The organism is Larkinella ripae (assembly GCF_054780775.1).
In genome coordinates this window covers 401769-458324 of record NZ_BAAGVR010000001.1, presented here as the reverse complement: position 1 = coordinate 458324, position 56556 = coordinate 401769, and the positions used below count along the sequence as shown (strand labels likewise).

The following is a 56556-nucleotide window of genomic DNA, read 5'->3' as shown; positions in this document are numbered from 1 at the left end:
TCAAGACAAAAGCGGCCCTGACGAAAGCTGTCCTGGATAGCTACGATTTTGTGCTGGAATCCATCAAGGGGTTGAGCGACGCACAACTGGCCGAAAACGTGAAGATGGGGCCGCGCGAGCTATCCCGCGAAACCGTGTTTGCCAAAGCCTTCGAGCACCAGACGCACCACCGGGGCCAAACCACGATTTACATCCGGATGAAAGGCGTTAAACCGCCGAATGAGAAACTGTTTTAAGGAATGATGAATGATAAACGAGGAACGATGAATGGGCTGCCACATTTCATTCATCGTTCATCATTCATCATTATTTTTTTGCTACTGCAATTTGCAACTCGTTCAGTTGCGCCTGGGCAATGGTGGAGGGAGAATCGATCATGACGTCGCGGCCCGAATTGTTTTTCGGGAACGCAATAAAGTCGCGGATCGAGTCGGCCCCGCCGAAGATCGAACACAGCCGGTCGAAACCGAAGGCAATCCCGCCGTGGGGTGGTGCGCCAAACTCGAAGGCATCCAGCAAAAAGCCGAACTGCGCCTTGGCTTCGTCGGGCGTAAAGCCCAGAAAATCAAACATCCTGGACTGCAATTCCCGCTGGAAAATCCGGATGGAACCGCCCCCCACTTCGGTGCCGTTGATGACCATATCGTAGGCATTGGCCCGCACATTGCCTGGATCGGTTTCCAGCAGGGCAATGTCTTCCGGTTTCGGTGACGTAAACGGGTGGTGCATCGCAAACCAGCGGTTTTCTTCTTCGCCCCATTCGAGCAGCGGAAAATCCAGCACCCACAACGCACTGAACTGGTTCGGGTCGCGCAGACCCAGCCGCGAGCCCATTTCAAGCCGCAACTCGTTCAGCTGTTTCCGGGCTTTGGGGGCTTCACCGGCCATAATCAGCAGCAAGTCACCCGGTTCGGCCTGAAACTGAACTACCCAGTGTTTCAGATCGTCTTCCGAATAAAATTTATCGACCGATGATTTAATCGTTCCATCGGTATTGTAACGCACGTAAATCAGACCCTTGGCGCCGATTTGCGGCCGTTTAACGTACTCGGTCAGTTCGTCGATCTGCTTGCGGGTGTAGTCGGCGCACCCTTTGGCGTTGATGCCAATGACCAGCTCCGCCGAGTCGAACACGACAAAATTCTTGCCCGAGGTCAGATCGACCGTATCGAAAAGGCCCTTCAGTTCGACAAACTCCATGCCGAAGCGCGTATCCGGTTTGTCGGAACCGTACAGCCGCATCGCATCGGCGTAGGTCATCCGGGGCACTTCGGCCAGGTCGATGCCTTTGACGGTTTTGAACAGGTGCCGCACCAGTCCTTCAAACATTTGCAGAATGTCTTCCTGCTCGATGAACGACATTTCACAGTCGATCTGCGTAAACTCCGGCTGGCGGTCGGCGCGCAGGTCTTCATCGCGGAAGCACTTGACAATCTGGTAATAACGGTCAAAACCGGAGACCATCAGCAGTTGCTTGAACGTCTGCGGAGACTGCGGCAGGGCGTAAAACTCGCCGGGATTCATGCGGCTCGGCACCACAAAATCGCGGGCGCCCTCCGGCGTCGATTTGATCAAAACCGGCGTTTCGACTTCGATAAACTGCTGGCCGTCCATGTAAATCCTGGTCTGCTGCGCCATTTTGTGCCGCAGTTCGAGGTTCTTCCGAACCGAATTCCGGCGCAAATCGAGGTAGCGGTATTTCATCCGCAGGTCGTCCCCGCCGTCCGTTTCGTCTTCGATCAGAAACGGGGGCAGTTTGGCCGGATTCAGGATTTCCAGGGCTTCCAGCCGGACTTCCACATCACCCGTTGGCAAATTGGGATTTTTGGATTTGCGCTCGATCACTTCGCCCGACGCTTTCACCACAAACTCGCGCCCCAGCGAACGGGCCGTTTCCAGGATGGTCGGGTCGGTTTTTCCTTCTTCCAGCAGCAGTTGGGTCAGGCCGTAGCGGTCGCGCAAATCGATCCAGACCAAACCGCCTTTGTCGCGGATGCGCTGCACCCAGCCGCAGAGGACAACTTGTGTAGTAACGTGTTCGATGCGAATTTCTCCGCAGCTGTGAGTCCGAAGCATACTCTTCAAATAGGTTCAATAAGCCGCAAAGGTAGCCAAAGTAAACCCGGCTATCAAGCTGATGGAAAAATCAATGCCGGATCGAAACAATTTTTACTGCGCCTTCGCCGTTTTACGCTTTTGCAAAAACGCCCGGGCGAAAAACCGGGTGTACAGCGTGGCGGATTTGGGGTTCAAATGCTGCGTATCATCGGAACAGTCGGCGGGAAACGGGGGCGTATATTCGCGCCGGAAAGGCACGGCGATGCGGTTCTGATCGGGGAGGGCGGCATAAACGTTCGGCAGCAACGCCTTTTCTTCCTCCATCAGGCGGTTGGGCAAAAAAAAGTAAATCGCAACGTGTTTTTCCGCACAAGCCCGAACCAGTTCCATGAGCTGATCGACGTAAAACTGCTCCCGTTGGGTGAACTGAACGGGCCGGGTTGCGGTGTCGGGCGCGGAAGTTGAGCGGCCACCGGCGGGCGGGCGGTTTGACAACGAACCGGGGGCAAAATAGCGGTAACCGGCAGCGGTCATGTTGTAGTCGGGTTGGGGCCCCCGCACCAGCGCCGAAGCCAGCACGTGCACCGCGTTGCGCAGCATAAAAAACTGCGTCAGGTACGAATCGTAGAGCGTGGTTCCGCGTTGGACGCTTGCCGGGTCGGAATGCGATTGCCGCAGAAAATCGCTGTTTTTTAACGCAATTTCGGCGAAAAGATCGTCCCGGCTAAATGGGTCGTCGTAGGCTTTCGTCGGCGGAAAAGACAGCTCCAGAAAGATGGTTTTCAGGGGTAAGCCCTCCACGTTCAGGAGTTTTCGGCATTCGGCAAACGTATTGGGCGCAAACAGGGCGTTGATGCCGTGGTTAAACGATCGGGTTTGCTGGTGCGTAACGGAGTCGAAAACCGCCGGATTGAAACTGTGGGCTGTTCGGCTGGAACCAATAAAAACCGTATTGACCTGGTGCCGGATGGGCGTCAGCAGCGAATCGAGTTTGTAGCTGATTTCGTCGGCCCGCTTCACCTGGTACGTGTGTAAATAGGCCCAGATTCCGACTTTGAGAGCCAGAATCACCGTCGCCAACGCCAGCAGTTTCAGAAGGATTTTGACCATCGGTGTCAGAACTGGTAGTAGAAAAAGGGGCTGTCGCTCAGGCGCCCGAAGCTGAGAATCAACACACAAACGATCAGGTAAAAACTCCACCGGCTCAGGCTGCCGTACGACGCCAGCAGCTCGGGCAACTCCCGGTTTTTGATTCGCCGGTTGATGAGGTCCATCAACACCAGCGCCAGAATCACCGGCAGGAACGGTTTCAGGCTGCCTGCATCGGCCCCGTGCCAGCGGTTTATCGAAAAGAGTCCGGTTAAAAACGATCCGGCGGCATTCATCGAGGGCGCCCGCAGAAACACCCCGATCAATGCCCCGGCGTGAAACACCAGCAGGGTCGACAAAAACCGGTGCGTGGGCGCGTTCAGGTCGGGCCAGAACCGGCGGAAAAAGACCTGCCGTTGCTCTTTGGTCGCGTGTTCGGCCACCAGCCAGAGCCCGTTGAGCAGCCCCCACAAAATGTACCCCCAGGTCGCGCCGTGCCAGAGGCCGGTCAGAAAATACACCACCATCAGGTTCAGATACAGGCCGTTGCGGGAGCGGAGGCTTTTGCTCAGCGGGAAATATACGTAATCCCGGAACCAGGACGTGAGGCTGATGTGCCAGCCTTTCCAGAACTCAATGCGGGAGGTGGAGGCATACACCCGGTCGTCGAAGTTGCGCATGAGCCGGATGCCCAGCATCCGGGCCGAACCCAGGGCGATGTCGGAATAGCCCGAAAAATCACAGAAAATCTGGAACGGCGCGAGAATCAGCGCCAGGTACAACAATCCGCCCGACGGGGTGCCGGGCTGGGCAAAAACCGGCTCGATCAGAACGGCGGTCTGGTTGGCAATCACCACTTTTTTGAACAACCCCCAGGCAATGAGCTGCAAACCGGCCACGGCGTTTTCGTAGCGGAACGGCTGGGGAGTCTGCAATTGCGTCAAGACTCGCTTGGCCCGTTCGATGGGTCCCGCCGATAAGGTCGGAAAAAACGCCAGATAGGTGGCAAAATGGCCAAAATGCCGCACCGGTTTCAGGTACGTCCGGCGAATGTCGATCAGGTAACTAATGGCCTGGAACGTATAAAACGAAATACCGACCGGCACCACCGGCAGCCAGGACGGAAACGGACTCACCGCGCCCCACCAGCCCAGCAGCGTTGCCAGATTCCGGTTGAGAAAAGCGTAGTATTTAAAGAAAAGCAAAGGGAGTAACAACAGACCGATTCCGATCCAGAGCGGATAGCGCGACCGGGATTGGCTGACCAGCCGCCCAAAACCGTAGGCAACGCTGGTTGACAGCAGGAGCAGCAGGACAAACAACGGTTGCCAGGTAAAATAAAAGAAATAACCGGTCAACAGCAGCCAGATCCAGCGAAACCGGTGCGGAAGCGCGTAATACACCAGAAAAACCAGGAGCAAAAAAAACAGATACAGCGTCGAACTAAGCGACATGAGGCTGAGGGTTTATTGTTCGCTATTCGCTATTCAACATTCAGTATTCGCTATTTTGAACTTTTGAATATTGAATACCGAACGCTGAATAACGAATATCGAACACTGAATATCGAACACCGAATATCGGATTAACCTTTTGATAGCTTGGCGTACAATTCCCAATACTGCCCGGCGGCTCGTTCCCAGCTAAACCGGGCGGCTTGCTGACGAAGCCGCTCGGCGCGAAACGGATTGGCCCGAAAGTCGTTCAGGCCCGCAAAGACGGTTTCGGCCATTGCTTCCGGTTCAAACGACTCAAAATAATACGCGTCCTTGCCGCCAATTTCGGGCAAACTCGTTAGTCTGGACAGAAAAACCGGCTTTCCGAAACTCATGGCTTCGACGACGGGCAAGCCAAATCCCTCGGAAACCGACGGAAACAAAAAGCCGTCGCAGTGTTCATACAGCCACTTTTTCGTGTTTTCGTCCACCGCTCCCGGCATGATCAGCCGCTCGCCGATGCCGAGTTGCTGCGCCTGCTGCCGCAGGTGATCGGCATACGGATGGGTGTCGGAACCCGCCAGCACCAGCTGCCATTCCGGAAACGCTTCGAGCAGCGGCAGGAGCGTATGAAGATTTTTCTTGGGGTGAATGACGCCGACGAACAGGAAAAACGGACTCGCAATCGCAGTCGGTGCCTGAAGGTCTGCCGGCCGACTCGGGCCGTTGGGGGCTGAATTGCCGTTATGGATCACCGACACCGGTTTATCAGCAACGTTGAGGTGTTCACGAACGACGGAAGCGGTATATTCCGAGATGGTGACCAAAGCCGCCGACCGGTTGACCTTGCGCTGTAAAACCGCCAGCTTCTGGGCCTTTTTGGCTTCGCTATACTCCGTGCGTTCCAGAAAATTCAGGTCGTGAATCGTAAAAACCGTAGGGGTTTGGTATGACGCGGGCCAGAACGCAGAATCCTGGTGGGTGCAATGCCAGACATCGTAAGCGCCCGGCTTGTACCATTTGCGCCACCAGACGGCGGTTTTGTACGACACATCGGTTCCGAAAACGCCCAGTTGCGCTTCCGGAACCAGAAAGGTCAGTTCGGCGGAAGGCGGTTTTTGCCGCACCAGCTCCTGGCCCAGGTGCCGGCAAAACTGCCCCAATCCGCTGTTAAAATCCCGAAGCCGTTCGGTATCGATCAATATCTTCATTCCGTCAGAATAGTTTTCCCCAGCGCACTTTGCGGGCAAACCGGGCGGGCGAATCGGTGCCCCGGATGTCGAGCCGTTGCAGCTCAAACCGGTTTTTTGCCGGGAAGCGATTCAGGCGGTTTCCGATCCGAAACGCCAGCTGAACGCCCGACTGCTGTAACACATCCTGCATCGCCCGTCGGGCACAGGCGTCTTTAGGTCGCCCGCCGTACGGATACGCAAAAGCGCGGACATACGGGATGTCCAGCGTTTCAAAAGCCGTTATGTTTTGCCGAATATCCGCCTGAATGTCGTTGGTGTTCAGATGTTTGTAATTTAAGTGCCGGTGCGAATGCAACGCCAGCTCGAAAGTCGGGAGCAGTTGCTGAAGCTGTTCGCGGGACAGTAGAGAATCGGTGCAGCCGTCCCATTCATTGCACTGGCCGACAAATGCCGTCGGAACAAAGAGCACGGCTTTCATTTGAAAACGTTGCAACACCGGCAGGGCATACGTCAGGTTGTTGACGTACGCGTCGTCGAAGGTAATCAAAACCGGGCGGGCGGGCAGCGGCTGATTTTGCGCCACCGCTTTGCTAAGCTCCTGAAGGGTAATGGTTTGGTACTGATGCGAATGAAGCCACTGCACCTGTTGCTCGAACTGCCGGACCGAAACCGTGAGCGAATCCTGACGTTCGGGATCAATTTTGTGGAACATTAACACAGGCAACGCCCGTGAAGTGCGGAAAAAATACCACACCAACCCCACCGCCAACAGCATGGCAACCAGCCAAATCATAAATAATTTATGGTTTTACGGGACCAAAAATCAGGATAAATTACGTTATATAATAAATTCCTGACCAATTGACAGCTTATTTTCGGCCTAACGGTGTTCTTCGGCCATTCTGGCGCTAAAAATACGCGGTTGAACTTAGGTACGCAATTTGATTATCAGTAAACAACAACCAACAGGTACGACTATGAAAGCGATAGAAAATACGCTGCAAGGCATGGGCGGGCAATTCGATTTGCTGAACACTTTGTATGGCGGTTCGAGTATGACCCGAATGGAAAGCGAGCAAGAGTTTGACCGTTTGATCATTAAGCTGTCGGCGCCCGGCGTCGGCCCGGATGCGTTCAATGTTTTGATTGACGGCAAAAAACTGGTTCTATATACATTACTGCAACAAAAAAATCCGGGCGAAGGTCAGGCGTTGGCCGTACCGATGTTTTTGCGGGTAATCGACATTCCGGATTTTGTGGATGCTGAACACATTGAAGCCGTTCAGGAGCACGGCCACGTGGTGGTGAACCTGCCGTTTAAGGAAGGGCAGTATTTCCAACGCCGGGTCGAAATTCAGAATTTGTTTTAAAATTTCGGGAAAGCGGAATACGCGGGCGGTCAATTCACCAATTGACCGCTTTTTTATGCTGAATTGCGAATGAAATCTTCGAGGGCGTTCAGGTGATCCGTGAAGGCCTGGCGGCCGGTGGACGTGGCCGAATAGGTGGTGTTGGGTTTGCGCCCGACAAATTGTTTTTTGACAGAGATATAGCTCTGTTCTTCCAGCGCCCGCAGGTGCGTCGCCAGGTTCCCGTCGGTCATCTCCAGCAGTTCTTTCAGGGTATTGAAACTCAGGGCTTCGTTTACCATCAGAACCGACATGATGCCTAAGCGGGCTTTACTCTCAAATGCTTTATTAAATCCTATCAGGAACTCTCGCATCAGCGCTTCGGTTCGTCTCGTTCATACTTTAAATACATGACAGTGCCGTACACAATATGCAGCACCCCAAATCCAACCGCCCACGTCAGCAACGAAAAACCGGTCCAGAACAAGGCCAGCAAACCCAGCAGAATTTCCGATAAGCCCAGGTATTCGACATCGCGGACGGTGTATTTACTGCCGCTGTAGAGCGCCATGCCGTAAAAAATCAGGGTGCTCGGAAAGGTCAGCCAGATCAGGTTGAATCGGATCAGCGCCAGGCAGAAAATACCGCCCGTAACCAGCGGGATGGACAACGCCCACAGCAAACGTTTCGAGGTGCTGTTCCAGACGCCAAGTCCCTGTCGCCGGGCCTGGCGAACCGTAAAAAAAACGCCCAGGAGCAAAGCCGCAGCGAGCACAATGGAGCCATCCAGGATCAGAAAATCGACCATGTCGCGCCGGTCGGGACCGTTCAGGCGGCTCATGCGCTCGTAGCTGAGCAGGCTCAGGTTGTTTCTTTGCAGCCGGGCGTAGGCCGCACCCGCGCCAATCAGGGCAACCACGCCCGCGGAGACGCCCGATAGTCCGCTCAGGGACAGGAACTTCGATGAGCGTTCCATCAGGCTCCGGATTTCCGTCAGAGTTTGTAAATGTTCACGCGATTCGGACATCGAAAGTTGACAGTTGAAGGGTTAAGATGGCTTTTTTATGGTTTTGCTGGCGAAAGGGTTTACTGGTAACATGGTTTCGATTCTCGACCGAACGGGTTGTCTTCCGGATCAGGAATCATTCAGCTAGTAAAAACCGTCTTTTCCATTAAAACCATCCGAGTTTATCAATTAATTTATTTCCTAGAATCAAAATACCAACGACAACGGCCAGAATGACGACCAGCAAAACCGCCCCGGCGGCCAAATCCTTGACGGCTTTGATCTGCGGGTGACGTTCCGGCGAAACGACATCCGCGAGTTTTTCAATGGCGGTATTGAACGCTTCAGCGGCCCAGACCAGCGCCACCTGGGTGAGCACCAACGCCCATTCGATCCGGTCGAGCTGGAGCCAGAAACCGGCGATCAAAACCGCCGTGGCCGCCAATAAATGAATTTTAGCGTTATTTTCAAACCGGAATAAGGTCAGAACGCCCTCCACGGCAAACCGGAAACTCCGCAAATTCTTCCGAACGTCAATCCAGCGGCTCATGCGTACGGCGTTGAACGTACTGCGTAAAGCCGGTATACAGGGTCACCAGCGCAAAAGTATACGAAAGTGTGAGCTTTAAGGCAAACGAGTTCACCAGACTTTGGCCGATGAGTTGGGCCAGATCCAGCGGATTGGTGAACAAGTCCCAGCTATTGAGCCGGATGTAACGGCCCAGGTAAACGCCGAAACTGGTCAGCAACAGGCACCCGATCATCACCGCCCAGGTTTGCCGGTGACCGAGCCGTGGCTGGAGCATCCGGTGAATCAGCAGTTGAGAGTACAGGCCCGTCAGCAAACCGGTCAGCGCGCACATGAAAATCATCATCGTATCGAACCACACGGTTTCTTCCGAAACGCTGCGAACGTGAAACAGATCGGTGATGATGTAGGGCGAATTGGGGAGAAACAGCAGCCAGAACGCCAGGCCCGGCCACAGCGCCCACCGGGGCAACTGGCGGTTTTCCAGCCCTTCGCGCAGCACGAGCGCTGCGATGAGCGGAATCCAAGCCAGAAATAAATTCCAGCTCAGCATTCTGAAAAAGAACGGATTGAAACGAACAACGACCATGGCGATGCTCATGACCGATAGCATAATCAGCATTCGTAAACCTTCGCCGGAGCGGTAGACAGCCAGTATTCTGTTCAGCATAGCATAAAAGAACTTTGATTTACAAAGTAGCACATTGAAGCAATGCGGATCAAGGGAATAGGTGAAAATATTTAGGAATGGAACGGAACGGCTGCGGGCGGGTTGCCAGCCGGTATTTGACAGGACCGCTTTCTGCCGAGCCTGAAAGGTGTACCTTTGTCAAAAAATAGTTCGGATGACGACCAACCTGAATCAACACCTGGAAACGATGGCGCCCCGGCGGCAGGAACAATTGCTGGCGTTCGATCGCCTGCTGACGATTATGGACGAATTGCGCGAGCAGTGCCCCTGGGACCGCAAGCAGACGATGGATACGCTCCGCCACCTGACCATCGAAGAAACGTACGAATTGTCCGACGCCATTCTGGAAAAAGACCTGCCTGAAATCCGGAAGGAGCTGGGCGACGTTATGCTGCACCTGGTTTTTTACGCCCGCATTGCTTCCGAACCGCAGTCGGGGGCTGCGTTTGACATTGGCGACGTGCTGAACAGCGTCTGTGATAAGCTGATTGCGCGCCATCCACATATTTACGGCGATGCCAACGGCCAGACGGTCGTGGCGGATACGGAAGAAAAGGTCAAGCAAAATTGGGAGCAACTGAAGCTGAAAGAAGGCAATAAGTCCGTGCTGGCCGGGGTTCCGGGCTCGTTGCCGGCGTTGGTGAAAGCCATGCGGATTCAGGAGAAAGCCCGGGGCGCGGGCTTCGATTGGGAGGAAAAACAGCAGGTTTGGGAGAAGGTGGAGGAGGAAATGCAGGAATTTAAAGCCGAGTTCAATGCCGAAACGGATGAGGTCATCGATGGAGAACGGGCCGAAAAGGAATTTGGTGACGTGCTGTTTTCATTGGTCAACTACGCCCGGTTTATCGATATCAATCCCGAAACCGCGCTGGAACGCACCAATAAAAAATTCATCAAACGGTTTCAGTACCTGGAAGAGCAGGCCCGGCGTCAGGGTCGTCAATTAAAAGACATGACGCTGGAAGAAATGGAAGTGTACTGGCAGGAAGCCAAACAGTTTACTTAAAAGCAGATACGGTTATAAGTAAAGTGCTTTTTGTCAATTCTGTAAGGTTTTTTTAACAGCATTCATTACTTTTTCAGAAACCATACGTCTCAGAGAGATTAGTGCTCGGATTTCGAACGACTAAATCGCTGGGATATGAAATACGGTTTTCTACTTGTTGCCACGCTGGCTTTTCAAACGGCCACTGCTCAGGATTTAGATTTTGCGACAACGGCCCCGCTGTATCCGGCGGGGGCAGCAACGCACTCGTATGTTGGCATTGGCACGCCCTCGGTTAATGTGAACCTCAGCATCAGTGGATCCGGGACCGCTTCCATTCCCTCACCCGAACGAGCCGGAACCGGTTTGTCGACGCCCAACTGGAAATTCAATAATTCCAGCGAAACCCGGAGTTACAGCTTCACCTTTGGCGATCCCGTTACGGGCCTGGAGTTTGCGTTAACGGCGCTTCAATACAGAACTTTCGGTAACACCGACCATAATTACCAGGACAAAATTATCATCATCGCCACGGATGAATCCGGCAACGCTGTAACGCCGGTTATTCCGGCCGGAAGTGGGTATAGCGTCAATGGCAACGAAATTCTGGCGACTTCGACCGATGCATCGAACGTCAATAATGTGTTTTTCCCGACCAAAGTAAAAACCGTTACGATTGTATTTGGCAACGGCCCACTGGCGGGGCCTTCTCCCAATGGCCAGGGATTTACGATTGGGGATATGAACTGGTCGGGCGTCGTGTTGCCGGTCGAGTTTTCGTATTTCCGGGCCAAACCAATCGGCAGTATCGTCCAGCTTTCCTGGGAAACAACGTTTGAACGCAACGCCGACTATTTTACGATTGAGCACAGCCTCGACCTGAATAATTTCAGGCCCATTGGCCGGGTTCGGGCCGCCGGTGATGCCACCCAGCGTCAATTGTACGCCTTTGCCGATGATCAGGCCCACCGCACCACGAATTATTACCGCTTGCTGCAAGTCGATAAAGATGGCTCAAAACGGTATTCTAAAATTATTTCCGTTCGGCACGACGTCTATTTGCGGGGCTTGGCGGTGTATCCCAATCCGTCGGATGGCCGCCGGATTTACCTGCAATTCAACGAGATCGACCTGAATTCGCTGCAACTCACCGATCTGAGCGGCCGCCGATTCCGGTTCCGGCTGACAGAAACCGATTCCGGGCAGGTTCTGCTGGAACCGCTCATTCCGCTGACTCCGGGACGGTATGTGATAGGCGCCAGCGGTGTTGATGCCGTTCAGGTCGCTGTCTACTAAAATGGTGTTTAAGCGGCTTTTATACGTTCATACTAATGAAACACATTTTACAATCGCTCGGCGTAATCATTCTCTTTTTGGCAGCCGTTCGGCCAGCTACCGCGCAAACCTTTTACACCCAGAACTTTTAGTCCGGTTTGGACGGCTGGACGCCCAGTAGCACAACCGCCATTGTCGTTAACAACACCTCTGCAAGCACCGGTTATTCGTCGCCGATTGCGGCCTCGGGGGGAAATAATCTGTCCTTGGGCGAGTGCGGAGGAAATACGCAGCATACGGTTGTTTCTCCCGCTATCAGCACCGTCGGAAGAACGGACATCATGGTTGGTTTTGGTCGCCGGAAAACGGCTGCGTTCGGGCCGCAAGTCGTCATTTTTGAATTCAGTACCAACGGCGGCACCACCTGGACCAACATTTCGTCCGATGTTTCGAGCGTGGCTACCACCACCTGGAGCCTATCGGTTTTTACGTTGCCGACAGCCGCTGAGAACCAGTCCAGTCTGACATTCCGGTTTCGGTATACGCTACCGGCCAATACCAGTACGGCCTGCGCAACTTCCTTTCGCATTGATGATTTTACGGTGAGCGAAAACCGCTCGCTGCCGGTTGACCTGATTTATTTTCGGGGTACTGCCGGGGAAAATAGCAATCAACTGACCTGGGAAACCGCCTGGGAGCGACATTCCAGCCATTTTATTGTGGAGCGAAGTGCTGATGCGCAAACCTTCATCGATATGGGACAGGTACAATCCGCCGGGAACTCGACCACCAACCGCCTGTATCACTTGACGGATGGCGAACCGTTGGCCGGAACAAGTTATTACCGGCTTCGGCAAGTCGATACCGACGGCAGAGCGCAGGTTTCTAAAATTATTTTTGTGAATCGGGCCGAGGAGCCGCTGGCCGTTTGCGAAAATCCAACGTCCGGTCATGAAATTCGGCTTAAAGCTTCGAACGCCGACCCCGGCAGTCTGCGGGTCCAGACAAATTCGGGCCAATCGCTGCCGTTCCGGCTTGTTCAACAAACCGAATCTGACTGGCTGATCCGCCCCACAAATGCCTTACAGCCAGGCTTATATTTGATCAGTGTCGGGCAGCAAAACCGGCGACGCATCATCCGGTTTGTGGTTCAGTAAACCGGTTTTGGGAAAAACGGTAACAAAACCGGCTCGGTTTGGACAAGAAGGACCGGATGCACTTGCAGGTTTTCTGTTTTCGTCCTACCTTTTTCTTTTTTAAATTGCGGTATGAGCGAGAAACGCTGGATATACCGGCCGATACCGGAGTTGCCCGAGGAGTTGCAGGCGGTTGAAAATTTGACCCGTGATCTGAAAGTAAATCCGTTCATGGCCATGCTGCTCGTGCAACGGGGCGTCTATACGTTTGATCAGGCCCGGACCTATTTCCGCCCTGAGCTTTCTCACCTGCACGATCCTTTTCTGATGCGCGATATGGAAAAGGCGGTTGAGCGTCTGCAAATGGCCCTGATTCGCGGTGAAAAGATTCTGGTCTATGGCGATTATGATGTAGACGGTACGACCTCCGTGGCGTTGTTCTACGGGTTTATGAAAACCATCTACGACAACCTCGATTACTACATCCCCGACCGGTACAAAGAAGGATACGGCATTTCTTCCCAGGGAATTGAGTGGGCGGCCGAGAACGGTTTTTCCCTGATTGTAAGCCTGGACTGCGGCATCAAGTCCGTGGAGCGGGTTGCCGAAGCCTGGGAGAAGGACATTGATTTTATCATCTGCGATCACCACCGGCCCGGCGCCGAAATTCCGAAAGCCGCAGCCGTGCTGGACCCTAAACGCCAGGATTGCGACTATCCGTGCAAGGACTTGACCGGCTGTGGAGTCGGTTTTAAGCTGCTACACGCCTTTTGTCTTTTCAAAGGCATTCCACTTGAACAATTGTTCGAGTACCTGGATTTGCTGGTGATCAGCATTGCAGCGGACATTGTGCCGATCACCGGCGAAAACCGCGTTCTGGCTTATTATGGCCTGAAAAGACTGAACGCATCACCCCGGTTTGGAGTTCAGGCGCTGATCAAAATTGCCGGTTTTCAGTCGGCACTGGATGTGACCAACGTGGTGTTTGGTCTGGGGCCGCGCATCAATGCCGCGGGTCGGATCAAACACGCCAAAGCCGCCGTGCAGTTGCTGCTGGCCGAAACCGAAGAAGCCGCGACCGATTTTGCGTTTGAAATTAACGAACACAACAACAGCCGGCGGCAATACGACACCAGCATTACCGAACAGGCGCTGGCCATGATTCAGGGCGATGAATGGTTGCTGAACGCGAAAAGTACGGTTTTATTCAACAATACGTGGCACAAGGGCGTGATCGGGATTGTAGCTTCGCGCTGCATCGAAAAGTACCACCGGCCCACCATCATTCTGACCGAATCGCACAATCGGGCGGCTGGCTCGGCGCGGTCGGTGCCGGGTTTCGACGTTTATGAAGCCATTGAAGAATGTTCCGACCTGCTTGAACAATTTGGCGGGCACACCTTTGCCGCCGGTTTGACGCTGAAACTGGAAAATATCAAGGCGTTTCAGCAGAAGTTCGAGGAAGTGGTGACCCGGCGGATTCAGGAGGAGCAACTCATTCCGATGATTGAACTTGACCTGCCGCTGGATCTGGATGCCATCGACCAGAAATTTTACAACGTTCTAAAGCAAATGTCGCCTTTTGGGCCGCAAAACATGGCCCCGGTTTTTTCAACCAGCGAAGTGTATCTGGTGGGCGAACCGTATATCATGAAGGAAAAACACCTGAAAATAACCGTGCAGCAGGCCGGTTCGTACCAACGGTTTACGGCGATTGGGTTTAACATGGCCCACCATGCGCTTTTCCTCCGGCGCGATCAGCCGTTTGCGATTTGTTATCAGGTGGAAGAGAATAATTATAACGGGAATAAATCGTTGCAGTTATATTTGAAAGATATAAAGGCGACGATCGGCGCTGAGCAGTAAGCGACCCACTCCGCTTGTCCGGAAAACAACGTCAGGCGGAAGCACAACATGATTCTTCGAACCGAAAATTTAGTTAAAAAATACGGCTCCCGGCTGGTCAACGATCATGTATCGTACCAGGTGGAGCAGGGAGAAATCGTCGGTTTGCTCGGCCCCAATGGCGCGGGTAAAACCACTTCGTTCTACATGGCCGTCGGATTGATTAAACCGAACAGCGGCAAAGTATATATTGACAACCAGGATGTTACGGATTTGCCCATGTACAAGCGGGCGCGTCTGGGCGTGGGCTATCTGGCGCAGGAAGCATCGGTTTTTCGGGATTTGACGGTCGAAGAAAACGTGCTGGCGGTGCTGGAAATGACCAGTATGTCGCGGCAGGCCCAAAAAGAAAAAGTAGAGCAGTTGCTCGAAGAGTTCAGCCTGACGCACGTTCGAAAAAACAAGGGCAAAGTGTTGTCGGGTGGGGAGCGCCGACGCACCGAAATTGCCCGGAGTCTGGCCGTTGACCCCAGCTTTATTCTGCTCGACGAACCATTTGCCGGCGTTGACCCGATTGCCGTGGAAGACATCCAAAGCATTGTGGCTCAGCTCAAACACCGGAACATTGGCATTCTGATTACCGACCACAACGTCAACGAAACGCTTTCGATCACCGACCGCGCCTACTTGCTGTTCGAAGGCAAAATTCTGAAGCAGGGAACCGCCGAAGATCTGGCCAGCGACGAACAGGTTCGGCGGGTGTATCTGGGGCAGAATTTCGAGTTGAAACGAAAAGAGTTTTAGCAGAAAGGTCGTTTCGCGGGCGGCACCGTCCGCGAAACAATTTAAACCCTAACTCAACACCTCCCGCAAAACCGTAAGCGACTTAATTTCCCCCAGACTATCGATGTGAATCCGGTAAAAGGCCACCAGTGCGTCCAGCAATTCGGCGCGGGTCTGACGGGTAATCTTTACCGGCGCACCCAGGCGTTGGCGTAAAATAACGTTGAGGGCCTTTTCAGCCGCTTCGTCGGGCAGAAACGGGTACTTTTGCTCCTGCAACTGGCCTTCAAACTCGCGGGCGCTGGCCGGGCCGAACCCCAGAAAAAAAGCGAGCTTCAATAAAAAGGCGATGTGAAAATTCTCGTAGCCGGTTTCTGCCTCTTCCAGATGCAGGACGCTGTCGACCAGAAAATGGTATAAACTCGGGTTACTGGCTTCTTCTTTCAGCGTTTTCGTCAGCATCTCGCTCACGAACAAAGCCATGCTCGACTTGGCAATGTCGAACGGAATGTGCTGAAACGGTTGCGCAATTTTTACCTCCGAAAGCCGGTGCAAATCTTTGTCCGGTTTGTAATACACCACCATGTCAAGCAGCGTCAGCGGCTGGAAAAAGGCAATCCGGTTGGTTTTACTCTTGGCCGACCGCACGCCGTTGACCAGATAACTTTGCAGACCGAACTCTTCGGTATAGACGCGCACGATGATCGATGTTTCGCGGTAACGCAAATAACTCAGAACGATTCCCCGGGTTTTGTGAAGCATTTTTTTTCGTGAAAAATCAGAAGCGGCTAGTATGAAAGTAGCCAGAAGGAGTACTAAAGCAAAGCCGTTGCGTTGTTCGAAACAAGCAACAGCTTCCTAATTTAACGCCTTTTGCGCGATTTTCAAACCAAAATTTGCTGAAATCCTGCGTAAAAATGTCCATTTTTGCGGACTTTAGTTAACGTTCAATTCCTCAATCCTTCATGAAACTCTACCGCACCCGTCAGGGCATCGTCGTCGAACACGAAAACCGCTTCCACCGCGCACCAAGCGACGATTGGGATTACCTCGTCAATCAGGACAATCTGTATCAATTTCTTCAGCAGGAAGTTCCGTCAACGGCAGCCTCCGACGAATACCGGTCCTGGACCGAAACGCAGCTTCTGCCCCCCATCAGCCAGCAGGAAATCTGGGCGTCGGGCGTGACCTACCTGCGGAGCCGCAACGCCCGCATGGAAGAATCAAAAGATGCCGGGGGCGGTGATTTTTACGAGCGCGTCTACGATGCCGAGCGCCCCGAGTTGTTTTTCAAGTCAACGGCCGCCCGCGCCGTGGGGTCGGGGGATGCCGTGCGGATTCGGAAGGATTCGACCTGGAATGTGCCGGAACCGGAGCTGACGCTGTTCATCACCTCGAACGGCAAAATTGTGGGCTACACCGTCGGCAACGACATGAGCTCGCGGAGCATCGAAGGCGAAAATCCGCTGTATCTGCCGCAGGCCAAAACCTATGATGGCTCGGCTGGCATCGGCCCGTGTCTGTATGTGCCCGGCGAACCGATCTCGTCCGATACCGAAATCCGGCTTGAAATCCGGCGCGACGGAACGGCGGTTTTTAACGAAAAAATTGCCATCAACCGCATGAAGCGGAAACACGACGAACTGGTTTCTTTCCTGTTTCGCGAAACTACTTTCCCGCACGGCTGTTATCTAATGACCGGCACCGGCATTGTTCCGGGCGATGATTTTACGCTCACAGCCGGTGATGAAGTGCGTATTTCGATTGAAGGAATCGGTACGTTAATCAATACCGTACAAAACTAGAAGCATGAGTTTTACAGCCATTAACCCAGCCACCGGCGAAGAACTGGCCGGTACATTCGAAGAATCAACTCCCGAAGAAGTGGCCCACGCCTGCTGGCAGGCAGCCGCTGCGTTTCACATTTATCGCAAACAATCCGGCGAAGCCAAAGCCCAGCTGCTGGAGCGCATCGCCGACGAAATTATGGCGCTGGGACCCGAACTGCTCGAACGTGCCAACCTCGAAACCGCCCTGCCCATGGGCCGGCTAACGGGCGAGCGGGGCCGGACAACGAGCCAGTTGCGGCTGTTTGCGCAGTACCTCCGCGAAGGTTCCTGGCTGGATGCCCGCATCGACAGCGCCCAGCCCGACCGGCAGCCCCTGCCGCGTCCGGATTTGCGGCAAATGCTGATTCCGCTGGGACCCGTCGGCATTTTCGGCGCGAGTAACTTTCCGCTGGCCTTCTCGGTAGCGGGTGGCGACACCGCTTCGGCGCTGGCGGCTGGTTGCCCGGTGGTGGTCAAAGCCCATCCGGCCCATCCCGGTACCTCGGATCTGGTGGGTAAAGCCATTCGGAAAGCGGTGGAAGCCTGCGGTTTACCCGAAGGGGTTTTTCAACTGGTTCACGGCACCACCGTGGAAGTCGGCATGGCGATTGTCGAAAGCCCGCTGATCAAGGCCATTGGTTTTACGGGCTCGTTTCGGGGCGGAAAGGCCATTTACGATGCCGCCGTTCGCCGGCCGGAACCCATTCCGGTCTATGCCGAAATGGGCAGCACAAACCCGGTTTTTTTCCTGCCTGCCATCCTGAAACAAAAGGGTTTGGACCTGGCGAAAGCCTATGTTGATTCGGTGACGCTGGGCGTTGGTCAGTTTTGTACCAATCCCGGTCTGGCCATTGTCAAGCAATCTGACGGGGGAGACGCCTTCATCAGTCAGGCCCGGCTGGCGATGTCGCAAACGCAGCCGGTGCCGATGCTGACGAAAGGAATTTACCAGGCTTACACCAGCGGGATCGAAAAACTGAATTCGTTTTCGCGGGTTTTGATTGCCAGCAAGTCCGAAACCGTCGTGGAAAGTTACGCGTCGGCCCAACCGACGCTGCTGTCGACCACGGCTGATGTGCTGGCGGACCATCCCGAGCTGGCGGAAGAAGTGTTCGGGCCGAGTAGTCTGATGGTTACGGCCGACACGAAAGAGGAAATGCTGGCGGTGGCGAATGGGCTGGAAGGCCACCTGACGGCGACGGTGTACGGAACGCCCGACGAGTTGCTGGAATACGCCGACTTGCTGGAAGTGCTGGAACAGAAAGTAGGACGGGTGCTGATCAACGGTTTTCCGACGGGTGTTGAGGTGAGTCACGCGATGAACCACGGCGGCCCGTTTCCGGCGACTACCGACGTGCGGTCAACCTCGGTCGGTACGAACGCCATCCGGCGGTTTGCGCGGCCGGTGTGTTACCAGAATTTCCCGGATGCCTTGCTGCCCGATGCCCTGAAAGCCGATAATCCGCTGGGGATTCACCGGTTGGTGGATGGGGAGTGGCAGAAATAAAAGGGTTATTTCGCAGAGTTAACCAGAGAAAATGAGCGGTAGTCAGAGAAAAGCTCTGCAAAAATCCTCTTTTCTCTGCTTAACTCTGCGAACTGAGGGTTCCCTCTACACAAAATTCAACGTTTCAAATTTCCTGCCCAGAACCGCCACCTCGTCGACCTTCAGCCAGTCGCGGAGCAGGCTTGCGTAGATGTTGCGGAAATCGACGGAGTATTTCAAATCACCTTCATCGAGGCTGGTCAGATTCGGCGCTTCATTAAAAACCCGCCCTGGTCTCAATCCACCACCAACCAGAAACAGGTTGTTGGCCGTGCCGTGGTCGGTGCCGTTGCTGGCGTTCTGCTTCACCCGGCGACCAAATTCCGAAAACGTCATCAGCAGAACATCGTTCAGTTGCCCGTTCGCCTTGAGGTCTTTGGTAAAAGCCGCCACGGCTTCGGCGTATTGGCGCAGTAGCCGTTCCTGCTGGCCCGGCTGGTTGATGTGCGTATCGAATCCCGAAATGGAAATGTAATACACGTTCGTAGTGACGCCCGACGCAATCAATTCCGAGACGGTTTTCAGGCGGTTTCCCAATTCGCTGGCCGGATAAGCGGTTTGAGATCGCGTAACCTTCGATTTGTTGTAAAGTGAGTTGGCCGACGAAGCGGTTTCGGCCAGCGTTTTATACAGGTAGGAGACGTTTGAAGGCCTGTCGTTCGGCGGTGCTTTCGCCAATTCGCTCACCAAGCCGCTGCGGGTCTGGTTATAAAGTTTTTTCGGGTCGAGCAATGCCAATCCGTTCAGTTCCTGGCCTTTCAGGGCCAGGCTCAGCGTGTCGTCTACTTCAATGGCCCGGTGCGCACTGCAATCGTTTCCGTGGCAGTTCGAATCCAGGTACCGGCCCAACCAACCCGTGTTCAGGTACTTGTCCGAATCACTGGCGGTTTGCCAGATGTCCATCGACCGAAAGTGCGAACGGTCGGGATTGGGGTAGCCAACGTTGTTGATCACCGTCACCAAACCGTCGTCGTACAGATTTTTCAAGGCTTCGAGTGCCGGATTGAAACCGATTTCGTCGTTTAGTTTCAACACTTTCTCCGGCGCAATACCGATCGTTGGCCGTTCGCGGTAGTAAATGTCATTGCGGAACGGCACTACGGTGTTCAGGCCGTCGTTTCCTCCGGACAACTGAACAATGACGAGCGTCTTTCCCGCCGATGCCTTTCCGGGAAACGCAGCGGTTTCGTACGCTTTTAAAAAACCGGGAATCAGTAAGGTTCCCACGGTTGTAAAAGCCGAATTTTTAATAAAACCCCGACGTCTCATACTGGATCTAATTTGGAATACGATTTAAAAAGTTGGTTCGAATGATTTTAACGGTTTTCTTCCCCATTCCCTCTAAAGGAACTTAGTCATCCTGATTATACAGGGGAGTGGGAGAAACCAGCAACGAAAGGACCACTGGCCGCTTCGCTGGATAAAGGATGATAGTGGTGATGATTGGATAACTTGATGGCTGCCCGTCCGATCAAGGGTTCAACCACTAAAACCAGCCGGTTCAGCACAATTGATATTCGGGTAAAGTCATAAGGGCCACTGTCAGATTCCGAATCTTTTCGCTGCGGGTGTGCTCGCTCCGAACCTGATTGAGCAAAAGATTTCGTTGAAAACCGGTGAGTGCTTGTGGCAAAAAATACAGCGCCAATTCGTCTACCAGCCGTTCATCGCCGACGTCCCGGAACGCTTTTTCAAAGGTTGCCCAGGCGACGGTGGTGGCAAAAAGCCGGTTTACGTTTCGGGCCAGCAGTTCGGTGTTCACGTCGCCGTCGTCTTTGGGCCGGATCGTCACTTCCCCGGCTTTCAGCATCAGATCAGGGAGTTTCATCCGAAACAGCAGGCTCGAACTGTCGATCCAGCTGCGCCCGCCCGGCCAGCCCGCAACGTTTGGCGGATAAAGCAATACCTGCCCCAGCGTCCGCTGAATGTATAAAACCGGTTGTTTTTGTTCGAACTGAATCCCCAGGCTGTGTTGCATTCCCGCCAGCAGTTCCACCGGCGATTTAATGCGCGCACCGATATACGCCGGGTCGTAAAACCAGTCGCTTGTCAAGATCGTTTCCAGCAAACCGCCGATGTCGTAGTCGCTGCGGTAAAATTGGTCGGCCAGTTGCGTAATTCGCTGCTGATCCGCTGAACCGGCAGGGATTTCGTCCGTCACCAGAAAGCGGTACAGTTTGGCCGTTACGAAGGTGGCGGTTTCCTTCCGCTCCAGGAGGAGCTTGATGATGTCTTCGCCCTGAAAATTCCCGGTTTTGCCAAACACGGTTTTTGTCCCCTCGTCGTGGACATTCCGGCGGAACACAAACGTTCCCTCCGGATTGAAACTCCAGCCGGTGAAGGCGCGGGCGGCTTCTTTGATGTCGTGTTCGGTGTAATTGGCGCGGCCGAGCGTAAACAACTCCATTACCTCGCGGGCGAAGTTTTCGTTGGGCGCGTTCCGGCGGTTTTGCTGGTTATTTAAAAATTGCAGCATGGCGGGAGATTTTGAGACGGCCATCAGCAGATCGCTGAACTTGCCGAGCGCGTGTTCCCGAATCACGTTCGTATACTGCTGAACCATCCGAACGTTGTTCTGGTTGCGGCAGGCAAAATGACCGTGCCAGAACAGCGCCATCTTTTCGCGGAGCGCCCCCCGACCCGATGCCATTTGCTGCACCCAGCGGACATTCAGATCGCGGATGGCCTCCCGGTTTTCGCGAATGCGGTCTTTCAGACGATCGCGATCCAGCTTGCCTTCCTTAAACAAGCTTCTCAGTTCTCTTTTGGCTGGCGGAGCACCGTCGGCACTGGCCAGCGGAATGAAGGATTGGCTGTCGGTGAACAACGCCCGGACAACTTTCGGCAGCGGCTGGTGTCCGGCTTTGCGAAGTTGTTCGGGCGTTGCGCCAAAACCGGCCCGCCAGAACAGATGTTGGTTGTTAACCTGCGCTCTCATGGCTCCTTGGACAAAAGAAAGTCGTTAAAGTTTAACAAGCCTGCATTCTGGTAACAAGATTGGCAGGGCGGTTTTCGGTCAAACCGACCACTTACCCATTCAGGACTGGTAACTATTAACCCGATGGCCCCCGTTGTTGATTCGGATGCAAGGGGCGGTTTTCAGTCCGCTACTTTTGTGTTGTTAATTCAACATTCACACCAAACAACACAACAAATTACAATGAAATTGCCTTCAAAAAGTACAATTGCCGCCGTTACTTTGGTTGTTTCGATGGGACTGGTTTCCTGCGAAAAAAGTGCAGATATGATCCGCCCGGACGAGGGACAGAGTTCGGCCAACAACACGCCACGGCCGATTGAAACAACGCCCAAGCCCGGTATTCCGACGACGGGCCCCGGCGGGGTGATTGTGGTGACTCCAAAATACACGCTGGTCAAATACGCCCACTGGAACCTGAGCTACGATGCGAAGGGAGATCTGGTGCAGATGCAGTCGACGGCTGATCCTACGTTGTTCCGGGATTACAGCCGGGCGTCCAACGGCACCGGCATGACCATTCTGGAGCAGAGCGGTGGCAAAATGACCCGCAAAACGCTGATCTTGTTTGATACCAAAGGCCGGTGCAAGCAGTCGTTTAACATCACCTACGGCATTGAGAACGGGCAGGTGACGTCGTCGACCAAACGGTATGATTATTTCTATAATGCCAAAAACCAGTTGGAGAAAATCGCGGACCAGGACAACAGCAAACGGTATGACCTGTTTCAGTACAATCCCGACGGCAATTTGCGGCAGGTGAAGCACTACAATACGAATGTTACCCAAAGGACGACCTATTATTATGACTATCCGGGTCAGGCCGCCATTGTGGACAAAAACCACCTGAGTCCGCTGTGGATGCCGCATTACGATCAGGTTGACGAGTTTCTGCCTATTTACGGCAAATTTAACAAGCACCTGGTATGGAAGCTGGAGTACGACGATGCGGTTTCCAATGTGAACCTGGATCAGGTGTATTTCAAGTACAAAATGAATAATGACGGTTTTATCACCGAGCGGGAAAACACCCGGAACACGGCGAGTCAGACCTTGAAAGAAACCTATGTATTTGGGTATAAGTAGTGTGTATTCCAGTAGTTCTTAAAACGCCCGGCTCTGGCCGGGCGTTTTTTTTACCGCTTCGTAAAAGGCACTGCCACTTACCCGTCGTTTTCTGCGCGTTGTTGCCCAAAAACCACCCGTTGTTCATTTGGTCTTTTAAAAGAACGCAATTCCCGCTATTTTTAAAGAAACGAATCCAAGTGCATCGATTACGACTTCAACCAGACTAAATGTGTTAATAAATGGGGAACATAAACCGGCGGATCAGGACCGAAAGGCGTTAGAAGAAGAGCTCGAAACCGAACGGGCCATTAATTTTTTTGCGATTTCACTCATTGATCAAACCACCGTCGAAGAGGTGTTGTGGGATGTGGCCAAAAACTGCATTGCCCGGCTCAACTTTGTGGACTGCGTGGTGTATTTGCTGGATGAGAAACGGAACGTACTGGTGCAGAAAGCGGCCCACGGCCCCAAAAATCCCCGGTCCTACGAAATTCTCCAACCCATTGAAATCCCAATCGGTCAGGGTATTGTCGGCTCGGTGATGCTGAGCGGAGTGGCCGAAATCATCGGGGATACGTCGAAAGACCCCCGCTATATTCAGGATGACGAAATGCGGTATTCGGAAATCACGGTGCCGATTGTGCTGGATGGCCGGGTGATGGGCATCATCGACGCCGAACATCCCGAAAAAGACTTTTTCCAGCCCCGGCACCTGCTCATTCTGACGAGCATCGCCCGGCTGTGTGCCCAGAAAATCCGGCGGGTTCAGATCGAACAGGCGTATCAGCAAACCGAGCGGCAATTGCTCGAAAACAACAAACGGATTGCCGAAACCAAGTTGATGGCGCTGCGGATGCAGATGAACCCGCACTTTGTGTTCAACAGCCTGAACGCGATCAACAAGTTCGTGCTGCAAAATGACGTCGATGAAGCGTCGCTGTACCTGACCAAGTTTTCGCGGCTGATGCGGCAGATGATCGACAACACCCAAACCGAGTGGGTTTCGTTGCGCAATGAATTGAAAGCCCTGCAAACCTACATCGAACTGGAGCAGTTGCGGAGCGACCACCACTTTGAATTTTCGCTGACTGTCAGCAACACCCTCAATCAGGACACGGTTCATGTGCCGCCCCTGCTGATGCAGCCGTACATCGAAAACGCCATCCGGCACGGTTTGCTGCCGCAGAAAACCGAAAAGCCGGTTTTGCAGATCGACTGCCAGCAGGCGGCCGGTTTTCTGGTGGTTTGTATTGCCGATAACGGCATTGGTCGGGAGGCTTCGCAACGGGCGCAAAGCAATGGCCTGATGGCGCACAAAGCCCACGGCAGCCGGATTGCGGAAGAACGGTTGCAGATCGTCAATGAAATTTACGGTGTCGATGCCCGGATCGATGTGGCCGATCTGGTCGATTCGGCGGGCGCACCCGCCGGTACCTGTGTTACGTTTACCATGAAACTCAAACAACCATGACTGCCATTATTGTCGATGACGAAAAACACTGCCGCGACGTGCTCGCCTTGTTGCTGCAACGGTATTGCCCGCAGGTCCAACTACTCGCGTCCTGCGTCGACGGAACCGAAGGCTACCAGGCCGTTGAAATGCATCATCCTGATCTGGTTTTTTTAGACATCGAAATGCCGGGCATGAGCGGTTTCGACATGCTGGAAGCCTGCCGGTTTACGAAATTTGATGTCATCTTTACGACGGCCTACAACGAATACGCGATCAAGGCCATTCGGCACAATGCGCTCGATTACATCCTGAAACCCATCGACAAAGACGAACTGGTGCAGGCCGTTCAGAAGGCCGAACAGGAACGGCAGACCCGCTCGTCGGCCAAAGTGGATAGTTTTATCGAATACCTCCACCGCCAGAAAACCGGCGACCGCATTGCCCTTCCGACGCTCGAAGGCCTGCAGATTATCAACAGCGAAGAGATTTACTACTGCGAATCCGACGGGGGCTACACCCGGTTTTTCCTGACCAACGGCAAGATTGTCCTGATTTCCAAAACGCTGAAAGAAGTGGAGGATGTGCTGGAAACCAAGGGCTTCTGCCGCGTTCACCACGGCTACCTGATTAACCTGCGCTACGTGCAGCGCTACATCCGGGGCGATGGGGGCGAGGTCATCATGGAGAACAACAAAAACATCCCGGTTTCGCGAAACAAGAAACAGGAGTTCCTGAATTTGCTGGAGAAGATTTAAAGGATACGGTTTTCAGTTTACAGTTTTGGGGTTTCGGTAGCTGACGCCAGCTATCCAGTCCCGATCAGATTCCGTAAACCGTATACTGAAAACCGTATTCTGCTCAAATCGCTTTCTCGACGGCAATAAAATGCGACAGTTCGCCCTGCCGGTTCCGGATCGGGTCGATTTCGATATCACAGAGGTAGGGCGTTCGGTCTTTGCGGTAATTGACCAGCTGGTGATGAATGGGGTGCGCCACCGGGGTGTGGTGGGCCTGAGCCAGGGCGTCCGACAGGAGCCGGACCTGCGCCGGATCGGTGCCGGGGCCTTGCAAAAACCGGGGCGTCTGCCCAACGGCTTCCCGGGATGTATAACCCGTCATGGCAAAAAACCGGTGACTCACCCACAAAATGGATTGGGCCGTATTGGCAACAATAAGCGTAAAACCATCGCGCAGGGCTTTTTCGTAGTTGCGGGTCAGTTGCCAGTCGAACGCGGTGGTGAATTGGGACAACTTCGCCAGTTCGCGCTGATGGTGACGGTCCAGCGCCCGGTCGAGCAGCAGAAATTCGAGACTGGCGGCCGGAGCGGGCCGCGCCGAAACCGAAATTCGCTGCAAATAATCGGCATACGATTGGTTAGTGTGCATGGAACGGTTACGTTGAGTAAGATAGGATGCCGAAAAGATAGTGCGTTTTCGCGGGCTTCCCAAAAATCGTTTATTTCACTTCGAGCACCAGACCCATTGTCCAGCGGAAATCATTGTTTTTGCGCCCCACCGCCACCACGCTTTCGTAGGAGTTCTGCACCATGGTCCGCACGCTGATCAGGGCCGTCAGCCGCATCTGAAACGATACGCTGCCGTTCCACCGCAGGTTGGGCCGGTTGAGAGCCGGTTGCAGAAACGCCGTGTGCGAAACCGAATACCGCCCGTCGTCCCACTGGTATTCGCCGAACACCCGCGTCGAATTCCGCAGCACATTGACATCCTGCACTTCGGCGGTATTGGTGGTGAAATCCGTGTATTCGTACAACAGCACGTTGGTGACGGAAAGATAAGCGTTTTTGCGGCTCAGCAGTTTGTAGCCCACGCCCGCTCCGCCGGTGAGCCGGTTTCGGATTTTACGCAGGTTGCTGATTTCGATGGCTCCAAAACCCAGGTAATAAAACCGCCTTTCGTGGAGGTAGGAAGCCCGGAAATCGCCCAGAAATTCCCGTTCATTCAGCATCTGGTTCTGGCGGCCGTAGGCAAACGAGGGCGTACTGGCAAACCGGAAGAGTCGGCTCACCGCCCAGTCGAACGAACCGCCGACCTGGATGAGCGCCCGGTTGACGTTCCCGGCGGTGATGGTGCCGTCGGCGGTGATTTTGTAGTGAAAACCGGTCGGATCGCTGGCCGCTACGGGGGCGGCTTTGGCGGCTTCTTCCTTTTTCAGCCGGGCGGTCGAGTCGGTTGCGGCTGCCGTATCGGCGGGGATCACGGTTTTTAGGGTATCGGGTTTCACGGTTTGGCCAATCCCGCTGACCGGTAAAAACAGGCACAAAAGAAGGCAGATTCTCCAATAGATCATAGGCAAAAATAGGACGGTTTCTTGTCTATAACCCGCGATGCCGTACATTTGGTCTACGATTGCTACCAAATTGATTGAACCGCCCTCCGAATCGTTAAAATTGATACCAATTGTTATGAACAAAAAACTCCTTACCTATCTTGCCTTGGCGGTTTTCGGTTATTCGCCGGTCATTGCTCAAACCTGGGAATCGGTCGAGTATAAAAACGAGTGCGAAAAGCGGCACGAAAACGCGGCTGCCCTCGTTGGCGACAGCCTGTACGCGATCGGTGGCCGGGGCATGAAACCGCTGGAAGCGCTGAATCTGAAAACCCTGATGTGGAAAAAGCTGCCGACGCCACCGGTGGAAATGAATCACTTTCAGGCGATTAACTACAAAGATGACGTTTACGTGATTGCGGCCTTCGAAGGCAAATACCCGCACGAAACGCCGATTCCGAACATCTATATTTATAGTCCAAAAACCGGCGTCTGGCGGAAAGGACCGGAAATTCCAAAGGAAATCCAGCGCGGTTCGGCGGGCGTGGTGGTCTACAACGACAAGATTTACGTGGTGTGCGGCATCATCGACGGCCATTACGACGGCCACGTTTCGCGCCTGGACGAATACGATCCCAAAACCAACACCTGGAAACAGCTGGCCGATGCCCCCCGCTCCCGCGACCACATCAGCGCGGCCGTGGTGGGCACCAAAATGTACCTGGCGGGCGGACGCCGGTCGTCGGCCAAAACCGGGAAGGTGATCGATACGACCATGCCGGAAGTGGACGTGTACGATTTTAAAACCGGCAAATGGGAAACCCTGCCGACCGAGAGCAATTTCCCGACCTTGCGGGCGGGCAGCACGGCGGTGACCAAAGACAATAAAGTGTGGGTGATCGGGGGCGAAAGCGAGCAATTGAAATCGCACAGCGAAGCCGAAGTTCTGGACCCGAAAACCAACCGCTGGACTTCCGGACCGAAACTGAAGGAAGGTCGGCACGGGACGCAGGCCGTGGTCTACAAAAACCACATTTACATCGTGGCCGGATCGGCGAACCACGGCGGTGGGCCGGAGTTGAATACCGTCGAAGTTTTGAAATAAATGACCGGGATCGGGCCGGAAAACCGGCTGGTCGCGCTTTCACAGGAATGAATCAATCAACTGATCGTTACGCGCAGCGGGGTGTTTCGGCGTCGAAAGAAGACGTTCACAACGCCATTGCGAAACTGGATAAGGGGCTGTTTCCCAAAGCCTTCTGTAAAATTGTACCCGATGCGCTGGCGGGTGACCCGGCCTACTGCACCATCATGCACGCCGATGGGGCGGGCACCAAGTCGTCGCTGGCCTATCTCTACTGGAAAGAAACCGGCGATTTGTCGGTCTGGCGGGGCATTGCGCAGGATGCCGTGGTGATGAACACCGACGACCTGATTTGCGTGGGTTCGGTGGGACCGATGCTGCTTTCGTCCACCATTGGCCGCAATAAAAACCTGATTCCGGGCGAAGTCATTGCCGAAATCATCGACGGAACCGAGGAAGTGCTCGCCATGCTGCGGCAACACGGCATCAACATTTCCAGCACCGGGGGCGAAACCGCCGACGTGGGTGATCTGGTCCGGACGGTGATTGTCGACAGCACGGTGATTGCCCGGATGCGCCGGGCCGATGTAATCAGCAACGACCGGATTCAGGCCGGCGATGTGGTGGTCGGGCTGGCGTCGTTCGGCCAGGCGACCTACGAAAAAACCTACAACGGCGGCATGGGCAGCAACGGGCTGACCTCGGCCCGGCACGACGTTCTGGGGCATTATCTGGCCGACCAATACGCCGAAAGTTTCGACCCGGCCGTGGACCGCAGTCTGGTGTACAGCGGTTCCAAAAAACTCACCGACCCGGTTTCACCGACCGGTTTAAACGTTGGTCAGCTCATTCTTTCGCCCACGCGGACGTACGCGCCCGTGGCCAGGGTGTTGCTGGACGAGTTGCGGAGCCAGATTCACGGCATGGTGCATTGCAGCGGGGGGGCGCAAACCAAAGTGCTGCACTTCATTGATAACCTGCATGTTGTCAAAAATAATCTGTTTCCGATCCCGCCCTTGTTTGAGCTGATTCAGCGGGAAAGCGGCACGGACTGGCAGGAAATGTACAAGGTGTTCAACATGGGCCACCGGCTCGAAATCTATCTGTCCGAAGAAAATTCCCAGCGCGTCATCGACCTTGCCGGCCAGTTCGGCATTGAAGGCCGGGTGATTGGCCACGTCGAAGCGTTCGAAGGCAAGCGGGTAACCGTTCAGAGTGAAGTCGGGACGTTTGTGTATTAACTACCTGCAAACCGTCTCTTGTCTCAAATCTCTTCTCTCATTCTCCACCATGAGTCAGGTCAAAATTTACGGCGTTAACGAACCCTTGCGGGCCATTCGGAATCGACTGTCGGACGTGATTCATGCGTGTGTGGTCGAGGCATTGCAATTTCCGCAGAACAAACGCGCCCACCGGTTTTTGTACCTCAAACCGGAGGATTTTTTCATGCCCGAAGGCCGTTCGGAAAACTACGTAATCCTCGAATTTTTAATGATCGAAGGCCGAACCGTGGAAACGAAAAAGAAACTGATCAACCTGCTTTTTGAGCGAATCAGCGAACAGATCGGCCTGTCGGTCAATGACATTGAAATCTGCATTCTGGAAAGTCCGGCCTACAACTGGGGCTTCCGGGGCAAAACCGGCGATGAAGTGTCGCTTTCCTACAAAATTGATGTGTAGAAGGATACGGTTTTCAGCTTTCGGTTTTCGCCGGGCCGACGCAGATAGTCATAATATCGAATAATGAATGACGAATGTTGAACGCTGAAGGCGTCAATACGGGTCTGGATTGCTTCGGCGACTTTCCACACCGTAAACCATATACCGAAAACTGAAAACCGAAATGACGCTGCATGTGAAAGTCAAACCGGGCAGTAAGGTGGATAAGCTGTTTTACGATGCTGCGGGCCAGGTAAACGCCAAAATCAAAGCCCCGGCGCAGGATGGCAAAGCCAATGCGTATCTGGTCGAGTTTCTGGCGCGGCAGTTTGGACTGGCCAGATCAGCCATTGAAATTACGGCCGGTTTTACCAATCCGCACAAGCGCCTGGAAATCAGCGCCGATGAGAACCGTATCAGTCAGGTTCTGGCGGGTTTGGAAGGCTTTCCGAAAGGAGATTACAAAAATATTGTAGCGCAGCTGTGACTTTCACCGGTTTTTGGTAACTAATCCCCTTGAATCCATCCGTGTTTCGTCCGTGGCCAGGGAATCTCTACAAAACCAGTTTGTGCAGCTCATCGCACTTCACCAAAAGCTGATCCACAGCCTTTGCAGCCTCTATTACCCGCTGCCGGAGGATCGAAAAGATCTGTTTCAGGAAATCGTACTGCAACTCTGGAAGTCGTACCCGACGTTTCAACACCAATCAAAAGTCAGCACCTGGATTTACCGCGTTGCGCTCAACACGGTTTTTGCCCGCATCCGCACCGACAAATCGCGGCCTGAAAAGGAGCGGTATTCGGAACAGACGCACGACATTCCGAGTCCGGCCGAGGACGGAAAGGAAGCGACCCAGGAGCTGTACTGGGCCATCAGTCAATTGCCGGATGTGGACAAGGCGCTGATTTTGTTGTATCTGGAAGAACACAGTTACGACGAAATGGCGCTTATTTTAGGCTTGAGCCGCACTAACGTGAGTACCAAAATTAACCGGATCAAAACCCGGCTTGGCAAACTGCTAAAGAAAGAACTGCTATGAATGGCGACGACTTAAAACCGCTCTGGAACGCCTACAAAAACCGGGTGGGCGAACGGGCCGCGTGGAGCGATGACGAACTGTTGGAGCTGGTCAAAACCGCTCCGCTTCGCTATCCGTGGTACAAACCGTATCAACACGCTGCGCTCAACTTCTGCGTGGGTTTTTTGCTGTTGGGAATTACATCAGGTTGTTAATCAGGAATTAACGTATGCTGGCTTTTATCATCTGGGATATTGATTCCCGCATTCACACGCTGCATCTTTTCGGGGCCGAGTGGCCGATTACCTGGTACGGTTTTTTGTTTGCTGGGGGCTTTTTGGCCGGTCAGTACCTGATGCTGTATCTGTATCGCCGGGAGCAAAAACCGGCTGCCGATGTAGAAATCCTGACGCTGTATGTCGTGCTGGCAACGGTGGTAGGGGCGCGCCTGGGGCATTATCTGTTCTACGAATGGGAGCTGCTGCTGGCTGCTCCCGGGCACTGGCTCCGCTCGATGCTGCGGTTACCGTTCGAGGGCCTGGCCAGCCACGGAGCCACCATCGGAATTTTGCTGGCCCTGGTTCTGTACAGCCGCAAAAAGCGCGATCAACCTTTTCTGTGGGTGGTCGACCGGGTGGTGATTGTCGTTAGTCTGGCGGGGGGCCTGATTCGGCTGGGTAATCTGTTCAATTCCGAAATTTACGGAAAACCGACCGCTTTGCCCTGGGGTTTTGTGTTTGTCCGCGAAACCGACCCGGCGTTGCTGCCCCTCGTGCCCCGGCATCCGACCCAGTTGTACGAATCGCTGTTCTGTTTGTTTCTGCTGGCGCTGACGTTCGGGTTGTGGCAGCGCAAACGGCGTCAACTGGCGGACGGTTTTATAGCCGGTTTGTTCCTTGTTTTGCTGTTCAGCTTCCGGTTTCTGGTGGAATTTTTAAAAACCAATCAGGAGACTTTCGAGAACGGTCTGGCGCTCAACATGGGACAACTGTTGAGCATTCCGGCTATTCTGACCGGCCTGATCATGCTGGCTCATAGCCGGAAAGTCAAGACCGCACTGGTGGCAAATGGCTGAGGGTCGGAGGGTTACGGATTCCATTGTTTCGGCAAACCGAGTTGCCGGGCGTAGAGCCCCGACCCGTGCGAATGAATAAATTCCAGCGCCTGGTTGACATCGGTTTCAAATTCGATGTAATAATCCGGGTCGATTTTCGGGAGTTTCTTCAAAATCGAATCCGCTTTTTTGGCGACAAACGCGCAGGTATTCTGGTTGTGGTGGTTTAAATACGCAAACTGGCTCGGCTGCATCGCGAAGAAAGCCGTCAGCATGTACAGGCTCAGTTCCACTTCGCCGTATTTGTCTTTGGTAATCTTGACATGGTGCGTAATGGCCGAACTCAACGTTCGCATGGCCTTGAGCATCCAGCCGTCGGGGTGGTTGTAATGCCCGTTGGCGGTTTCGGCAATTTTCTCTTTCACGGCCTGCCGCCGTTCCTCGGTGGTCGTTTCTCCTTCGATCAGGACAAAGTGCAGCCGCTCGACCAGGGCTTTGTCTTTGGCAACCAGCCGCAACAGGAGCTTGTCTTTTTCGTTCGCCGGTAATTTCAGAATTTCTTTCTTGAGGTCTTTTTCGATGGCTGCGGGCATTTCCTAATATGTCCTAATTTCACCAAAATTAGGACATATTAGGAAATAAAAAACGTGCAAGGTCTTCAAGACCTTGCACGTTTTTTAGTATTGACTTCCGCGTTTTACAGGAGTTACACCCGCTGAAACGCCACAATCGCGTTATGGCCGCCAAAACCGAACGTATTGCTCATCACCACGTTGACCGGTTTTTGAACCGGTACATTCGGCGTCAGGTTCAGGTTCGGACTGATGCGTTCATCCCGGTTTTGCAGATTGATCGTCGGCGGAATCGTGTTGTTCTGGATCGCCAGAATACCGGCTACGGCTTCGATGGCTCCGGCAGCCCCGAGCAGGTGCCCCGTCATCGACTTGGTGGCGCTGAGGTGCAGCCGTTCGGGATTTTCACCGAATATTTTCTGGATGGCTTGGGATTCGCTGAGATCGCCAATCGGCGTAGACGTCGCGTGAACGTTCAGGTAATCAACCTCTTCCGGTTTTAGATTGGCTTCGCGCAGGGCTTCGGTCATGGCCAGCGTCGCGCCCAGACCTTCCGGGTGGGTGGCCGTCACGTGGTAGGCGTCGGCGGTAGCCCCCGTGCCGACCAGCTCGGCGTAGATTTTGGCCCCCCGCGCTTTGGCGTGTTCGTATTCTTCCAGCACGATGGCGGCTGCGCCCTCACCGAGTACAAACCCGTCGCGGTCGGCGTCGAATGGCCGGGAAGCCGTGGCCGGGTCGTCGTTGCGCTCGGACAAGGCTTTCATGGCGTTAAAACCGCCCACGGCGACTTCGTTGACGACGGCTTCCGAACCACCGGCAATGATGGCGTCGGCCTTGCCCAGCCGGATGTAGTTGAAGGCGTCGATCAGCGCGTGGGTGGCGGAGGCACAGGCCGAAACCGGCGCAAAATTAACCCCCCGAAAACCGTACCGGATCGAAATCAGGCCGGACGCCATGTTGGCAATCATTTTGGTGATAAAAAACGGATTGAAGCGCGGATGGCGGTCGTTGGCGCCGTAGGCAAGCACCTCTTCCTGAAAGCTGTACATCCCGCCGATGCCCGACGCCCAGATCACGCCCACGCGGTTCGGATCCACCTGGTCGCCGACCAAATGCGCATCCTTCACGGCTTCGTCGGCCACCACCAGCGCATACTGGCTGTATTCGTCCATTTTGCGGGCCTCTTTCTTATCGAGAAACTGTAGCACATCGAAACCTTTAACCTCACAGGCAAATTTGGTTTTGAAGTGGGTGGTATCAAACTTGGTGATCAGGGCGGCACCGCTGCGGCCTTGCACCAGCCCGGTCCAGTATGCTTCGACGGTATTGCCGATCGGCGTCAGGGCGCCCAATCCGGTCACAACAACTCTTTTCATGGGGTAGGACGGTTTTAGGCCGTCATTAGGGTATCGTTAAAAGTTAAGCGAATCGTTCGATGGTTCGGTTTCGGCAGTCGGTCAGGAGCTGGCCAGTGCCAAACAATTTAGTCAGCAGCAACGACCCCTGGATTTCGGCAGTTGCCTGCTGCGCCAGTTCCTGCGCTTTTTGTTCCGAATGATTGGTTTGGTAAAGGTGCGCCAGTGCCGTGATCGCGTTGTTGAAATGAACACGCAGCGGTTCTTTGAACTCCTCCGTTACCAGTGCGGTTTCCAGAACCGTGTTCCCCATCAGACAACCGCCCTCCGATTCCGTAACGGTGCTGAACAACGTATCGAGCAACTGCTCCAGACGTTGTTGGGGCGGTTTCATTTCATCGTAAGCAATTGAAAAAAGATGCTTCCGGTTAACCTCATTGGCGTAGAGAAGAACCTCTTTCATCAACACTTCCTTGCTGCTGAAATAATGGTAGAAACTGCCCTTCAGCAAACCGCAGGCCCGCGCCAGATCATCCATCGTGGTCCGGTGGTAGCCCTGCCGTTTAAACACAAGCAGCGCCTTCTTCAGAATCTCTTCCCGCGTGATTTTCTGGATGGGCATGGCGCAAAGCTAAAGTGATAAATTGATTTTACCAAACGTTTGTTTGATAAAAACGGCCTGAACCCGGATTACGCCGATTCAGCCGGGCCGCCGGAGCGGGCCTAACCAGGATGGCTCCGGAATCATTTTTAATCTTTTATATCCTAGTGAATCCTTTAATCCGTGTAATCCGAGTTCAAGACGAATTATCTTTGCAGCATGACTTTACAAAATGACCTGTTGCTGCGGGCGGCCCGTGGCGAAAACGTAGAACGTGTCCCCATCTGGCTGATGCGGCAGGCCGGCCGGATTCTGGCCGAATACCGGGCCGTTCGCGAGCAAGCCGGCAGCTTTATCAAACTGGCAACGACGCCGGAGCTGGCGGCCGAAGTAACCATTCAACCCGTTGATATTCTGGGTGTTGATGCGGCCATTATTTTTTCGGACATTCTGGTGGTGCCGGAAGCGATGGGACTGCCCTACGAAATGATCGAGCAGCGCGGGCCGGTTTTTCCGGAAACGGTCCGGAATCAGCAGCAACTGAAACGCATCAAAACCGCCGATGCCGAAAGCGATCTGGCGTATGTGCTGGAAGCGATCAAGCTGGTGAAAAAAGAGCTCAACAACCGTGTTCCGCTGATCGGTTTTGCGGGGGCGCCGTTCACGATTTTCTGTTACATGACCGAAGGAAAAGGCTCCAAGACGTTCTCGGTAGCCAAGAAACTGCTGTATGCCGACCCGGTTTTTTCGCACACGCTGCTGCAAAAAATCACCGACAGCACGATTGCGTACCTGAAAGCGCAGGTGCGGGCGGGCGCCGATCTGGTCCAGATTTTCGATTCGTGGGCCGGCATTCTGTCGCCCGATCAATACCGCACGTTTTCCCTGCCGTACATCCGGCAGATTTGCGATGCCGTTGCGGAAGCCACAGGCGTGCCGGTGACGGTTTTTGCCAAAGGTGCCTTTTTTGCGCGGCAGGAAATCGGCCAGTTAAACTGCTCGGTGGTGGGGCTGGACTGGAACATGGACGCGGCCGAATCGCGGCAGCTGATTCCCGGCAAAACCTTGCAGGGGAACCTCGATCCGTGTGTGCTCTATGCCGATTACGACCAGATTAAAGTGGAGGTGAAAAAAATGCTCCAGGCCTTTGGCACACAGCGGTATATCGCCAACCTGGGCCACGGCGTGTATCCGGACACGGACCCGCAAAAGGTGCGGTATTTTATCGAAACCGTCAAAGATTACAGGGCATGAGCGATTCGACCAAAAAAGTAGAGGCCTTGTTCAACCGGCATGCCGAAGCCGAAATCGTCTATTTCGATACGGCGGAAGAAGCCATTCAATTTATGGAAAAGGGCCTGAACAGCAAGGAAATCCAGCCCATTGCGGTAACGGTCAATCATAAAGTGGTCTGGCGGTACCACAACAACCGGGGCAAGGTTTATACCGACGATTACATCAAGGAAAGCCGGAAACGGGCTTTGTGACCCGGACCGAACTGCTTAGCCGCCAGCTTTTTAAACAAAAACCGGGTCGTTTGGGTATATAAACAGAAACTCCGCCAGGGAGTTCCGTTTGTGTCTAAACCCAGACGACGTGTATGAAAAAGTTTAAGAAAGGCTCCAGCAACAAAGGATTTTTTGAACGGTTTTCCACCACGGTGGCAAAAGCGACCGGGACTTCGATAGCGTTTGTCATGGCGCTGGCCACCGTCCTGATCTGGGCGCTGTGCGGGCCGCTGTTTGGTTACTCCGCGGGCTGGCAACTGGTGATCAATACCGGCACCACCATTGTGACGTTTCTGATGGTATTTGTCATTCAGAAAGCGCAGAACAAGGAATCGATGTCCGTTCAACTGAAATTGAATGAGCTAATTGCGGCCACCCAGGGCGCCAGTAACCGCCTGATCGACAGCGAAGACCTGAGCGAAGAAGAGCTGGCGGTTCTCTACCAGCACTATTGCACGATGGCCGAAATTACGAAACGTGCCAGCGACCTGCGCAAATCGCATTCGGTGGAAGAAGCGATCAAGGAAACGAAGGAAAAACTGAAAGCGGAATCGAAATCCTGAGGTTCTGGTGGAAACCGGGCTAGTACCGAATGGCGTTGTCGTTGAATTTTTCCATGATGGTTTCCGGATTTGCCAGCTCCGTAAAACCGAATTGCCGGTACAGGCCGTGGGCGTCGCGGGTGGCCAGCAGCCAGCGCCGGATCACCTGCAGGTCGGGGTGTTCCATGATGGTTTCCATGAGCCACTTCGATAAGCCCTGACCCCGGTATGCATCCAGCACGAACACGTTGCCGAGGTACGCAAAAGACGTAAAGTTGGTCAGCACCTGCGCATAACCGATCTGTTTTTCCCCTTCGTACACCCCAAAATGCAGGGTCGAATGGTCGATCTGTCTTTGCAGCGTTTCGCGGCTGATACCGGTGGCCCAGTAGGAGTGATTGGACAGAAAATCGTGAATCACATCAAATTGCAGGCGGGCCGGGTCGGTCGAAATGGTGTAATTGCCCTGTTGTACGTCCATGAGGTTACAGTAAGTGTTCCTGAATAGCTTCGTCTTTCAGCCGTTGTCTATCGATGGGTACGACACCCAGGGATTCGCACACCAAACCGCCCGCCAGGTTCGATAAACCGGCAATGAAGCGGGGCGACAACCCGAGGGCCACGCAACAGGCCGCCACGCTGATAACGGTATCGCCCGCGCCCGACACGTCCGAAATCTGCCGGATGTGGGCCGGACAGCGGTGCTTTTCGCCCTGAAAATCAATGAAAACGCCCTGTTCCGAGAGGGTGATCAATGCACCCTGAAGACTCAGCCGGGCTTTTAACTGGTCGATGGCGGCCTGAAGCTCACCGGGCTGCGAAACGTCAAAATCAATTTTCAACCCTTCCCGGAGTTCCTTTAGATTGGGTTTGAAAAGCGTTGCGTTGTGATAAGCCAGAAAGTTGCGTTTTTTGGGATCAACCACCGTCGGAACGCCCTGCTCGTTGGCAAAAGCCGTGATGTCGGCGATGGCTTCGGGACTTAGCACGCCCTTGTCGTAATCCTGAAAAATAATCACCTGGCAGGTCGGGATCAATTCCTTCGCTTTGGCAATCAAAAGGTTGCGTTCCTGCCCGGTAATGAACTTATCCGTTTCCGTATCGACCCGAACCACCTGCTGCGATCCGGCCATAATCCGTTCCTTGATGGTGGTGATGCGGGAGTCGCTCCGGATCAAACCGTCGCAGTTCAGCCCGCGATCTGTCAGTTGGCCCGCCAGCCGGTCGCCCGGTTCGTCGGTGCCGATGACGGAGCAGATGATGGGTTCGGCGCCGAGTGCCTGCACATTGAGAATCACGTTTCCGGCTCCGCCCAGCCGCAATTCCCGCCGTTGGACGGTTACCACCGGCACCGGTGCTTCCGGCGAAATCCGTTCCACCCGGCCCCAGACGTAGGAGTCGAGCATCACGTCGCCAACAATCAGCACCCGCAGCGCAGTAAACGCGTCAAAAATTTCGTCAATCGATCTGTTTTTGACCGGTTGGGTCATAGGGGTATGGTTTTCGAAATACGGTTTTCGGGATACGGTTTACAGAGTTGTCGAACGAAATCCGAAAACCGTATCCGTTTTATTTCAACAACGGTTTGAGTTTTTCGGTCCAGACCTCGTATCCTTTTGGGGTCATGTGCAAGCTATCGGCGCGGAACAACTCGCCCCGAATCTGCCCGCTCGCATCGAGCATGGGGGTATAAACATCCAGGTATTCCGCCCGCGACTGTTTGGCCAGGTAATTCCTGATGAGTTGATTGGCCTCCATCGTCACCGGCAGGAATTTCCGGCGCGACGGGCTGGGTTTCATCGAAATAAACACCACCGGCGTTCTGGGCAGCGATTTCCGGATGGTGGTAAACAGCGTCACGAAGCGGTCGCACACTTCCTGGGCGGTGGCGGTTCCGCTGGCCACGTCGTTTTCGCCCACGTAAATAATGATTTGTTTCGGTTTGTAGGGGATGATGGCCCGGTCGGCAAAGTGAATCACATCGGGCAGTTTGGAGCCGCCGAAACCACGGTTCAGGATCACTTTGTCCGGAAAGTCGGTTTTCAGGCTTTCCCAGAGCCGGATAGACGAACTGCCCGTGAACAGAATGGCGTCTTTGGGCGGGGGCGTGGTTTTGTCCTGCTCCTCAAACGCCTTGATTTCATTTTCAAACGGAACGGCTTGCTGGGCAACGGAAACAAACGGGATCGCAACGAGTAGGAGGAAGGGCAGGCGTTTTCTCATTGGGAATCAGGTGCTAGGGTTGATAAAATGAATGCACGACTTCGGTTATCCCGATGTCATGACTTTCGATGACGCCGTTTAATGGGCCTGTATGAACATGATGCGGATAGCTGGCAAGCTGTTTGACGTGAGGAGCGTTGTCCCAGCGCCGAATCAAGGTGCCGTCGCTATGTTGCCAATGAAACGAGTACGTCCGGGTCTGTTTGTCCGGGTATTCGCTCGCATATAGCAACGTGTCATTCGTGAGGTGAATTCCCAGTTTGTAATAGAGACTGGACTCGGTCCGGTGGAAAGCAAGCACATCATTCGGACTGACGACCCGCGTATCAGTCAACCACTCGAATAGCTCCATTTCTACATCCTCACTTTTAGTCCGGAGCTCGGCCAGGGCGGTACGGATGGATTGCCATTCGATGAACTCCTCCCACTGACCAAAAACTTCCTTTCCTGCTGATGAAGGTTCTGTTGAAAACCGTCGAAACTTAAGCCGTATTTCAACTGAAGCTGTTGCTCGCGTTCGAGCAGCTCACGTTGTTCGGCTAACAGACTCCGTAAGAGCCATTGACCGACGGATTTTTTACTGATTAACTGCATATTCTTTTTCGTAAGAATGGGTCACAAAAACTGCACAACCGACTCCAGCCCCATACCGCGCGAGCCTTTGATCAAAATTGCCGTGTTTTCAAACGGGTGATCCATGATCCAGTTGTGCAACGAAAACTTGTCGGGGAAATAATACGCTTTCGGCAGCGCCCCCAGCGCATACCGCATGTCCTGTCCGGCCAGAATGACGGTGTCGAACAGGCCCTGCGCAATCAGTTCGCCCAGGGCCGCGTGCTCGGCGGGGCTTTCATCGCCGAGTTCGTACATATCGCCCAGAATCACCACCTTGCGGGCTGCCTCCAGCTTCGTGAAATTCCGGAGGGCCGCAGCCATCGAACTCGGATTGGCGTTGTAAGCGTCCATCCACAGCGTGTTGCTGCCTTTCTGCACGACCTGCGAGCGGTTATTGGTCGGGTTATAAGCCGCCACGGCTTCGTTGGCGTCCTCCGCCGGAACGCCGAAAAACTTCCCGAGGCAGAGCGCAGCCGCAATGTTGTCAAAATTATACTGCCCCGCCAGATGCGTTGTTACTACCTGCCCGGCTTCGTCTTTAAAAACCACCGCCGGATTTTCGGCGATGATTTCGTACTGGTCGGTTAGCTGGTAAAAAACCGCTTCGCGGAAAAGCCGCTCCCGCTGCATGTCCACCAAAACCGGACTCTGGGCATTGACGAAAACCGTACCGCCCGTTTCAGCCAGAAAATCAAACAGCTCGCCCTTGCCTTTTCGGACGCCTTCGACGCCACCGAAGCCTTCCAGGTGCGCTTTTCCGACGTTCGTAATCAGGCCGTGCGTGGGTTGGGCCAGCGAACACAGCAGCCGGATTTCACCCTGGTGGTTGGCGCCCATTTCCACCACCGCCAGTTCGTAGGAATCGTCAATCGCCAGCAAAGTCAGCGGCACGCCAATGTGGTTGTTGAGATTACCCAGCGTGGCATACGTCCGGAATTTTCTGGACAAGACATTCAGAATGAGTTCTTTGGTGGTGGTTTTTCCGTTCGATCCGGTCAGACCGATGACGGGGATGGCAAGGCGGTTTCGGTGGAAGCGGGCCAGCTCCTGCAAAGCCGTCAGGCCGTCTTGGACCGGCAAAAACCGGCTGTCGGTGGCCACATCCGGGTTGTCGACGATGGCGTACCGCGCTCCCTTTTCCAGTGCGTCGTTGGCAAATAAATTTCCGTCGAACTTATCGCCCTTCAGCGCAACATACAGACAACCTTCTGTAATTTTACGGGTATCGGTCGAAACGCCCGTGCATTCGCGGTAGCGATCGTATAATTCAGGAATGGAAATCACCATTTTCCGGCAGGAAGTAAACCAACGTTATGAATCTGTTCGTTATCCATTAACCGCACGTCATCTAAAAGTTCGGTTGGCAGACGGCAGTTAATTGGCCAAAGTTACATGAAAAAGCTGTTTACCATACTTTGTTTCCTGATTCTTCACCGCGCCCAGGCCCAAACCGGCACCGGAACGTTTTCGTTTCGGTACGAAGCCGGAGCCCCCGTTCGGATCGCCGGTCGGGAGCTGAGCAATCCGTGGGCGGGCGGTCTCAACGGGGTGCAATATTCCACGATTCACCTCAATACCGACACCATTCCCGATCTGGTTGCCTACGACCGGCAAACCAGCCGAATCATGACGTTTGTGGCTGAAAAACAGGCCGATGCGCGCTACGGCTGGCGGTATGCCCCGCAGTACGAAGAGCAGTTTCCGGCCATCACCTTCGGCACCTGGATGCTGCTGGTCGATTTTGACCACGACGGAAAAAAAGACCTTTTTACGCACACCAACGGCGGCCTGCGGATTTTGCAGAATACCGGCACGAACGGCCGTTTGTCCTGGAAAACCATCGCCGACCCGGTTTATCACGAAGGGCTTTCCGGCACGCTGAACCTCTATATCAATTCGGTGGATATTCCGGCGATTCTGGATGCCGACGGCGACGGCGACATCGATATTCTGACCTACGACATCAACGGCGGAACGGCGAACCTCTACCAGAACATGAGCGTCGAGCGGAAAAAAGACCCGAACGGGCTGGATTTCAAACGCATCGGTTTTTGCTGGGGGAATTTCAAAAGCGACGACCATTGCGACGAATTTCTGTTTGGGCTGGATTGCGTCTACGTCGGCAACGGAACGGAACCGGAAGGCAATAATTCGGGCGCGCGGGTGATGCACAACGGGAATTCCATGCTGGTGATCGATATCGACGGCGACGGCAACAAAGACCTGCTGACGGCCCACGTCACCTGTCCGAGTGTTTCGCTGCTGCCCAACGTCGGCGGCAATGGCGCTGCGACCCGGTTTACCAATTTTACAAGCCGGTTTCCGGCCACGAACCCGATTTCGTTCGATGTTTTTCCGGCGCTCTACTCCGAAGACCTTGACTTTGACGGCGTTAAAGACCTCGTTGCCTCGCCTAACACCTACGGCAACGAAGGCAACCTGATCGACTTCCGGGCATCCAACTGGTTTTACCGGAATGCCGGTACAGACAAACTGCCCAATTTTCAGTTCGGGACCAAAAGCTTTTTGCAGGAAGATATGATCGACCTGGGTGAAGGAGCCACCCCGGTTTTGGTGGATCTCGACGGCGACGGCGACCTGGATCTGCTGGTTGGCAACGCGGGCGTCCGCGGAACGACCGGTTACCGGGCCAGCATTGCGCAGTTCGAAAATACGGGCACGAAAGCAAAACCGGCGTTTGAACTCCGCACCACGGATTACCTGAAACTTTCCGAAAAATTTCAGCTAACCGAATTAAAACTTGCCGTTGCCGACATCGACGGGAACGGCAGCCTTGACCTGGTTTTTACCGGGAACTCCATCAACCGCGCGCCCGAAATCCGTTACCTTCTGAATACGGCCGCCCGGGGCGCGGCTTTTCAGCTCGATGCGGGCCGGGTGCAGCAATTCCCGACTCCCGACCGGCTGGGCATTCTCGACATGCCAGCCTGGTATGATGTCGATCGCGACGGAAAAACCGATTTGCTGATCGGTAAACAAAGCGGTTCCATCGAATATCACCGCAATACGGGCACGGCGACCGCACCCAAATACGAGTTGCAGCAGCAGAATTACGGACAGATCACGGGCGGTTCGAGCAGTCCGTCGATTGTGGTGACTGATTTCAACGGCGATCTACGCCCCGAACTGCTGACCGGCACCCGCGACGGCCTGCTGAAACTCTACCAACTGCCCGAGCAACCCGGCGACAGGATGCTGGTGCTCGATTCGACGCTGGTGATCAATGCGTTGACCCAAACGGCGGATCAGGCCAGCCCCGGCAGCAATCTGGCGCTTACGGCGGCCGATCTGGACGGCGATGGACTGGCCGACGTGCTGGCCGGAACCAGTGCCGGCGGGGTTCGCTACCTGCGGAATACTTCGGAAAAAGTGCTCGTGACGGGCACGGAAGAAAAAACGAAAAAACCGTGGGTGTATCCCAGCCCGACCGACCGGTTTTTACGGGTCAAATCGCCCAACAACGGCGTGGTCCAGGTGGTGAATCTGCACGGGCAATCCGTGACAAGCCCGCTCAGTGTGCAGGCGCATACCGAAGCCACGATTGACCTGGGAGGCTTGTCGGTCGGGGTTTACCTGGTGCGATTGCTGCGCGACGGTCAGCCCGTTCGATACCAGAAAGTTCTCCTGTCGAAATAAGAGCGGGTGATTCATTACTTTTGCCCATCGCTACATCAAACATCGTATGCTTGTTTTTGTAAATACGCCCTTAACCGGTCCTGACAAAGCCTATTTCCGCGAAAAATTACCGGCGGAGTACGAGGTGATCTTCAAAAAAGACCTTCCCGAAAACGAGCAGCCGGCCGCTTTTCGGCGCGCCGACCTGGTGCTGGGTAATCCGCCCGCGGCCTGGTTTGCGGAAGGCAACAGCCTGAAATGGTGGCAGCTGGATTCGGCGGGTTTTGATGGCTACAAAAATCTTCACCTGAGCGTTCCGGTGACCAATATGGGCGATTATTTCGCCTGGCCCTGCGCCGAAACCATCGTGGCCGGCATCATCGGTTTTTACCGCGACATTCACGGACTGGCGGTTTTGCAAACCCAGAAAAAATGGGTGGGTGTGCCGCTGCGGTTCAAACTGGGGCTACTCAAAAACAAAAAAGTGGTGATTCTGGGGTCGGGAACCATCGGGCAGGCGGTTCGGCAAATGCTGACCGGTTTTCAGTGTAACGTGAAATTTCTGGCCCGGACCAATCCGGAAGCCGAACTCCACACGCCCGACGAATTAAAAGCCGCCTTGCCCGAAACGGATCTGGTGGTCAATTGTTTACCGGGAACGGCGAAAGGCTTTTTTTCCGCTGAACTGATCGACGCCATGAAACCGGGTAGTCTGTACGCTAACATTGGCCGGGGCAGCACCACCGACGAAAAAGCCCTGATTGTGGCCCTGGAACGCGGTCATCTGGCCGGGGCGGTTCTGGACGTTACCGAAGTGGAACCGCTGCCGGTTGATAATCCGCTGTGGACCATGTCTAACGTCATTCTGACCCAGCATACGGGCGGGGGACAGGCTACCGAAGATCAGGGCAAAATGGATTTGTTTCTGCAAAACCTGGAGCGGTTTCGGGCCGAAAAACCGCTTGAAAATCAGGTTGATCTGGCAAAAGGGTACTGATATGAAAAAACTCTTCCTGTGGCTGCTGCTCTGCACTTCGGTGTGTTTCGGCCAAACCTTAACGAATCCGTTGCTGCCCTCCGGCGCCGACCCGTGGAGTATTCACAAAGACGGTTTTTATTACTACACCAATTCGACGGGCCGGAACCTGACCCTCTGGAAAACCCAATCGCTGGCTGATCTGAAAACCGCCGAAACGAAAGTGGTCTGGACACCGCCCCCGACGGGTCCCTATTCCAGGAATATCTGGGCGCCCGAACTGCATTTCATCAACGGAAAATGGTACCTGATTTTTGCGGCTGACGACGGCCGAAACCGCAACCACCGGCTCTGGGTGCTCGAAAACGAAGCCGCCGACCCGTTGCAGGGCACCTGGACCATGAAAGGCCAGATTAAAACGCCCGACGATAAATGGGCCATCGACGGTTCCGTGTTCGAGTACAAAGGCCAGCTTTATCTGGTCTGGTCGGGCTGGGAGGGCGACGAAAACGGCGAGCAGGACATCTACCTCTGCCAGTTGGAAAACCCGTGGACCGCCGTTGGTCAGCGCGTCAAAATCTCCTCACCGACCTACGCCTGGGAAGTTGATGGCAAGATTCCCAAACCGGGTCCGGACGACAAACCCGTGGTGCTGGTCAACGAAGGGCCGCAGCCGCTGGTAAAAGGCAACCGCCTGTTTGTGGTTTTTTCGGCGAGTGGATGCTGGACGGATAGCTACGCGCTGGGGATGATTTATGTCGATGGCGACAAAGACCTAATGAAGTCCCAAAACTGGACGAAGCTCGAAAAACCGGTTTTTAAGGCCAGCAACGTGTCGGGAACGCACGCAGCCGGGCATAACTCCTTTTTCAAGTCGCCCGACGGCACCGAAGACTGGATTCTGTACCACGCCAATCCGGAAACGGGGCAGGGTTGTGGCGGAAACCGCTCCCCACGGGCGCAGAAGTTTACCTGGACCGCCGACGGCATGCCGCAGTTTGGCGACCCGCTGCCGCTGAACACGACCATCGCGGCTCCGAAGTAAGCGACTCACGGTTTCAAGTCGTGAACAGCCGCGATAGAAAAGAAAGGCATCGGTATGGGAACCGTCGATCCAATAAAATTCTTGGTCAGAAGCGCAGGAATAAAGAGCGGAAACGTGATTGGCTTGTGGCTGCTGATTGGTTTCAGTACCGCAGTTTATGCGCAGGATAGTCTGTCTAACTCCCAAAAAGGACACCATCGCTATTGGATCAGCGCAGGGGTTGGTCCGGTCATCAGTCAATATCATCCACCCGGACTTCCGGCGGTTTCTTTTGGGCCCCGATCCACATGGCCTTCTCTCCGGAAATTCGTACGAAAAACTGACGGATTCAAAACCCGGCATCCCAATCGAAGCGCGCTATATCTTTCCCTTTCAAGGATTTAGCCTGGGCTTAACGATTTATGGTGCTGTCAACAACGGGCATTCCTACGGGGGCGCCAATCTGTCGTTTTGCTTCGGAAGAATGAACTAAAGCTCGTCAACAGCCGCCTTCGGTCAAACCGAATAGGGCGTAATCAACGCATCGACGTAACACCACAGCCAGTTTTCGCCGGCTTCGGCCGAGGCAATCACCGGGTGGCCGGTCTGGTGGAAATGCTGCGTTGCGTGCTGGTTGACGGAAGTGTCGCAGCAGTGGGTTTTTCCGCAGGTCTGGCAGGTCCGCAGGTGCACCCACGCAGCGCCGGTTTTGATGCATTCTTCGCACACCGCCGGTTGATCGGGTAGCTTCACGGTTTCAACCTCATTCAGGTGGGCACAACTTTTTCGTTTCAGCATCGCTTTTTTAGGTTTCCGCCAGGTATTTGTGAACAAAACTAACCGCCATCGCGCCCTCACCAACCGCCGAAGCGACGCGGTTCATGGCCCCGGCCCGCACGTCACCGGCGGCAAAAATACCGGCGCTGCACGTTTCGAGCAAAAACGGATCGCGGTCTAATTTCCAAAATTCTTTATAGTCGCTGTATTTCGCCAGATCACGCCCGGTTTCGATAAAGCCTTTGCCGTCTTTGATGATGTTTACCTCAATCCAGTCGGTATACGGTTTGGTGCCGATGAAAATAAACAGGGCGCTGGCCTGGACTTTCCGGTTTTCGCGGGTGTTCAGATCCTGCAACACCAGGCATTCGAGGTGCGACTCGCCCAGCCCTTCCACCACGCTGGTGCAGGGCAAAACGTGGATGTTCGGCGTGTTTTCAATCTGATCAATCAGGTACTGCGACATGGTAGCCGTCAGGTCGGGCCGCCGGATGAGGATGTACACCTCGGAAGCCGTTCGCGAAAGATACATGGCGCCCTGACCCGCCGAATTTCCTCCGCCTACGATGTAAACCGGTTTTTCCTTGAACGCGTACGCTTCGGTGGTGGCCGCTCCGTAATAAACGCCCGCGCCGGTCAGTCGCTCCAGGCCGGGGCAATCCAGCTGGTGGTAGGAGACGCCCGTGCTCAGCAGAATACTCCGGGCCACCACCTCGGTGCCGTCGCTGAATTCGATGTGCTTGTACTGCCCTTTCGGTTTGATGGCCACCACCTCCTGCGGAGCCAGAAATTCGACGCCGAAGCGGGTGGCCTGCGTAATGGCGCGCCGGGTGAGTTCGGCCCCGCTCAGGCCCGACGGAAAACCAAGGTAATTCTCAATCCGTGAGCTGGTTCCGGCCTGACCACCCGGTGCGCGCTTGTCGATCAGAATGGTACGCAGCCCTTCCGAACCGGCATAAACCGCGGCTGCCAGCCCCGCCGGGCCCGCGCCAACAATCGCCAGGTCGTACAGCGATTGGGCGGCTTTCGGACTGAGGCCCAACTTCTTGCCAACGTCCTGCATCGACGGCTGTTTCAAAACCGTACCGTCTTCCATCAAAACGATGGGCAGATCTTTGGCATCGATGGCATGCAGCTCGGCCAGCTTCCGGGCTTCCGGATTCGTTTCCATGTCCAGCCACTGGTACGGAAACAGGTTGCCCGCCAGAAAATCCTTCAGGTCGTGCGTCTGGGGCGAAAACTGGTACCCGATGAGCGTCAGTCCTTCAAAGGGCGCGCGGTAGCTCGATTGCCAGTCGGTCAGCAGTTCATCCAGAACCGGGTACAGTTTTTCCGTCGGCGGGTCCCAGGGTTTGTTCAGGTAATAATCCAGCTGCACGTCGTTGATGGCCCGAATCGCGGCTTCAATGTCGGAATAGGCCGTCAGCAGCACGGTTTTGGCGTTAGGGTACGTTTTTCGGGCCTTTAGCAGAAAATCGACCCCGAGCATATCGGGCATCCGCTGGTCGGACAGAAACAGCGCCACTTCCTCGTTCTGCTTCTTCAGCTCCACCAGGGTTTCGAGCGCTTCGTTGGCCGAGGTGGTCGTCAGAATCTTGTAATTTTTCCGGTATTGCTGCCTTAGATCCCGCTGGATGGCCTGCAAAACCGCCCGGTCGTCGTCGATGGCCAGGATGATGGGTGGTTTCATTTTTTTGAGAGGAAAGGTGGGAGAGCAGGAAGGGAATAAAGGAGAGGAAAGGAGTTCGGCCGGATTTTTAGTCCTCTTCTCCCTTCTTCCTCTCCTCTTTTCCTTCCTCTCTTCCCCCATTTTGAATCGGTAAACAAACTTTAAATTCGGTTTTGCCCGGTTTTGAATTGACGTAAATTTTGCCGTTGTGATGCCGGACGATGCCCTGCACAATGTCCAGGCCCAGTCCGGTGCCCTGACCGATGGTTTTGGTGGTGAAAAACGGGTCGAAAATGTGATCGACGCTGTCGGCCGGAATGCCCGAACCGTTGTCGATGACGCGGATCAGCACAAACTGGTGATCCACTTCGCCCGTAATCTGCAACTGGCCGCTCGCGTTCATGGCGTCGATGGCATTGTCGATCAGGTTGGTCCAGACCTGATTCAGCTCACTGGCAAAAGCGTCGATTGGCGGCAAATCGTCCGGAATCGTCACGTCAACCTGAATATTTTTTTCTTTCAGTTTATGTTTGAGCAATACCAGCGTACTGTCGATGCCCTCGCGGACCCGAATGCACTCCCGACCCGTTCCGCGGTCCATGTGCGTGTACGATTTGATGGCGTTGACCAGCAACGCAATGCGTTTGGACGCTTCTTCAATGTCGTTCACCAGCCGTTCCGTCACCAGGTTATTGACCAGCCAGTTCAGCACCGTGGCCCGGTTTTCCGGCGCCACATCCACCAGCAGGATTTCCAGATCGTCGATCGTAAACCCGAAATCGATCAGCGATTCGGTCAGGTCGTCGCTGTCCGACACCTGGTTGTCGTCGAACCAGTCGAGAAATTCATCTTCCAGCCGGCTGCGTTCCAGCAACGATAACCGGTTTTGGTCCGACTGGTTGCTCATTTTGGAAAATAACAAGGCACTGACCCGATCCACCATCTCGTCGGTGACGCGCAGGGCCATCACGTCCTTGAACCGCTGCGGGGTGTTGCGCAAATGGGATTTCAGCGTGTCGGAACTCCGGACAATGGCCGAAACCGGGTTGTTCAGTTCGTGCGCCAAACCGGCCGACATGCGTCCCAGCGCCATCATCTTATCATTTTGTTGCAGCGTTTTCGTCGTTTCCCGCACCCGCGTCGTCATCACCTGCACCAGCGTCTGCGCCAGCTCATACTGGGTCTGAATCAGGTCGCGAAAATGGTCGCGGTGCAACGACAGCAGGGCCGTCGGCTCGGTGGTTTCCCAATACGCCAGCGATTCGACCATGCGCGAAAACGGCAAAACGCCCTCCAGCGAGTTTTCTTCCGCGATACGGATTTCCTGCTGCTGGCCCTGCTGGATGAGGTAATACCGAATCCGGCCCGCCAGCACAATCAGAAAATGATCGGTGGGATCGCCGGGTTTATAGAGAATGGTTTCCGCCGGGTAGTCGCAGCACTCGGAGCGGTCGACCAGCCAGTGCAGTTGCTCCTCCGGCACATGCTGAAAGTTCGGATTCTTTTTCAGGGCGCTCAGGCAATCCATGCAACAGTGATTTGAAACCAAAAGATAGGAAATCGGCGGCTACTTCCCATAACTTATCTTTTCAACCGCCCGTTCCCGGGGCCTTTTGGGCGGTTTTTGTACTTTGCACCATGAAGCATCTGCCTTTTCTGCTTTTCAGCCTGCTGGGCTTCCACGCCCTCGTCGCGCAACCCATCCGGTTTGCTTTCGTGACCGATACGCACGTGGGCGCACCCGCCACCGCCGTCGAAGACCTGCAACGCACGGTAAACGACATCAATGCACAAACGGACCTTGATTTTGCGGTTTTTACGGGTGATGTAACCGACTTTGGATCGGACGATGAATTCGCCACGGCCAAGCGCATTCTCGATGGGTTGAACAAGAAATGGTACGTTTTTCCCGGCAACCACGACACCAAATGGTCGGAAAACGGCTGCAACAGCTTCCGAAACGTGTTTGGGGCCGAACGGTTTGCGTTCACTTTCGGGAAATACCGCTTTATCGGTTGCGGCAGCGGCCCGAACATGCGGATGGCGCCGGGGTTGGTGGCCCGCGAGGACGTGCTGTGGCTGCAAGCCGAAGTCGAAAAGCTGAAAGGCTCCGACCAGCCGGTGATTTTCATGAACCATTACCCGCTCGACGAATCGCTCGAAAACTGGTACCTGCTGATCGACGAACTGAAGAAAACCAACGTGCAGGCGGTTTTTTGCGGCCACGGCCACGCCAACCGTGACCTGAATTTTGAAGGCATTCCGGGCACGATGGGGCGCTCCAACCTGCGGGCCAAAGACGAAATCGGCGGCTACAACCTCGTGACCATCCGGAACGACACCCTGACGTTTGCCGAACGAACGCCCGGCGTCGGCACAAAACCGGTCTGGCGGACCATTCCGCTGCAGAATCATCGGTTCAGCCAGCAAACGACGAGCTATCCCCGGCCTTCGTACCAAATGAATGAGCAGTACGCAACCATCAAACCGGTTTGGACGAAACAGGACAGCAGCGACATCGGCGCGGGCCTTGTCGAAAGCGACGGTTTTTGTATTTATCCGAACACCAGCGGGCAAATCGTGGCGCTGGCGACGGCCGACGGACGGGTGCGCTGGCGGTTTGGCACGGGCGGCAAAGTCTATTCAACACCGGCGGTGCGGAAAAACCGGGTCGTGGTGGCTTCGACCGACGGGACGGTTTACTGCCTCGACAAACGAACCGGCCGACTGCTCTGGAAACAGCAGACCGGCAAACCCATTGTGGCCTCCCCGCTGATTGATCGCAACACGGTTTTTATCGGCAGCTCCGAAGGTAAATTCCGGGCCTTGTCGCTGGCCGACGGGGCGGTGCAATGGACGTTCAGTTCCGTCAGGGGGTTTGTGGAATCGGTCGCGGTGGCGGATAAAAAGCGGGTTTATTTCGGTTCCTGGGGTTCGTCGCTGTACGCGCTGAACAAAAAAACGGGCGATTCGGTCTGGCGGTGGACCAACCACAAAGTGCGCAATTTCTCGCCTGCAGCCTGCGTGCCGGTGCTGGTCAAAAACCGCCTTTTCATCCAAACCCCCGACCGCACCGTAACGGCCCTCGAAACCGAAACCGGGCGGGAAATCTGGAAAACCAACCAGCACAAAGGCTTCGAGTCGATGGGCGTTTCGGCCGACCGTTCGCTGGTTTACGTCAAGTGCATGCAGGATTCGGTCTGGGCCATTCCGACGAGCTCGCCGGACGGAAAAGGCGCCTGGTACGTCAATTGCCAGTACGGCTACGAAATCAGTCCGGGACCGCTGACCGAACGCGAAAACCGCATTTACGTGCCCACCGACGAGGGCGTGTTGTATACCATCGACCGCGAAAACCGGCGGCTGCTGTGGTCGCACAAACTGTCGAATGCCATGCTTAACCGCGTCTGGCCCCTGAAAAACCGGCGGGTGCTGGTGACGACGATGGACGGCAAAATTGCGTTATTGAGCGAATAAGCCGGGCGACCCGGGTTGAGGAGGAGTCAGATAAAAAATGGAAGGTAGGAAAGCTAAATGTAAAATAATGAATGCTGAATGTAAACGTGTTTCCAGTCGCGTTCACTTCTACATTCAGCATTCACTATTTTACATTTAACATTCGTTTCCAGTGCCGGTGAAATAGCTGCTTTGATTCGTTTGGCGGATTGTATCTTCTCAGCTTTTCCGCAGCAACACCGGAATGTCGGCCTGCCGGTTGTCTTCCAGCCCCATGCCGGCCACGGCCAGGTCGTAGGCATCGACAATGGACAGCCCCGAACCGAGTGCCTGATAAAACGTCGCCGAGAAGGCAATGGCGGCTTCGTCGCCAATCGAGCGCTGCATACCAATTACGTACGGAATGTGCTGACCGATCGCCCGCGCCTGGCTTTCGGAGTAGCAGGCATTCAGCAACACGCATTGCACCGAATCATCAAAAACCGCAAACAGCCGGCCCAGCGCATCGGCGCCCACCAGTTTCAGTTGCCCGCTCTCGGTTTCCAGACACAGCCCTTCGTCGGTGCCGTGGCCCGAAAAATGCACGATGGTCGGTTTTTCCTGCAAAATGGAGCGCGTCAGGGTGCGGGGCGTCACGGCCAGACTCGTCGAAAACAGGACGCCCTCGCTGCCCCGCAGTTCTGCCTGAATTTCGCGGGCTTCGGCCCCCAGTCGCAGCGGTTGCTCGGTGGTCGGATTGGCCGACAGGAACAGAATCCGTTTCCAGCCGTTGGCATTGGCCGGAGCCGCCCCGGTTTCGTCGCTGCTGATGAGAATTTCCTTTTCCAGCACGTCCAGGTCCCGGGCGCGGTCGCCGAGGTGAACCGTCACCTGGAGGAGCAAGGGGTGCCGCCCGGCTTTCAGCGGTTTGACAAAAAACTTCCACTGCGTTTTGTCACCCTCCCAGATTTCCTGCCGCTCGGTGCTGACGGACGTGATCTTAAAACTCTCTCCGCCCGAACCGTCGATCAGCCGCACGCTCATTTCGCTGCCAATGGTAATGTCCTGGTGGACACTGCCTTCACTGATTTTCAGCAGTTCCGCCGATACGTCTTTGCCCGCGATCCGGACGGTACAGGCCGTCGTCTCGTTGACCTTCATGGAACCGGGAATGTCGTAATCGAGCTGGCCTTCGCGGACGGCCGGTTGGGCCGCCGGAGCGGGCGGAGCAGCGACCTGGGCGGGTTGGGTCGCACCGCCGAAACTGACGCCGGAGCGGGGTGGCCCCCACGATTCGTGCGCACTGCTTCGGGTCGGACCTCGTTCATACTCAACATTGTCCGCAATAATCACGAATCTGCGGTCACCCGTACGCGGTTTTTTATCGCCAGAAGGAGCCGCGCCTTTGGACTGGCCCGGTTTTAAGGGCTGCACGATGTCGGGATTTTTGGACACGATCTCGTTGATGCGTTCCATGAATTTCATGGCCACCTGCTGAAAACCGTCGCTGTTCGGGTGGATTTCGTCGTACCACTGATCATCCCGCACGATCTTCCGCACGTTGATGTAGGAAACGTTTCCAAACTCGCTGGCTACTTCTTTAAGGCGGTCATTAAACTGATTCAGGATATACTGAATGGCCGCGAACCGGTCTGCCTGGCGGTTGATGCCTTTCTCGATCATGTAGCGCCCCAGCCAGCCTTTGTTGGTGACACTCAGCGGAATAACGTAATCGTACCCGTGCACCAGAATTTGTAATTTCGGTTTGTGCACCTTCAGGTGGCCGAACATCGCCCGGTAAATGTCGCGCAGCGAATCCAGTTCGTCAAAGAGTTTTTTGTTGAAAAACCGCTGCGGATTTTCTCCCGGTTCCTCGCTCATATCGGGCCTGTCGTTGAGGAACGTGCGGAATTGTTCGCCCAGAATGTCGTTGCCACCCCCGCTGATGAGAAAGACAGCGGGTGTATGGTCGTCGAGCGCGTCGAGGTACTCCCCGGTTTTCTGGTAGTTCCGCAGCGTGTCGCCCGCAGCCGCCACGCAATACACCGCAAAAGCCCGCGATAAATGGTCGATGGTGTCGGTCACCAGCGGGTGCTGAAACCACGAATCGCCTTCCGAAACGAGCCGGATGCGGTCCGGAAACTGTTTGATGACCTTTTCGTAGTGGCGGTTTCGGCGTCGGCGGGCCAGCGCATTGGCCAGGCCGATGCCCCAGTCCTGCAACAGTCCCTTTTCGCCCGGACCCGCCTGCCGGAGCTGAATTCCGGGTTTCAGCTTGTAATCCGGCTGCCAGTTGGGACCCGTTTCAACGTCAAAATAAAGGCCCAGCGCGAACGGCGTAATCACCGGATCGTGCAGCATTGCGTTCAGGTCGTCTTCGGCAATGACGTTCGGCTCCGGATTGATCAGTTTCAGGGTGTACGACTGCGTGGTCCAGCCGGTCAGTTTGACCTCCCGTTCCGATGCCTCGTCCGTGTCAAAACCGCCCCGTTTGACCGCATCCCGGTCCGCATCGCCGGGCATCGGCGGATCGGGCAGGGTGGGCAGCGCCAGCGCCTGCGGATCGAACTCGTCGCTGCTGACAATCAGCTTGATGTGCTCGAGCCGCGACGGCCAGTTGTAGAGGCTCAAGGCTTTGGGCAGGGTCGCGGGCAGGTAATCTTTGCCGTTCAGGCCCAGAAAAACCGAGTTGCCCGGTTCCAGCAAATACGCTTTGGGATTCAGAAAACCGGTGAACGATTCGAAGGTGGACGACAGGTACAAGGCCGCGCAGTACAGGCTGGTTTTGTTGCTGGCCGGATTCGTGATTTTCACCTGAATCTGGCTTTTCCATTTTCCGGTGGCCTGTTGCTCGTAGTCGATGGGCAGGGTACCGTCCTCGTCCGGGGTCACCGGCACGGTTTGGCCGTTGGCATCGATTCGCGCAAATTCGACGGTGAGCGGATTCCCCGGCAGCCGGTTCAGGCCGGTGTTGTTCAGGGCATTCATAAACTCCCAGCGCGCCAGGTGCTTCAACTGGCTCACCAGCTCCGGAACGGCGGTGTGGGTGGCGGCTTCGATGACCTTCGTCAGCGGGCGGTAAGGGTTGCCGGGGTAGGCGATGTGGTAGTACCCCTCCTGATGGTGAACCACATACTTCGCCCGGATTTCCTGTTCTTCCGGCACGACCTGACCGCCCGTTTCGGAAGAAAGCCGGTTCAATAGCTGTTCCTGTTCTTCCGGCAAACCGCCTTTGCTCTCAATCGTAATGGGCAGGGGCAGCGTCATCAGATCGTCGATCAGCGCCTGAAAAACCGCGTTTTGGTTCAGGTTAACGGACGCATCGAAGCGCAGCTGCGTGGAATCGACCCGGATAATGCCAATTTTGGCCGGGTATTGCGTGGCCGGATCGTCGGGGTTGAAAACCGTCAGGGTTTGGGTGTCGGACGTAATGCCGTGAATCGCGCCCAGACTCAATTGCCAGCCGGTTTTCGGGTTGTAGGTCACTTCGCCAATCGCCGACTGACCGCGCTGGCCGGGCCGGTTGAGGAAGGTTGAATAGAGCAGTGCATCGTCGCCGTTGGCCACGTAAATCCGCGGTTTTTGCTCGAACACATTCCGCAGGTATTGCCGCACGCGGCTCCGCAGGGTATAGTAGCTCAGGTCACCCGCTGCGTTACGCAGCACGTTCAGCAAGGTTTTGGTGAACACGCCCTCGCCCCCCACTTCCATCGCCGATTCGTCGGACTCGCAGGCCGACAATTGCACGTGCGTTCCTTCGGGCAAGGCCACCGCATCGCCCAGCTGCCGAACGGTGTCGGCACTGATCGCTGGTCCGAAAACGAAGTTGTTCCAGGGGCGTTTGGCAAAGGCGAACGGAATCCGTTTTTCCCGGGGTGCCTCTTCCTTGAAAACCGTCTGCACCATCGCGCCGTTGCGGGTCACGTCGCCCGAGTGGCAGCAGTCGAAGATGGTGACGACGTGCGGTTTTTGGGTCGTTAATCCGTGAATCAAATACCGCAACTCCTTGTCCGACAGCAGGAAGTTGTCGGCGGTTTCTTCGTCGTAATGGCAGGCAATGCATTCCAGCCGCCCGTCGGTTTCGTGTTTCCAGACGGTGGTGTCGGCCCATTCCTGGGTGCCGTGGCCGGAGAAATAGAACAGGGCGACATCGCCTTCCCGGGCCTGTCCCAGGTGCTCCTGAAAGGCCCGGACCACGCTGGCTTTGTCGGCTTCTTCGTCCTGTAAAAAAAGAATATGCGGCTCAAAAGCCGGGTCGGTCTGCAAATACTGCTTTACTTTCCGGGCGTCGGCTACGCAGCCGTTCAGGGCCGGAAACGTCACCTGTCCCTGCAACAGCAAATCGCCCCGGTAGTCGTTGATGCCCACCAGCAGCGCGTAGAGTTTCGGCTTCCGGGCCAGATCGGCCGGAGCCACTGCGGCTTCGGGCTGCCCGGTTTCCAGGCCCGATTTGCTTTCAAAGTCTTCGTACGGTTCGTCTTCCCGAGCGGCACTTTTGGGTGCGGGCAGCAGCGGTTCCAGGGCTTCTTCCGACGGGATGGGCGCTTCCGTTGCGGCCAGTTCGGCGGGAATCAGCGAACCGGAGCGCTGGGCGGCCGGGCTAAACTGGGGCGCCTGCACGCCCGCGATCACTTTGGCCCAGTCGAAAGCCTGTCCAAGATCCCATTTGCCGTCGATGCGGTAGTTGATGTGCGAAACGATTCCCTTGAAATTCAGCAGCGACGGGGTAGTTTCGTAGCGCGTCGGTTCCGGCAAAAACTGGCGTGGAATCTGGTATTGGGCGGTCAGATACCGCAACAGCACAATCAAACTGTCGTACTGCGCGTCGGTATAAGTGGCGTAATAGAGTTGCTGTCGAAACGGCACCGCCAGTTTCTGGTAGGCTTCCTGTTCGGTCAGAGCGCAGTACACATCGACCGGGCCGGGCTGGCCGCTGGCGTTTTTCTGGCGGGAATAATACGTTTCGAGGTTACTGCCCTGCGGTTTCAGAAAACCGTAATTCGATAGTTCGATGCCGATGGTTACTTTGTCCTGCGCGTTACCGACGTTGCCCACGGCGCCCTTGCCCAAATGCCCCGACCAGAACCGGGACGAAAAAAGCTGGTAGATGGTGCCGTCGCGGGCGATCAGGAACGGCACGGAGACGTGAAAATCGTTGCGGGTGAGCGCCGACAGATCCCCGCGCAGGTTGCCGGCGGTGAAATGCAGCACGATCCGCTGTTTGGGATGCTGCACGTCGTGGTAGTAGCCCGACCGGTTTTTGGGCGTGCACAGCAGCCCCTGCAAGCGGAGCGGCTCGCCCGGAACCGGCACCGAAATGGGCTTGAGCGAATATTCTCCATTGCCTCCCGTTTCCCGGAAAGCTTTCTCGACCGACTGAATTGCCGAATAACGCATGGTAGTAAAGGATAGAGGAAGAGGAATGGCGCAGCGGATGGGATACCCGTTGCGCAAGGATACCAAGGTAGGCGGAAAAACGGTCGGCGATTAAAACGAATTATCGAACGGTATCAGCGTTCCATCGTGTAGAATTCATAGCTGATTTTCCACGTAAATTCCTGACCCGGTGCCACATCAATGGCCGTATACGGTTCGGGCGACAAGTTTTTGGGGTTCGACCAGAAGGCCAGTTTGGCGATGGGCCGGTCGCTCCGAATCCGGACGCCCGCGCCGGTTTTGGTGTTTTCGACCCGGATGTCGTAATCCGTGGCGGTGGCCCCGTAGCCTTCCACCAGCGTGTAGATGCTTTCCCGGTTCTGGAGCGGGCGCAAAAAGCGCAGCTCGTGGCTGGTGCTCGCCAGAATGTCCTTCAGATCGCCGGTGGGTTTGATGGCAAACGGAAACTGAACCCGAAAACCGGGTCCGGACGGCTGCTGGTCGATGACCAGAAAATTGTGGTTGTAAACGGCGGTTTGAATGCGTTGCTGGCCGGTGTTTTTGAGCCGGTGTTCCAGCACCAGTTCGGACTTGCCCTGGGTGAGTTTAACGGTTTTTTCGTACTGGTATGAATACCCGGCGGCCTCCTGCAAACGATGCGTAAACCGGACCTGATCGGCTTTTTTCCGGACGGTCCACCGGCCCTTGTCCACGTGCTGATACGGCGCCACGAACTTATAGGGTTCGTTGTCGATTTTCCGCAGGCTGCCCACGCCGATCTTGACAAACAGCTCACCGGGTTTGGCCTGCTCGTACCCCAGCGGGTCGAAGGCTTCCACCGGCCCAGTGATGGCATCGTGCAGAAACGGATCGTAACGTTCGAACCATTGGCCGAA

53 protein-coding genes (2 of these 53 running past the window's edge) are annotated in these 56556 nt (G+C 54.9%); 26 read left to right on the top strand and 27 right to left on the bottom strand.

The annotated features are described in order from the left end of the window. On the top strand, positions 1-236 hold the 3' end of the coding sequence (locus tag ACYVHX_RS02030; RefSeq protein WP_460669922.1) for a DinB family protein. The gene continues 301 nt to the left of window position 1, outside the view; only the last 236 of its 537 coding nucleotides appear in the window; the start codon falls outside the window, past its left edge; its stop codon occupies positions 234-236. Positions 237-306: 70 nt separating this feature from the next. Here ACYVHX_RS02030 and aspS read toward each other — a convergent pair whose 3' ends face one another. The 5 genes from aspS to ACYVHX_RS02005 form a co-directional block, all read right to left on the bottom strand. Next, positions 307-2076: an aspartate--tRNA ligase gene (gene aspS / locus ACYVHX_RS02025; RefSeq protein WP_460669921.1), complete on the bottom strand. Its 1770-nt coding sequence runs from the start codon at positions 2074-2076 to the stop codon at positions 307-309. A 93-nt stretch (positions 2077-2169) separates the two neighbouring features. Then, complete coding sequence (locus ACYVHX_RS02020; RefSeq protein WP_460669920.1) at positions 2170-3168, bottom strand: hypothetical protein; 999 nt, start codon at positions 3166-3168, stop codon at positions 2170-2172. Positions 3169-3173: 5 nt separating this feature from the next. Beyond that, on the bottom strand, positions 3174-4601 hold the full coding sequence (locus ACYVHX_RS02015) for an MBOAT family O-acyltransferase (RefSeq protein ID WP_460669919.1): 1428 nt from the start codon (positions 4599-4601) through the stop codon (positions 3174-3176). A gap of 131 nt (positions 4602-4732) precedes the next feature. Beyond that, the gene (locus ACYVHX_RS02010) at positions 4733-5794 is read right to left on the bottom strand and encodes a glycosyltransferase family 4 protein (RefSeq protein WP_460669918.1); all 1062 of its coding nucleotides are present in this window, start codon (positions 5792-5794) and stop codon (positions 4733-4735) included. A 4-nt stretch (positions 5795-5798) separates the two neighbouring features. Next, positions 5799-6569, bottom strand: coding sequence for a polysaccharide deacetylase family protein (locus ACYVHX_RS02005; protein WP_460669917.1), 771 nt, complete (start codon positions 6567-6569; stop codon positions 5799-5801). 184 nt (positions 6570-6753) lie between these two features. Here ACYVHX_RS02005 and ACYVHX_RS02000 point away from each other — a divergent pair, with 184 nt between their 5' ends. Beyond that, the gene (locus tag ACYVHX_RS02000) at positions 6754-7146 is read left to right on the top strand and encodes an Hsp20 family protein (protein WP_460669916.1); all 393 of its coding nucleotides are present in this window, start codon (positions 6754-6756) and stop codon (positions 7144-7146) included. 53 nt (positions 7147-7199) lie between these two features. Here the strand turns inward: ACYVHX_RS02000 and ACYVHX_RS01995 are convergent, their stop codons facing one another. The 4 genes from ACYVHX_RS01995 to ACYVHX_RS01980 all read right to left on the bottom strand — a co-directional run bounded on the left by ACYVHX_RS01995 (position 7200) and on the right by ACYVHX_RS01980 (position 9330). Then, positions 7200-7499 (bottom strand): winged helix-turn-helix domain-containing protein, encoded by a 300-nt coding sequence (locus tag ACYVHX_RS01995; protein WP_460669915.1) that lies wholly within the window; start codon positions 7497-7499, stop codon positions 7200-7202. Beyond that, positions 7499-8152, bottom strand: coding sequence for a hypothetical protein (locus ACYVHX_RS01990; protein WP_460669914.1), 654 nt, complete (start codon positions 8150-8152; stop codon positions 7499-7501). The genes ACYVHX_RS01995 and ACYVHX_RS01990 overlap by 1 nt, the downstream gene beginning before the upstream one ends. 145 nt (positions 8153-8297) lie before the next feature. Next, a complete protein-coding gene (locus ACYVHX_RS01985) occupies positions 8298-8681 on the bottom strand; it encodes a diacylglycerol kinase family protein (RefSeq protein ID WP_460669913.1) in 384 nt (127 codons plus the stop codon). Beyond that, complete coding sequence (locus ACYVHX_RS01980; RefSeq protein ID WP_460669912.1) at positions 8665-9330, bottom strand: DUF1361 domain-containing protein; 666 nt, start codon at positions 9328-9330, stop codon at positions 8665-8667. The genes ACYVHX_RS01985 and ACYVHX_RS01980 overlap by 17 nt, the downstream gene beginning before the upstream one ends. Positions 9331-9505: 175 nt before the next feature. On the opposite strand from ACYVHX_RS01980, the gene mazG reads away from it, so the two are divergent. The 5 genes from mazG to lptB all read left to right on the top strand — a co-directional run bounded on the left by mazG (position 9506) and on the right by lptB (position 15396). Continuing rightward, on the top strand, positions 9506-10357 hold the full coding sequence (gene mazG, locus ACYVHX_RS01975) for a nucleoside triphosphate pyrophosphohydrolase (RefSeq protein ID WP_460669911.1): 852 nt from the start codon (positions 9506-9508) through the stop codon (positions 10355-10357). Between the two features lie 135 nt (positions 10358-10492). Then, positions 10493-11632 carry a T9SS type A sorting domain-containing protein gene (locus tag ACYVHX_RS01970; RefSeq protein WP_460669910.1) on the top strand — a complete coding sequence of 380 codons (1140 nt, stop codon included), beginning with the start codon at positions 10493-10495 and terminating at the stop codon, positions 11630-11632. A gap of 137 nt (positions 11633-11769) precedes the next feature. Next, entirely contained in the window at positions 11770-12768 is a 999-nt protein-coding gene (locus tag ACYVHX_RS01965) for a T9SS type A sorting domain-containing protein (protein WP_460669909.1), read from the top strand. Positions 12769-12879: 111 nt separating this feature from the next. Continuing rightward, positions 12880-14613, top strand: coding sequence for a single-stranded-DNA-specific exonuclease RecJ (gene recJ / locus ACYVHX_RS01960; protein WP_460669908.1), 1734 nt, complete (start codon positions 12880-12882; stop codon positions 14611-14613). Positions 14614-14661: 48 nt separating this feature from the next. Next, positions 14662-15396: an LPS export ABC transporter ATP-binding protein gene (gene lptB / locus ACYVHX_RS01955; RefSeq protein WP_460669907.1), complete on the top strand. Its 735-nt coding sequence runs from the start codon at positions 14662-14664 to the stop codon at positions 15394-15396. 48 nt (positions 15397-15444) lie between these two features. Here lptB and recO read toward each other — a convergent pair whose 3' ends face one another. Next, on the bottom strand, positions 15445-16137 hold the full coding sequence (recO, locus tag ACYVHX_RS01950) for a DNA repair protein RecO (RefSeq protein WP_460669906.1): 693 nt from the start codon (positions 16135-16137) through the stop codon (positions 15445-15447). Between the two features lie 203 nt (positions 16138-16340). Here recO and ACYVHX_RS01945 point away from each other — a divergent pair, with 203 nt between their 5' ends. Then, positions 16341-17180, top strand: a complete 840-nt coding sequence (locus ACYVHX_RS01945; RefSeq protein WP_460669905.1) for a fumarylacetoacetate hydrolase family protein — start codon at positions 16341-16343, stop codon at positions 17178-17180. A gap of 4 nt (positions 17181-17184) precedes the next feature. Further along, positions 17185-18711, top strand: coding sequence for an aldehyde dehydrogenase (NADP(+)) (locus tag ACYVHX_RS01940; protein ID WP_460669904.1), 1527 nt, complete (start codon positions 17185-17187; stop codon positions 18709-18711). 105 nt (positions 18712-18816) lie between these two features. Here ACYVHX_RS01940 and ACYVHX_RS01935 read toward each other — a convergent pair whose 3' ends face one another. Together ACYVHX_RS01935 and ACYVHX_RS01930 are read right to left on the bottom strand one after the other, a co-directional pair. Beyond that, positions 18817-20019, bottom strand: coding sequence for a DUF1501 domain-containing protein (locus ACYVHX_RS01935; protein WP_460669903.1), 1203 nt, complete (start codon positions 20017-20019; stop codon positions 18817-18819). Positions 20020-20251: 232 nt separating this feature from the next. Beyond that, positions 20252-21688, bottom strand: a complete 1437-nt coding sequence (locus ACYVHX_RS01930) for a DUF1800 domain-containing protein (RefSeq protein ID WP_460669902.1) — start codon at positions 21686-21688, stop codon at positions 20252-20254. Positions 21689-21910: 222 nt separating this feature from the next. Here ACYVHX_RS01930 and ACYVHX_RS01925 point away from each other — a divergent pair, with 222 nt between their 5' ends. The 3 genes from ACYVHX_RS01925 (at position 21911) to ACYVHX_RS01915 (ending at position 25003) form a co-directional block, all read left to right on the top strand. Then, positions 21911-22813, top strand: a complete 903-nt coding sequence (locus ACYVHX_RS01925) for a hypothetical protein (protein ID WP_460669901.1) — start codon at positions 21911-21913, stop codon at positions 22811-22813. A gap of 211 nt (positions 22814-23024) precedes the next feature. Further along, entirely contained in the window at positions 23025-24266 is a 1242-nt protein-coding gene (locus ACYVHX_RS01920) for a histidine kinase (protein ID WP_460669900.1), read from the top strand. After that, complete coding sequence (locus tag ACYVHX_RS01915; protein WP_460669899.1) at positions 24263-25003, top strand: LytR/AlgR family response regulator transcription factor; 741 nt, start codon at positions 24263-24265, stop codon at positions 25001-25003. The genes ACYVHX_RS01920 and ACYVHX_RS01915 overlap by 4 nt, the downstream gene beginning before the upstream one ends. Positions 25004-25106: 103 nt before the next feature. Here the strand turns inward: ACYVHX_RS01915 and ACYVHX_RS01910 are convergent, their stop codons facing one another. Together ACYVHX_RS01910 and ACYVHX_RS01905 are read right to left on the bottom strand one after the other, a co-directional pair. Next, complete coding sequence (locus tag ACYVHX_RS01910; RefSeq protein ID WP_460669898.1) at positions 25107-25634, bottom strand: PAS domain-containing protein; 528 nt, start codon at positions 25632-25634, stop codon at positions 25107-25109. Between the two features lie 70 nt (positions 25635-25704). Continuing rightward, positions 25705-26556, bottom strand: a complete 852-nt coding sequence (locus ACYVHX_RS01905) for a DUF481 domain-containing protein (protein ID WP_460669897.1) — start codon at positions 26554-26556, stop codon at positions 25705-25707. A gap of 115 nt (positions 26557-26671) precedes the next feature. On the opposite strand from ACYVHX_RS01905, the gene ACYVHX_RS01900 reads away from it, so the two are divergent. From ACYVHX_RS01900 to lgt, 7 genes are all read left to right on the top strand, one after another. Continuing rightward, positions 26672-27640 (top strand): Kelch repeat-containing protein, encoded by a 969-nt coding sequence (locus ACYVHX_RS01900; protein ID WP_460669896.1) that lies wholly within the window; start codon positions 26672-26674, stop codon positions 27638-27640. A gap of 47 nt (positions 27641-27687) precedes the next feature. Further along, positions 27688-28860: an AIR synthase related protein gene (locus ACYVHX_RS01895; RefSeq protein ID WP_460669895.1), complete on the top strand. Its 1173-nt coding sequence runs from the start codon at positions 27688-27690 to the stop codon at positions 28858-28860. Positions 28861-28909: 49 nt separating this feature from the next. Continuing rightward, positions 28910-29299, top strand: a complete 390-nt coding sequence (locus tag ACYVHX_RS01890) for a tautomerase family protein (protein WP_460669894.1) — start codon at positions 28910-28912, stop codon at positions 29297-29299. A gap of 163 nt (positions 29300-29462) precedes the next feature. Beyond that, complete coding sequence (locus ACYVHX_RS01885) at positions 29463-29765, top strand: DUF167 domain-containing protein (protein WP_460669893.1); 303 nt, start codon at positions 29463-29465, stop codon at positions 29763-29765. Positions 29766-29847: 82 nt separating this feature from the next. After that, positions 29848-30318 carry an RNA polymerase sigma factor gene (locus ACYVHX_RS01880; RefSeq protein WP_460669892.1) on the top strand — a complete coding sequence of 157 codons (471 nt, stop codon included), beginning with the start codon at positions 29848-29850 and terminating at the stop codon, positions 30316-30318. Then, the gene (locus tag ACYVHX_RS01875; protein ID WP_460669891.1) at positions 30315-30512 is read left to right on the top strand and encodes a hypothetical protein; all 198 of its coding nucleotides are present in this window, start codon (positions 30315-30317) and stop codon (positions 30510-30512) included. Before ACYVHX_RS01880 ends, ACYVHX_RS01875 begins: the two co-directional genes overlap by 4 nt. A gap of 14 nt (positions 30513-30526) precedes the next feature. Continuing rightward, a complete protein-coding gene (gene lgt, locus ACYVHX_RS01870) occupies positions 30527-31372 on the top strand; it encodes a prolipoprotein diacylglyceryl transferase (protein ID WP_460669890.1) in 846 nt (281 codons plus the stop codon). Positions 31373-31383: 11 nt separating this feature from the next. Here lgt and ACYVHX_RS01865 read toward each other — a convergent pair whose 3' ends face one another. From ACYVHX_RS01865 to ACYVHX_RS01855, 3 genes are all read right to left on the bottom strand, one after another. Further along, positions 31384-31944 (bottom strand): hypothetical protein, encoded by a 561-nt coding sequence (locus tag ACYVHX_RS01865; RefSeq protein WP_460669889.1) that lies wholly within the window; start codon positions 31942-31944, stop codon positions 31384-31386. 113 nt (positions 31945-32057) lie between these two features. Continuing rightward, positions 32058-33299 carry a beta-ketoacyl-ACP synthase II gene (gene fabF, locus ACYVHX_RS01860; RefSeq protein ID WP_460669888.1) on the bottom strand — a complete coding sequence of 414 codons (1242 nt, stop codon included), beginning with the start codon at positions 33297-33299 and terminating at the stop codon, positions 32058-32060. 43 nt (positions 33300-33342) lie between these two features. Then, on the bottom strand, positions 33343-33900 hold the full coding sequence (locus ACYVHX_RS01855; RefSeq protein WP_460669887.1) for a TetR/AcrR family transcriptional regulator: 558 nt from the start codon (positions 33898-33900) through the stop codon (positions 33343-33345). Between the two features lie 198 nt (positions 33901-34098). On the opposite strand from ACYVHX_RS01855, the gene hemE reads away from it, so the two are divergent. The 3 genes from hemE to ACYVHX_RS01840 all read left to right on the top strand — a co-directional run bounded on the left by hemE (position 34099) and on the right by ACYVHX_RS01840 (position 35950). Further along, positions 34099-35133 (top strand): uroporphyrinogen decarboxylase, encoded by a 1035-nt coding sequence (gene hemE, locus ACYVHX_RS01850; protein ID WP_460669886.1) that lies wholly within the window; start codon positions 34099-34101, stop codon positions 35131-35133. After that, positions 35130-35366, top strand: a complete 237-nt coding sequence (locus ACYVHX_RS01845) for a hypothetical protein (protein WP_460669885.1) — start codon at positions 35130-35132, stop codon at positions 35364-35366. Before hemE ends, ACYVHX_RS01845 begins: the two co-directional genes overlap by 4 nt. Positions 35367-35479: 113 nt before the next feature. Then, positions 35480-35950: a low affinity iron permease family protein gene (locus ACYVHX_RS01840; protein ID WP_460669884.1), complete on the top strand. Its 471-nt coding sequence runs from the start codon at positions 35480-35482 to the stop codon at positions 35948-35950. Positions 35951-35969: 19 nt separating this feature from the next. On the opposite strand, the gene ACYVHX_RS01835 is transcribed toward ACYVHX_RS01840, so the two are convergent. From ACYVHX_RS01835 to ACYVHX_RS01815, 5 genes are all read right to left on the bottom strand, one after another. Beyond that, positions 35970-36410, bottom strand: coding sequence for a GNAT family N-acetyltransferase (locus ACYVHX_RS01835; RefSeq protein WP_460669883.1), 441 nt, complete (start codon positions 36408-36410; stop codon positions 35970-35972). Between the two features lie 4 nt (positions 36411-36414). Beyond that, positions 36415-37419, bottom strand: a complete 1005-nt coding sequence (locus ACYVHX_RS01830) for a bifunctional heptose 7-phosphate kinase/heptose 1-phosphate adenyltransferase (protein ID WP_460669882.1) — start codon at positions 37417-37419, stop codon at positions 36415-36417. A gap of 79 nt (positions 37420-37498) precedes the next feature. Then, on the bottom strand, positions 37499-38152 hold the full coding sequence (locus tag ACYVHX_RS01825; RefSeq protein ID WP_460669881.1) for an SGNH/GDSL hydrolase family protein: 654 nt from the start codon (positions 38150-38152) through the stop codon (positions 37499-37501). Positions 38153-38165: 13 nt separating this feature from the next. After that, entirely contained in the window at positions 38166-38504 is a 339-nt protein-coding gene (locus ACYVHX_RS01820; RefSeq protein ID WP_460669880.1) for a toxin-antitoxin system TumE family protein, read from the bottom strand. 263 nt (positions 38505-38767) lie between these two features. Next, a complete protein-coding gene (locus ACYVHX_RS01815; RefSeq protein WP_460669879.1) occupies positions 38768-40054 on the bottom strand; it encodes a UDP-N-acetylmuramoyl-tripeptide--D-alanyl-D-alanine ligase in 1287 nt (428 codons plus the stop codon). Positions 40055-40159: 105 nt separating this feature from the next. Between ACYVHX_RS01815 and ACYVHX_RS01810 the strand changes: the two genes are divergently transcribed. From ACYVHX_RS01810 to ACYVHX_RS01800, 3 genes are read left to right on the top strand one after another with little or no spacing between them, the layout of a single operon-like run. Then, positions 40160-42424 carry an FG-GAP-like repeat-containing protein gene (locus tag ACYVHX_RS01810; protein ID WP_460669878.1) on the top strand — a complete coding sequence of 755 codons (2265 nt, stop codon included), beginning with the start codon at positions 40160-40162 and terminating at the stop codon, positions 42422-42424. 46 nt (positions 42425-42470) lie between these two features. Beyond that, positions 42471-43400: a D-2-hydroxyacid dehydrogenase gene (locus ACYVHX_RS01805; protein ID WP_460669877.1), complete on the top strand. Its 930-nt coding sequence runs from the start codon at positions 42471-42473 to the stop codon at positions 43398-43400. Between the two features lies 1 nt (position 43401). Next, complete coding sequence (locus tag ACYVHX_RS01800; protein WP_460669876.1) at positions 43402-44424, top strand: glycoside hydrolase family 43 protein; 1023 nt, start codon at positions 43402-43404, stop codon at positions 44422-44424. Positions 44425-44919: 495 nt separating this feature from the next. Here ACYVHX_RS01800 and ACYVHX_RS01795 read toward each other — a convergent pair whose 3' ends face one another. The 3 genes from ACYVHX_RS01795 to ACYVHX_RS01785 all read right to left on the bottom strand — a co-directional run bounded on the left by ACYVHX_RS01795 (position 44920) and on the right by ACYVHX_RS01785 (position 48377). Next, positions 44920-45201, bottom strand: coding sequence for a UBP-type zinc finger domain-containing protein (locus ACYVHX_RS01795; RefSeq protein WP_460669875.1), 282 nt, complete (start codon positions 45199-45201; stop codon positions 44920-44922). A gap of 7 nt (positions 45202-45208) precedes the next feature. Then, on the bottom strand, positions 45209-46870 hold the full coding sequence (locus ACYVHX_RS01790) for an NAD(P)/FAD-dependent oxidoreductase (protein ID WP_460669874.1): 1662 nt from the start codon (positions 46868-46870) through the stop codon (positions 45209-45211). 67 nt (positions 46871-46937) lie between these two features. Continuing rightward, on the bottom strand, positions 46938-48377 hold the full coding sequence (locus ACYVHX_RS01785; protein WP_460669873.1) for an ATP-binding protein: 1440 nt from the start codon (positions 48375-48377) through the stop codon (positions 46938-46940). 110 nt (positions 48378-48487) lie between these two features. Between ACYVHX_RS01785 and ACYVHX_RS01780 the strand changes: the two genes are divergently transcribed. Continuing rightward, the gene (locus ACYVHX_RS01780; protein WP_460669872.1) at positions 48488-50326 is read left to right on the top strand and encodes an outer membrane protein assembly factor BamB family protein; all 1839 of its coding nucleotides are present in this window, start codon (positions 48488-48490) and stop codon (positions 50324-50326) included. A gap of 198 nt (positions 50327-50524) precedes the next feature. Here ACYVHX_RS01780 and ACYVHX_RS01775 read toward each other — a convergent pair whose 3' ends face one another. Both ACYVHX_RS01775 and ACYVHX_RS01770 read right to left on the bottom strand, forming a co-directional pair. Then, entirely contained in the window at positions 50525-55681 is a 5157-nt protein-coding gene (locus tag ACYVHX_RS01775) for a caspase family protein (RefSeq protein WP_460669871.1), read from the bottom strand. A gap of 113 nt (positions 55682-55794) precedes the next feature. Then, positions 55795-56556, bottom strand: partial view of a hypothetical protein gene (locus ACYVHX_RS01770; protein WP_460669870.1) — the 3' portion only. Its footprint extends 201 nt past the window's final position; 762 of the gene's 963 nt are visible here — the last part of the coding sequence; its start codon lies off the right edge, out of view; it ends in the stop codon at positions 55795-55797.

Bases quoted from the DNA above. Each gene is read 5' to 3' on its own strand.
- ACYVHX_RS01985 (WP_460669913.1), bottom strand. From the start codon at position 8,681: ATGAGCCGCTGGATTGACGTTCGGAAGAATTTGCGGAGTTTCCGGTTT.
- ACYVHX_RS01910 (WP_460669898.1), bottom strand. From the start codon at position 25,634: ATGCACACTAACCAATCGTATGCCGATTATTTGCAGCGAATTTCGGTT.
- ACYVHX_RS01780 (WP_460669872.1), top strand. From the start codon at position 48,488: ATGAAGCATCTGCCTTTTCTGCTTTTCAGCCTGCTGGGCTTCCACGCC.
- ACYVHX_RS01900 (WP_460669896.1), top strand. From the start codon at position 26,672: ATGAACAAAAAACTCCTTACCTATCTTGCCTTGGCGGTTTTCGGTTAT.
- ACYVHX_RS01820 (WP_460669880.1), bottom strand. From the start codon at position 38,504: ATGGAGCTATTCGAGTGGTTGACTGATACGCGGGTCGTCAGTCCGAAT.
- ACYVHX_RS02000 (WP_460669916.1), top strand. From the start codon at position 6,754: ATGAAAGCGATAGAAAATACGCTGCAAGGCATGGGCGGGCAATTCGAT.
- ACYVHX_RS01795 (WP_460669875.1), bottom strand. From the start codon at position 45,201: ATGCTGAAACGAAAAAGTTGTGCCCACCTGAATGAGGTTGAAACCGTG.
- ACYVHX_RS01805 (WP_460669877.1), top strand. From the start codon at position 42,471: ATGCTTGTTTTTGTAAATACGCCCTTAACCGGTCCTGACAAAGCCTAT.
- ACYVHX_RS01825 (WP_460669881.1), bottom strand. From the start codon at position 38,152: ATGAGAAAACGCCTGCCCTTCCTCCTACTCGTTGCGATCCCGTTTGTT.
- ACYVHX_RS01800 (WP_460669876.1), top strand. From the start codon at position 43,402: ATGAAAAAACTCTTCCTGTGGCTGCTGCTCTGCACTTCGGTGTGTTTC.
- ACYVHX_RS01980 (WP_460669912.1), bottom strand. From the start codon at position 9,330: ATGCTGAACAGAATACTGGCTGTCTACCGCTCCGGCGAAGGTTTACGA.
- ACYVHX_RS01915 (WP_460669899.1), top strand. From the start codon at position 24,263: ATGACTGCCATTATTGTCGATGACGAAAAACACTGCCGCGACGTGCTC.
- ACYVHX_RS01905 (WP_460669897.1), bottom strand. From the start codon at position 26,556: ATGATCTATTGGAGAATCTGCCTTCTTTTGTGCCTGTTTTTACCGGTC.
- ACYVHX_RS01845 (WP_460669885.1), top strand. From the start codon at position 35,130: ATGAGCGATTCGACCAAAAAAGTAGAGGCCTTGTTCAACCGGCATGCC.
- ACYVHX_RS01885 (WP_460669893.1), top strand. From the start codon at position 29,463: ATGACGCTGCATGTGAAAGTCAAACCGGGCAGTAAGGTGGATAAGCTG.
- ACYVHX_RS01865 (WP_460669889.1), bottom strand. From the start codon at position 31,944: ATGCCCGCAGCCATCGAAAAAGACCTCAAGAAAGAAATTCTGAAATTA.
- ACYVHX_RS01785 (WP_460669873.1), bottom strand. From the start codon at position 48,377: ATGGATTGCCTGAGCGCCCTGAAAAAGAATCCGAACTTTCAGCATGTG.
- ACYVHX_RS02015 (WP_460669919.1), bottom strand. From the start codon at position 4,601: ATGTCGCTTAGTTCGACGCTGTATCTGTTTTTTTTGCTCCTGGTTTTT.
- ACYVHX_RS01810 (WP_460669878.1), top strand. From the start codon at position 40,160: ATGAAAAAGCTGTTTACCATACTTTGTTTCCTGATTCTTCACCGCGCC.
- recJ (WP_460669908.1), top strand. From the start codon at position 12,880: ATGAGCGAGAAACGCTGGATATACCGGCCGATACCGGAGTTGCCCGAG.
- ACYVHX_RS01945 (WP_460669905.1), top strand. From the start codon at position 16,341: ATGAAACTCTACCGCACCCGTCAGGGCATCGTCGTCGAACACGAAAAC.
- ACYVHX_RS01855 (WP_460669887.1), bottom strand. From the start codon at position 33,900: ATGCCCATCCAGAAAATCACGCGGGAAGAGATTCTGAAGAAGGCGCTG.
- hemE (WP_460669886.1), top strand. From the start codon at position 34,099: ATGACTTTACAAAATGACCTGTTGCTGCGGGCGGCCCGTGGCGAAAAC.
- ACYVHX_RS01990 (WP_460669914.1), bottom strand. From the start codon at position 8,152: ATGTCCGAATCGCGTGAACATTTACAAACTCTGACGGAAATCCGGAGC.
- recO (WP_460669906.1), bottom strand. From the start codon at position 16,137: ATGCTTCACAAAACCCGGGGAATCGTTCTGAGTTATTTGCGTTACCGC.
- ACYVHX_RS02010 (WP_460669918.1), bottom strand. From the start codon at position 5,794: ATGAAGATATTGATCGATACCGAACGGCTTCGGGATTTTAACAGCGGA.
- ACYVHX_RS01890 (WP_460669894.1), top strand. From the start codon at position 28,910: ATGAGTCAGGTCAAAATTTACGGCGTTAACGAACCCTTGCGGGCCATT.
- ACYVHX_RS01875 (WP_460669891.1), top strand. From the start codon at position 30,315: ATGAATGGCGACGACTTAAAACCGCTCTGGAACGCCTACAAAAACCGG.
- ACYVHX_RS01935 (WP_460669903.1), bottom strand. From the start codon at position 20,019: ATGAGACGTCGGGGTTTTATTAAAAATTCGGCTTTTACAACCGTGGGA.
- ACYVHX_RS01895 (WP_460669895.1), top strand. From the start codon at position 27,688: ATGAATCAATCAACTGATCGTTACGCGCAGCGGGGTGTTTCGGCGTCG.
- fabF (WP_460669888.1), bottom strand. From the start codon at position 33,299: ATGAAAAGAGTTGTTGTGACCGGATTGGGCGCCCTGACGCCGATCGGC.
- ACYVHX_RS01940 (WP_460669904.1), top strand. From the start codon at position 17,185: ATGAGTTTTACAGCCATTAACCCAGCCACCGGCGAAGAACTGGCCGGT.
- ACYVHX_RS02020 (WP_460669920.1), bottom strand. From the start codon at position 3,168: ATGGTCAAAATCCTTCTGAAACTGCTGGCGTTGGCGACGGTGATTCTG.
- lptB (WP_460669907.1), top strand. From the start codon at position 14,662: ATGATTCTTCGAACCGAAAATTTAGTTAAAAAATACGGCTCCCGGCTG.
- ACYVHX_RS01970 (WP_460669910.1), top strand. From the start codon at position 10,493: ATGAAATACGGTTTTCTACTTGTTGCCACGCTGGCTTTTCAAACGGCC.
- ACYVHX_RS01930 (WP_460669902.1), bottom strand. From the start codon at position 21,688: ATGAGAGCGCAGGTTAACAACCAACATCTGTTCTGGCGGGCCGGTTTT.
- ACYVHX_RS01835 (WP_460669883.1), bottom strand. From the start codon at position 36,410: ATGGACGTACAACAGGGCAATTACACCATTTCGACCGACCCGGCCCGC.
- ACYVHX_RS01815 (WP_460669879.1), bottom strand. From the start codon at position 40,054: ATGGTGATTTCCATTCCTGAATTATACGATCGCTACCGCGAATGCACG.
- lgt (WP_460669890.1), top strand. From the start codon at position 30,527: ATGCTGGCTTTTATCATCTGGGATATTGATTCCCGCATTCACACGCTG.
- aspS (WP_460669921.1), bottom strand. From the start codon at position 2,076: ATGCTTCGGACTCACAGCTGCGGAGAAATTCGCATCGAACACGTTACT.
- ACYVHX_RS01925 (WP_460669901.1), top strand. From the start codon at position 21,911: ATGAAATTGCCTTCAAAAAGTACAATTGCCGCCGTTACTTTGGTTGTT.
- ACYVHX_RS01840 (WP_460669884.1), top strand. From the start codon at position 35,480: ATGAAAAAGTTTAAGAAAGGCTCCAGCAACAAAGGATTTTTTGAACGG.
- mazG (WP_460669911.1), top strand. From the start codon at position 9,506: ATGACGACCAACCTGAATCAACACCTGGAAACGATGGCGCCCCGGCGG.
- ACYVHX_RS01830 (WP_460669882.1), bottom strand. From the start codon at position 37,419: ATGACCCAACCGGTCAAAAACAGATCGATTGACGAAATTTTTGACGCG.
- ACYVHX_RS01790 (WP_460669874.1), bottom strand. From the start codon at position 46,870: ATGAAACCACCCATCATCCTGGCCATCGACGACGACCGGGCGGTTTTG.
- ACYVHX_RS02005 (WP_460669917.1), bottom strand. From the start codon at position 6,569: ATGATTTGGCTGGTTGCCATGCTGTTGGCGGTGGGGTTGGTGTGGTAT.
- ACYVHX_RS01775 (WP_460669871.1), bottom strand. From the start codon at position 55,681: ATGCGTTATTCGGCAATTCAGTCGGTCGAGAAAGCTTTCCGGGAAACG.
- ACYVHX_RS01995 (WP_460669915.1), bottom strand. From the start codon at position 7,499: ATGCGAGAGTTCCTGATAGGATTTAATAAAGCATTTGAGAGTAAAGCC.